A 57,671-nucleotide genomic window follows, 5' to 3' on the forward strand; every position below is an offset into this window, starting at 1 on the left:
GTTTCCGCGACGTGGGCGAAAAGGTTCGCGACCGCGTGCTCGGGCACCTCACTCGGATGGGGGCATCGGACCGAGCGCTTCAGCTTGTGGAAGAAGGCGGTTCTTTCGGAGAGGCCGAACGGGCGGCGGCGTTCGGAGATGCGTTACCATCAGGGCTGCGGCTCATCGGGGCGGGCGAGTGAACCATTCGCTCGTTGATTCCGTTCGGGCGTGAGCCTATGAATTCGCCGTGTCGCGGTACGTCCAACCAACCCGTTGAGGCGGGAGAGCATGTTCCTTTATCTATTCCTATTGTTCACGCTGGTTCCAATTCTGGAACTTGCCCTCCTTATTCAGGTGGGAACATATATCGGTCCGCTTCCTACGGTCTTGATCGTTCTCATCACCGGAATCGCCGGTGCGGCGCTGGCCAAGCGGGAAGGATTGAAGACGTGGGCCCGCTTCCAACAGGAAATGGGATCCGGCAAGCCCCCGGCGGGACCGCTCGCTGACGGGGCGATGATCCTTGTGGCGGCTGCGCTGCTCGTGACGCCGGGCGTCATGACCGATGTCGTCGGGTTTTCATTGCTCATCCCTCCGGTGCGGACGCTCCTGCGGAAGCTCTTTATCCATCGCCTGATGAAGTCGATGCAGGTGCATGTCACGAGCGTCAACAATGGGCAGGTTCACGAATGGTCGAACCGGCAAGCACCGAGAGACCCCGATATCATCGACGCGGAATTCGAGCGAATTCCGGACGAGCGAATTGAACGCTGAGCGCGATAAAAAAGCCCACGGGTTGCAACCCGTGGGCTTCAAAGCGATTCGTGATCGCTTAGCGTCTAATAAGCCCGGAAGACCATCGGGTCGTCGATGACGAACGGGGTCGACCAAGTACGGCCGTCATTGCGGCTCGTAATGTTGAAGAACAGCGTCGACATCGATTCGGCTTCGTAACCGTACGGCGTTGTCGAGGCGATCTTGTCCTGCGGGCGGAGGTTTTCAACACCTTCGCGGGCGTAGTAGTGGACGCGGCCGTCCGGCGACACACTCATTCCGACCGTCCACCAGCCGCTCTTGTGGATCTGCGGTCCGGGGAAGTCGCCGCCATTGTCAGCCCCGCGGATGACGAAGTTGACCTTCGGTTCCGAGTGGCCACGATCGGTTCCAAAGTACTGGATGAACATTCCCGGCCAGTAAGACTCGCGAGTCTTAACGGTCCGCTTGAAGATCCACTTGCCCTTCTTTTCTTCAACCGTCGTGCTCAGTGCGAGACGGATGCCGAAGTGGCTGCTCGTCCGCTTTTCGAACTCTTCGAACGGCGGAATCCAGAGGCGAACAACGACGTTCGGCCCGGCCGAGGCGGGGATCGAGCCGGCCTTATTCGCCACTCGGTAGATCAGGTCGTCCTGCTGAGGTTCGCCGCCGATCCGCTCAGGAATCCCCGAATTGAGCGTGCGAATCATGAGCGCGCCCTTCGAGCCGGCGATGCCGTTCGGCGGGGTCTCGACCCGGGCGACATAATCCGGAGTGCCGCGCTTGCCGCTTTCGGCCCACATGCCGTTTGTCGAGTAGGCGAGCGGGCCGCGCATGCGGTTGTCCTGCTCGTGGCTGCTTTTGGGAAGATTGTATTTGTATTCCCACTCTTCGTCTTCGAAGTCATCAAAGATTCGGTCAAGCCGTCGCCCGGAGCCGGGGACAATTTGAGCATATGCCGGGAGCGTACACCCGACCATGACGGCCGTCATAACGGCGGCCCGAACTAATTGACTGATGGAAGGACGGAACATGTCCTTGTTCCCCGCTGAATCGATCTCGATGGAAGGCGCGACCGGACCGCCGAACGCGCACTGACGTCATCTTCCACATCGTCCGAACGGGAACCGCATCACATGGAAAACCGGTGTTGCCGGTAGAGACGCCGCAACCGGCAATCTTTTGCCATCTATCACATGTCAAACAGTTTGCCCTGTTTGACAACCGTCTCGGGCGGGCGGTGCTGCGGCAACTCGACTCCGGCGATATCGGCGAAACGACGCAACGTCGCGGGGGCATGGCCGGCCAAGTCATTATTGATGAAAACCCAGGCCGTCTCGCTTTGGCCTAACGTGGCGGTCGCGAGTCGAGCATGCCACTGCCGCAACAATGGCGTCGGGTCGAACAGTTCATGATCGTCTGACTGAAAGCGGCCATGCCGACCAAGCAGCCGGGCGTAAACGAAGTCGGCAGTCGGGGTCGCATCTTTCGATTCGGGATGGCGCTCCAGCTCCGCTGCAACACGGGCAACGCGGTGCGAGCTTAGTAGTTGATCGACTTCGCTGCAGAACCATGTTGCGTTTCGGAACTCAATGGCAAATCGAATGTCGGTCGGCAGGGAGCCCAAAAGGACTTCGAGGGCAGCGAACTGATTAATTCCGCAATCCGGAGGCAGTTGGAACAGCACGATTCCCAGCTTGTGCTCAAAGCTTCGCAGCGGCTCAAGAAACAGTTCGGTCGACCGCCGCGCTTCCGAAAGAGGAGCGTCATGCGTGATGCCCCGCCATGCCTTCACACAGAATCGGAAGCTGTCCGGCACCTGCTCCGACCAACGCCGAACACGGACTTCATCAGGCGCACGATGAAATGTGTTGTTCATCTCTATCGTGTCGAACTGCGTCGCGTAGTGCCCGAGCCACTTCGACTTCGGCAGCGCCGGCGGAAAGAACGGCCCCCGCCAACCTTCGTTGTAATAGCCGGTCGTCCCGAGTCGCCAATGCATTCGACGCTGACGCCGATATCGTTGGAGTGAAGATCAAGCTGCGGAAACCTGACTCAAGTCATCGTTTCAACGACAGTCAATTACTCATTGTTGAGAGCTGAGAGCCAATAACGTCATTCCTGCTTCAGGCTTTCGCCGAGCATTTTGACCGATAGTTCCCGTTTCGTATCGCCGGCGAGCATCAACGTTTCTGTCGGGAACGCGAATTCGATTCCCGCTTCTTCAAACCGATCGAGCAGGGCAAGGTTAAACCGATGGCCGTGCTCCAAGTAGGCGACGTAGTCGGGCGGACCATACCAGTAGACGACGAGGATCCCGAGGTTGTCGGCGTTAAACTCGGTGAAGTAGACGATGGGGTCCCGCGTATCGCCGTCGACGGTCGGATGAACGGGCCCTTTCAAATCGTCCGAGTCGAGCAGTTCGCGGATGATCTTCACCCCTTCCTGCAATTTCTCCGTAGGCGTGTCGTACGTCACGCCAATGTTCATCAGCCTCCGAATCGTCGGGCGACGTCCGATATTCTCAACCGACTCGTTGACAATCGCTGAATTCGGAATCGTGACAAGATGGCCGGTCAGCGTCCGCAACTTTGTCGAACGGAACCCGACCTTTTCGATGATGCCGTCATGGCCTTGAAACACGATCCGCTCGCCGATTTGAAACGGATCGTCAAACAGAATCGTCAGCGATCCGAATAGATTTTTCAAAGAGTCTTGCGCCGCGAGCGATACCGCGATGCCCGCGATGCCCAAACCCGCGAGGGCGGCTCCGACATCCGCGCCGAAGACGTTATCAGCGATGGTCAGCACCGCAAGAATGAATATAAACACTCGCAGCGATCGACGGATCAACGGAAGGGCTTGGTCGTCGAGTTTTCCCTCTGTCGATTTCACGCGACGTGTCAGCACGACCTCGAGAACCGCGACCATATTGAGCAGCCCCCAAAACAGGGCCAGCAAAATCGCCAATGCGATGAGAACGCCGGTGACGTATTGCAGCGATTCGCTCAACGGCAATGCGGAGAGGCCGATGGCGGTGCCGATCGAAATTGCGAGCAGGCAGACCGGGCCGGATAGTTTGTCGAAGAACGTTGCGAGAGCTTCCTTGGCTTCCCATTGCCGAAAGCGAGAAGCAATCCCATTGAACAGAATCGAAAGCACCATCCCCGCGGCAATTCCGCCGCCCACGCCCGAAAAAAACGTGATCCAACCCCATGCCGGAGTCTCGAACCAGAGCCGCTCCAATTCGAGATCGGCGACGAAACTGGCGGCGCCACTGATGAGTTCGACCCCGTCGATCGGCTTTTTAACCCCTTCGGCTTCATCGCCGGAGTTCTCTAAATCGCCCGTGGAATCACCTGACGACGCGGGCCCGCTCTCCTCATCAGAAGATTGGCTGCCGGACGAGGGGGTAATCTGAGCCGAAGAAAACGTCGGCGCCGTGGTCAGAAAGGCGAACAGAAATAAGCCAAAGCAGGCATACCGGCCCATGGACTGACATTCCCTCAAATTGCAACGAAAGAATTGGCAAAAGAGTCGGCGCGTGAGACGCTGTAATAGCGGCCTGTTTCGGATTACGCAACGAATCGGGACCTTGTCGCCCAAGGAAATCGCAGACTCCGTTGATCACGCATCGAATATGAGGCAGTCGATTCGCGGCCAGAGTCATTGCGAAGGACGTTTTGACTATCGGATCGCCCCGGCTGTTCGAGCAACCATCTAAAAAGACCACTCACCCGCCATTAACCGCAATGAGACTTCCAACAATCGATTGCATTTATGGCGTCGACTTCAGTGGCGCACGCCTGCCGGGTAAAGCGATTTGGATCGCCGAAGTTATTCCAGAAGAAGACGGATTCCGGTTGGTCTCATTAACGAATGCCGAGCGACGATTCCGAAAGTCGACGAGAGATGAGGTGCATGCGGACTTAGTCTCCGCGATTCAAGTGTCATCGCAAAGTTTGTGGGCCATCGATTTCCCATTCGGCTTGCCGATCGAATTGCATCGGGATGGCAGCGATTGGAAAAGTGTGCTCGACGAGACCCTGCGATTCGATGGCGATGCCCGGGCCTTCGGGCTCGACTGTGTTGCTCGTTCCAGAGCTTATAACGGCTCGCTTCATATCCGTCGCGATACGGATCGCGAAACAGCCACTCCGTTTGACTGCTACCACTACCGAATTATTTATCAGACTTATTTCGGAATTCGCAACGTTCTTCGACCGCTCGCCGGGCTACTTCAGACTGCAATCTTACCCTTCCAATATCATAAGTTGCAAAACGCAGAGCGGGTGGTTGTGGAGGCCTGTCCGTCATCATTTCTTAAACGAAGTGGTTTGCCACACCAGAACTATAAGCAACCGAATCAGAAGCAGCCTGACGAAGCAAGGCGACGAACACGGAGGGTTATCTTGAAATCGCTCAAGCAACGCCTTTCGATCGCGGAGAAGGATCGTCGGCGAATGATGGCTGATCCGGGAGGGGACGCCATTGACGCGGTTCTTGCCGCCGTTGCTGCTGCGGATCGGATGGCGTCGGTTGACCACACAGCAATTAAGAAGCACCCACGATATCGTCACGAAGGCTACGTCTATTCGTGACGCGGCTTTGTGAACGCCAGCGTGCACAGTCCCAGCAATACAACCACGGCTGCGCCGCTTAGCCATATCGACGGAAGATGTCGCTGATTCTCAATCGCGAGGCCCCAACTCGCCACGGTGTCTTCGTGATGAGCAACCGATAACAGTAACCCGTTATTAATCCCGTGCATCGCGATGCCGGGCAGCACGCTGCCGCTCCGCAGTGCGATAAAACTGAGGGCGAGTCCTAATAAGAACGTCGGCGGGAATCGGCCGAGCATCAGGCCATCGGTCACGAAGACATGAAACAGGGCGAAGAGAAACGCGGTCAGTAAGACGGTCCACCATCCACCCACGCGAGGCTTAAAAGCCGAAAAGAGAAAGCCGCGAAAAAACAATTCTTCGCACACGGCCGGCACTACCGCGAGGCAAATCAGTTTGAGCGCGAGGGGAATTGACTTTAGTTCGGCCTTCCAGGGTTCGAAGAACTCCTGCATTTGTTCAATCTGGCTGGAAGAAATCGTGAACAGCCCGACCTCGTAGGCAAATACCCAAAGTGCTGAACCAAGCATGACTGCGGCAATGAAGGCGGTCGGTGATGCCGCCCCCAACTGAAATGCGCTGCGGACTCTGATCCGGCGCCCGACGGCAAACAGGATCGGTGCAATCCCGAAGGCAAGACTCGTGATCGCCGCTCCCACGACCAGTCGCGTGGCGATGCCGAATTCTCCGAGGCGAGACGGCACGGCACTCAAAATTAAGAAGGCGGGAAACAGCCCGACGAGATAAGTAATTGCCTCATTGACCGATGGTACCGCCCGCTCTTCATCCGGCCTCCCAAAAACATCCTGCCAAGTGCCTTCCCCACCGTACAGGATCGCGTCGGTACCGAAGATTCGCGTCGCAGCGGCCAGGGCCGCCACTGTGTAAACAGCCGTCGAGATCAACGCAATCCCTGCACCGAACAGATTAAAGTCGCCTTCCAGAATGTCGCGTGCCAACACAACAATATTCGCAAGCGGCGTGAGCGCGACCAGCAGTGTGAGCTCCAACCCAGGCAACAAGGCCATAATTCCCGGGGTGAGCGAAACGAGCATCAGCGGTATTAGATAGGCTTGCGCCTCTTTGAAACTTCGAGCAAAACTGGTCAGGCAGAGCATCACCGCCGAGAAGAAAGCGGCAAACAAGACGAGCAGCCCTAAGATCTGAATGATCATGATCCCGGATACGCCGCCGGGGCCGAATAGGAATGCGTCCAGACCCGTCGCGTATGCGGTCACGAACATTCCGAGAACGTTGACGATCGCGGTGAGCAGTGCGACGGTCAGGACCGCGATATACTTCGAAGCCAAAATTGAACTGCGAGGCAGCGGCGTGGCAATTAAACCTTCGAGCGTCCCTCGCTCCCGCTCGCCCGCCGTCAAGTCGATGGCGGGGTAGACCGCGCCGGTGATTGTCATCAGGACGAGTACGAGCGGCACGATACCGGCAAGCGAAAAGCTTTCTTCGGGTTTCTTGCCGACTTCTTCAAATGAAATTTCGGCGGGCATCCCATATGGCGTCTCCTTAGCCAAGCCTTTCAGCGCGGTCGTCAGGTAGGAGCGATTGATCGCGCGCAACCGATCTCGGACGAGTCGTCTCGCGTCCTCGCTCGAAACGGAACCGCGGCGAACGATGAATTCAACGTCGAGCGGCCAAGCCACAGGTTGCATGTCGGCTTGGAACAGGCGTCGTTGCTCATTTTTCGTGATTCGAACGCCAAGGTCGGCGCTCCCACGCTCGACAATCTCGCGAATGTCCGTTCCCGTTAATTCTCCGGTCGGTACGACGGGACTGAACTTCACACCACCGTCTGGCCTTTGATTAAGAATGGAGGTCGATGACGGCACAGAGGTACTGCGCGCGGTTTGCGGAGACGGATCAGAAACAGTGTCGTTTCCTTGATCCAGCTTAATTAAACGCTCTCCGTCGGTGAGCAGCTTGCCGAATAAAAAAGCTTCTTCCTCCGTCGAGAGGACAATCGTGTATTCGACGCCCTTGTCGATCTCAGCTTGTGAAAGAACAAAACGCTGCAGTACCACGCCCAAGAGCGGATAAACGATTAAAGGCATCGCCACCAGCGTGATCGTGGTGCGGCGGTCGCGCAGTGTTTCGCGAAGTTCTTTGAGAAGCAGCCGTCCAAACCGCCCGACGGAACCAGACTGGCCAGAGTCGCGTTCGGGACCGTCCATTAGAAGCCTTTAAGAGACATGACAACTTCCGACCGATTTTCGAGAGTCGCTGAAAATCAATTTACAGAGGACGCCTGTACCGGGCGGTGTCCGAGCATTTCATTAAAAATTGCAACCAGCGATGGGCAGCCCGTTTGTCCGAGCAAGTCGTCAAGCCGCCCTTCATGCTTGAGTCGTCCATGATGCAACAGGCCGAACCGGTCGCACAACCGCTCCGATTCATCGAGACGATGTGTGCAGACGACGATCGCCTTGTGACGGTCTTTCAAATGGCGAATGAAATCGAAGACGACTTCGGTGCCGACGATGTCGAGCCCCCGTGTCGGCTCGTCGAACAGCATCAAAGGCGGGTCATGCACGAGTGATCGTGCCAAATTCGCCCGTTGTTTCTGTCCCGTGCTGAGAACGGCACAGCGGCGATCCCAAAATTCTCGCAAATCGAGCAAGTCGGCCAGTTCTTCGGCCCGATTGTGGGAACGCTCCGGCGATAGTCCGTAAGCATCGGCGAAAAAGGCGAGGTGCTCCCGCGTTGTGAGCCACTGATAAAGCCCGGCGCTGGCGGAGACGAACCCGATCCGCCGCTTTACTTCATCAGCCGACTTGATGACCGATACGCCGTCGATCAGCACGTCGCCACTATCCGGCTTCAACAGCCCGAGAATCATCCGCAGCGTCGTCGTTTTCCCCGCACCATTGGGACCGAGCAGGCCGTAAACCTCGCCCCGCTCGACCTCGAATGTCAGGGCATCAACGGCCACAACCTGATCAGCACCTCGGCCGAACCGCTTTGTTAAGTCGCGTACGATCACGGCGTCGTCTCACCTGCCGTCTCGATACCGAACCGGTCTAGGGCCGTGGCGACGAGAGCCTGCCACTTTTGGTAGCCCTTGTCGCTCAGGTGCAATTTGTCTGCGGCGTAGAGTTCCGGATCAGGGCGTCCGTCTTCGCCGAGCATCAGCCCATAGACGTCGATAAACGTGAGCGATTCCTCGTTTTCGCAGGCTTCGCTCAGGAGGCGATTCGTTTCGATCAGTTTCTTGCGCAAATTCCAACGACGCTCGCTGGGCTTCACTCCAATCAGCACGATCGTCGGCTGCCCATCGGATTGCACTTTGCCGACAAACGTCAGAAAGTCATTCCGCACGCGCTCGGGCGATCTGCCCGCCGCGATGTCGTTGTCACCGGAGTACACGACGATCGCGCTTGGCTGAAAGGGCGTGACGATCCGGTCGGCGAATGCGATGAGGTCCGACATCTGCGAGCCACCGAACCCGCGATTGAGAGTGCGAGTGGTCGGAAAAAATTGATCGAGTGGCCATCGCCGAATGCTCGAACTGCCCGTAAAAACGACAGGGCCAGCTGCGGGTGTACTTTCGCGGTCGGCCTTTTCGAATGCAACGATCGCGTTTTCCCAGCGCGACTGTCGCGGTTCGTCGGCGTTGCTTATCGGGATGAGGCAAGTGAAAGAGAAAACGACAGAAAGTAGGCGAAGCATCAGCTAGTCCGGGAACGCGTCGATGAGATGTGTCTCATCACGCTAAACGCCCGGCTTCGCCCGTGCAAATCGCGCGGGAACTTCAAGTGACGTGCTCCACTCCCGCGCTCAACGCTGAGTTGCTCTAATTAACTGACTCGGACCAGCCTTCGAATTGGCTAGCCGGCGTGATTCCGTAGTCGTAATCCGTTTCATAAAAAGCATTGCCTTCTGCCGGAGTGGGCAGTGGAACGTCGGTCGGAGAGACTTCGGGCGGTCGGGGACCACCTTCGAGAAAGAGCGGGCAGCTCGCGTCGATGTATCGCGTGGTGAATTGCATCGGAAGCGGAGGCGGGCAGCACGGCTGCGGCGGACACGGCGGAGGGCAGGGCATCGGACAGGCAATCGGCGGCGGACAATAGGCGACCGGAGGCTGATAGCACGGAACCGGAGGCGGGCAGCACACGACCGGCGGCGGGCAAGGGGCAGGACAGGCGACCGGCGGAGCAGCACATCCGATTTTTGGAGCACAGCACGATTTTATGCAGGGTTTCGCAACGGGAACCGCACACGAGGGCTTGCAGATTCCGCCGCACGGCGTTGCACAGCCGCAGATCGGACGATTGTCACACGAGCGAATGTATGGCTTAAATAGGGGGGAGACCTGCCCGGTACAGCAGTCAATCTTGGCAAGCTTGCAGCAACAACCGGTCGCACCGAGCGAAGCCAGAATCACGGCTAAAGAAAGCAACTGTCGCATCGGATTACCCTCGATCGGAAGTTCCCCGCGCGGAAATGGTCCGCGCGTCACCTATTTGATCGACGGGCAGGTTGGGCAAACTTTGACGATTTTGCCGCTGATGCCGAAAATTCTGCCCTCAGGCTGATCCGAAGCTGATTCAAGACCTTCGGCCCCGGGAGATCGAAGCTGCCACTGCGAAGCAAATGTCGAATTGGGCGGCACGCGATGGGGCATCCCGATAGACTGTCAGCAATCCGGTTCTTCAAACGATCCTCCCTTACATGCCCGAAGACGCCTCGCCGACACCTGTCACCGGGAAGTTGACTCCGGTCCCGAACTACCGGTTGATCTCGACCGCCGCGATGTGGCGGTTCGGAGGGCTCCGCCCTTGGCAGTTGGTTTATCAGGTCGTGGTCGGTTTTCAGCGTCACGCCCTGTTCGACCGCAGTGCACAGTTCGCCTATTACGCCACTTTGAGCCTGGCTCCCATGCTGATCGTCGCTGTGACGCTCGGCGTGCAACTGGGGTCAAATGACATGATCAAGACAATCCTCGCGGCTGCGGAGAACATGCTTCCGCCCGAAGCGTTCACGCTTGTCCGTCAGGAAATTGACCTGTTACGAAGTGCCGAGGGACCGCTTTCTGTTATTTCGATCTTCGGCATCGTCTTCCTGGCGATCAGCGGACGACAGATTTTTCTCGCGGTCGGGCAGGGGCTCGATGACGCTTACGATGCGCCACGCCGCAAGTTTCTGATGCGGAATCTCGTGGCCGTCGGAGTCACCTATTTGTTGCTGTTCGTGGCGATGACGGCTGTCGGTGTGCTGACATTCGGACCGCGGATCGCGGCCCGCTTTTTTCCCGGAGACGAAGGCTCTTTTTTGAACGAAACGGTTCGCTGGCTGGTCTCAGCGCTTTTTCTCGCATTGGGAACGTCATTCGTCTATGCGGCGACGCCGAGTGCGAAATTGCGTTGGATGCCCCTCAGCCCCGGCGCCGTCTTCTTCGCCTTGTCCTGGCTCTCGCTGACGAAAATCTTCCGGGTCTATGTTGCGACCTTCGGTACGTATAGTAAGACGTATGGCGCACTCGCCGGCGTGGTGCTGCTTCTGATCTTCCTCTACATGACCGGGGCATTGCTGCTGGCAGGAGGTCAAATCAATAGTGTGATTCACCGCGCTGCCTGGAAGAATCGCCGACCGGGACGGAATGACGTGGAGCGATTTAAAAAGCTCGTAGCGCGACCTCAAGAGAAGCCGACCGACGAAATCAATTCGGAAGATGTGCCGTCTGAGTCAAATAATTCCGGTGCGGACGCGACCATCGGACAAACGGAACCAAGCCCTAAGCAGTGATTTCGCAACGCCTTGCGTTCGGGTCGTGCGTCCTACGAGGTGCCGACTCGAAATTCTTTTGAATTTATGCTCGAATTCCCCGAACCCGATGGCAGAATCTGCCGTCCTAGCTGTAGAGGAAGTTGCAGCCACAGTTCGGTGATCGTATCTCCGAAGTGTGGCCGCCCATTTGTCCACGTGGCTCGGCAGGAGCCGCTCGAATCAAGTCCTGCCTCTTCACTCCTATGCTGCGGGTGTAGCCGCAGGAGGTCACGACGATGCGTATCCAAAACACCGCCAACATCGCCAATTTCAACACCGCAGCGATTAACTTCGCCACGGTCGCGGGCGCGGATACGGTCCATCGAGTCGATCTCTCGGTACACCGCTATCCGGGGAAACGGCCGCTATGCCGTTCCAAATGTCTCTGTCTGAGTCGACCCGACATGCCGGAATCGATGCCAAGTGACCAACCAAGGTCATGGCAGCGATCCCGCTTATCGGAAGGCTCGGTAGGCAGGGGTATGGAACGGTCGCTTCAGGCCGGGTGGGGACGACTCGCGATATTGGCGAGTCCGTCCATGAACTGACCGCAAGGTTGGTTCCACCACCGCGCATTCCCACCGGTCGACCGCAACGTCGAGCCGTTGTTGGTGCGTTCCCATGCCCTCCGCTGTTCGCAGGCGAAATTCGTCGTCGCTTCAGTTTGCGATTGCACTGCAAGGTGCATTCAGACTGAGCCCGACCGTTGCCGCCCGCTCACGGAAGCGTTCCCACTTACCCGGATATTTCTCCGCCAGTCGTGCATCTATACGTTCGATCGCCTCGCCATAGGCGGATCGAGATGCCGGCGGCGGTTCGAGATGAGGAGGCACAGCAATGGACGAAACTCGGATCATCTTGCTCGTTGAACGGGCCCAGGCGGGCGACCGGAACGCATTCGGTGAGCTGGTCGCTCATTTCGAGCCGACCGTGTTCGCAATCGTGATGCGACGGCTGCGGAACCGGAGTGAAGCGGTCGAGGTCGCTCAGGACGTCTTCATTCAGGCGATGCGGAAGATCGATCAGCTTCGGGAGCCGGTTCGGTTCGCGGGTTGGTTGCGGCAAATCGCCGTCCGGATGTCGATCAATCGGGCGGTCCGGCGGCCGCACGAAGCGGTCTCCGATCCGGAAGTCTTCGGCGGAGTGACCGGTCACGAAGAGGCTCCGCTTGAGCGGGCCATCGAAAGTGAACGGGCCGCAAACCTTCGGGATGGAATCGCCAAGCTGAAAGAACTCGACCGGCAGACCTTGATCGCCTTCTACTTCGAAGGCCAGTCGCTGCAGGAGATGTCGGACGCGTTCGAAAGCCCGGTCGGTACCATTAAGCGGCGGCTCCACACCGCCCGGAACCGGCTTAAGGCCGAGTTGGGAGAACTGCTCCCGGCTTAAGCTGACGGCCGATGGATGAGCCGAAGAACGACGAACCCCCGCCGGGTCGCACGACCCGGCGGGGGATCTTTTTGTCGTTTTATTTCGCCTTTGTTTAGCCGCGCCCGCCAGGAAGCGCGCCGCCTAAAATTGATTCGCATCAAGCGGCGTTTGGCCGAAGAGGCTTCCGCGCGACGTCATTAATTTCAAATAGACCAATGGGTCGATATCTTCGGAGACATTTGAGGCGCGGCCGTCGACGAATGCGACGTTGACCGTCCCACTATGACTGCTGCTGGGCCCGGGCGTGTGAGTCGCGCTACTTGGCCGAATTCCATTCGGACGATAAGGGCCGTCTTTGAATTCATTGACGGCGAGCATACCTCTGTCGAAATCAATCGTAAGGTCCTCTCGCCCAACGACGAATCCGAGATCGAGGGTCTGGTTGGAGAGCCAATCGGACCGGTGGTAATTCTCGACCAACAATAAAGTCTGCGAAATGCCATCGCCAAGTCCGACTGCATCAATGGTGAGCGAATCAATGTGGTCCGAGTGTCGCCAGAATACACCGGTGGCCTGCATGGCCGACCGGTCTTCGTCGGTGACCTCTCCATCGCCGTCCCAGTCGAGATCAAGATCATGAGTTCCGATTTCGATCGTTTTGCCGTCAGTCCGTGACGCTCGAAAATCTCCCCAACCGGCATTGAACCGGTAACTGAATCCGCGGTCTTGGTTGAAATTGAAGTCGTCATGCGGCGAGGCGAAGACTTTGACGAAGACGGCGATATTCTTGTCCTCTTTACTGAGCGCGGCCGAGATCGCTCGATCAAGCCCCGGCTGGTCCAATGTAGTTAAGAGATTTCTCGGAGCACCGTACGTACCGTCGACGAGGGGCGGGAACATCCCGTCCCACACCGACGCATAGTTTGCCGTCGCCAAGCTGATATTTTTAATATTGTTGAGCGAAACCATTCGTGGTCGTCCGCGTCTCCGACCGTCGAGCAATGCGGGACAAAGCACTGCAATCATTACCGCGACCGCAATCAGCGTGATCAGCAGTTCGACCCAGGTAAATCCGCGGCGTCGACTTGGATTAAGACGCGAACGAGCACGCATGCGAATTCCCCGAATTGAGGCCGAAGAGACCCGAAGGTCCACCGGCAGAGAAAACGCACGACAGATCAGCTTTCAACAACTCTTTTTATTGAGTTCCGGGACCGGGACGATCTTCGGTAGCGGTCTCGGCCGATTTCTCACTCGACTCGGCCCACCAACCCATCACGGCAAACAAAATCGCAAACAGCAGATACCCGATCGCGATGTCGAAAGCGCGAAACGCCGTCGCATCGTTGGCGGGGCCCACCCCAGCGAACAGATAATCAACCGTGTTGCCGACGACCTGATACGCGTGCATGAAGCCAAGGCCCGTCAGCACGGCGGCGAGCAGTGACCAAATTGCCGCCGTCATAAATTTGCGTTCGATTAAGAACACGCTGATTGCAGCCAGGATCATGCAGGTAAAGATATAGCCCCGCTCCAGCGCGATCATGCCGTGTAAGAGGAAGCCGTTGACCTGTGCGGTTTGGCCCGACAGGACCGGAGCGTCGCCGAGGAGTCCCTGCAGCGTCGGGGCGGCGCCGTTCGAGCCGAATCCGCAGACGATAAATGCGCCCGAGGTGACCGTGAACCCGAACGCCGCGATCGCGGGGAACAATCCGATTGCGACCGCCGGGGCATGTTCGTCCGGCGTCGACTGATAAGCCTGGGCGGTGATGATTACGCCGATCCACAAGACGATCGCCACCCCTGCTTCAAGCGGAATCAACGCCGCGATCAGGCTGATCGTTCCCGTCAGGCAGATTACCGTGACGACGAGGCCGTTGAGCGTGCTGTAACCGCTGCGTGCCCCGAGACCCTTCCAGCCGGGGTGGCCGATATAGATCGTGGTCGGGAAGCAACTGCCAAAAAGGGCGGCGAGGATCGTTCCGAAACCGTTCACGCCGAGCGAAAGCCCCGTGTTGTAGCGGTCACCCGCCGCCTCCGCACTTTCTACGTTCTGCAGACTGCCCACGACGTTGAACAAGCCCATCGGCACGATCACGGACAGATACTTCACCCATTGCGACGGCTGTGCGAGGAACTCCGCGATCTCCGTCCCGACGAAGGTCGGCAGGTAAAGCCCCGCCAAACTCGCTCCTTTCTCAACCGCTTCGAAACTCATCGCCGGCCCCGAAACGACTTCGGGAATGAGCGGTACGAGAAACCACGCGCAAAGCGTGCCGAGCATGACGGCGAGGAAGCCACCCGGCAGCGACAGCGGGAACTTGACCCCGGCGAAGTAGGTCACGAGGATCACAGCCGTCGGCAGCATGGCAACGAGCGGCCGCTGGAAAATTTGCAGCGCAAAGGTCATTGAAATGAATCCGACGGCGATCCCCGCGAGAGTCGAGAGCAGGGCGGCCCGCGGCGTCAGACTTCGAATCGTTCCCGCGACGAACGAGCCGAAGAATTCGATCAACCCGCTTCCCAGGCAGGCGATGATGCCGAGCATCCAAGACAACTTTACCGCTTCGTCGACCGGCATCTCCGCAGCGATCGCTCCCTGATAGGCCGGACCGATCACAAAGAAGATGTAAACAAGCAGTGACGGCGTGTTGATCCCGTAGGGCAGGGCGGTGACGTCGTCGCGCCCCTCGCGCTGCGACACGCGATGGGCCTGCCACGCGTAGAAGACGTTCCCGATCAATAGACTCACCGCCGCCCCCGGGAACACGTATCGCAGCATCAACGACTGCAACTCCGCATACTCGGGCGACCCCGGAAATATCCCGCAGGCCAACGGCCAGAGATTAATGATCGTCAGGAACTGCACCAAGTTGTCGACGAACAAACCGAAAAAGCCGTCTAGGTCGCCACGGCAGAAGAGAGGGTTGCGTTTCATGGGAGCAGCCGGAAGTCGAAAGTTCGGAGCCAGAAGTCAGAAGCTTGCCGCGGGCGTTGGCGAAAAGATAGAAACTGGACCCCGCGAACGCCACCTCCTCGAACTTTCGGCTCTCGTCGTTACGCTTGCGATAGCAGTCTCTTCCAATTTACTGACTTCTCACTTCTGACTCCTGTCTACTAACTTCTTGATACTTGCTCCTCAAATGAACCCCCTCAACCCGCACGAGTATTGGATGCAGAAGGCGCTCGATCAGGCGGTGCGGGCGTACGACGAAGACGAAGTGCCGGTCGGGGCAATTGTGATCGCGGGAAACCCGGCGGAGGGGGGGCAGGTCGTCGGCGAAGGCTATAACCAGCGCGAGCAACTCAACGACCCCACCGCCCACGCGGAGATGATCGCGATCACGCAAGCCGCGGAGGCCCTCGGCTCGTGGCGGCTCGAAGGTTGCACGCTCTACGTCACGTTGGAACCATGCCCGATGTGTGCCGGGGCGATCGTGCAGGCCCGCGTCCCGACCCTTGTTTACGGGACCACCGACCTCAAAGCCGGGGCGTGCGAGTCGCTTTACACGATCTGCTCTGACGACCGCCTCAATCACCAGACGACAATCCTGAGCGGAGTGCTGGCCGCCGATGCGAAAGCACTCCTGCAGCAATTCTTCGCGGAGAAGCGAGCCTTGGGGAAGAAGTGAGTGTCTTCTAACTCAATTAAAAAGAGACGACGCCCCCATCTCGGAGAGAGCGTCGTCATGCGGCCATATCAAAGCCATTTCAAGTCTTCACTATTCTCTATGTGCTTTGCACATATTCGCGCACGCACGACACTTTTCCGCACAGGCTTGGCAGACGGGGTCATTTGCGTGTTTGGCGCAGGCGGCTGAGCACTCGTTACAAGCTTCGGCGCACGCCGTCGCAATGACAGACTTTAAAGGCCCGTTGCGCGACATCACTTTCGCGCAGACTCCGCAAATATCCGCACAATCCTGACACAAACGGATACATTCTACCCGATCCGTTTTGCCCGACTCTAATTCTTCAAGGCAGGCCGTGACACAGGCGGAGCAAGCGCTCTCGCAGCTCTGACAGGCCGCAACACACGGATCAATTTTTAATTCGCCTGCCTCGGCCAATTGAGATACTCCCGCGAGTGCGGTTGCGGCGGCTAAGCAGTTCAGCAAAAAAATACGTCGAATCATTCTTCAGTTCTCCTTCGGTTTAAATAGTGGTCGAGAAATCAGACTCTTCGGCGACGGTCGGTTTCCTCGAGCAGACAGAGCCCGCGATCCAAGAGCGTCGTCACGCACGGGTCAACAATCCGATAGTGCATCTTGTTGCCGTCACGCCGTGACGCAACGACCCCCTTGTCCTGCAGGCGTTGGAGTTGATTGGAGACTGCCTGCGGCTTCATCTCCAATGCCCCCGCCAAATCGGTAACGCAGACTTCGTCGGTCCGCGCAATTTCATGAAGCAACCGAAGCCGCGTGTCATTCGCCAAAACCGCAAATAGCGATTCCAAGTCACCGGCAACCGCGCAATCCATCAGCGGCCGCTCGGCAAGTTTGACTTTTGGGGGACAAAATTTCATTACGTTTTGGCCAGACGAGAAAACCTTCGGCGACTCCGAGCACTCAATTAATACACGATACAATGTAATGATGGCATTGTCAATCGTTACATTCGGCCGCTTGACGTTGTGGCCTCAACAAGGGCCTCGGAAATCGCAAACGTCGCCGTGACCAGAGTGCCAATTGCGAAATACAGTCGATTTATTCGACTGTGCTGCTGGTGATACTCCGTGCGACGCCAAGATGCCCCTAGAAAAGTTCTTCGCGGAGAAGCGAGCCTTGGGGAAGAAGTGAGTGTCTTCCGATAAGCCGCGCATCAAGTAAAGGGGTGAGAGATTGGACAAGCCGCGCACGAAGTAAGCGGATCGAGCGCGGGTAAGATGTTGACCAATCGATCCGCTCACTTCGTGCGCGGCTTGTATTGGAGAGCAAGTCAGCGATGTTGAGTGGCACGGACAACGTCCGTGTCGCGCAGCGACCAGAGCATTCAGCTTCCGGTCGAATACTCAATTCGGGTTACGAATTTTATACGAAGTCGGGAGCTGATTGCTCTAGCGGCTGCGCCGCCCGGGCGGTGTCCGGGCCACTCAGGAGACTGTTCAATGAGCACTTCGCCGCAGCGGTGGAACCCGGACCGTTACCGCACCAACGCGGGGTTTGTCGCCGATGAACTTGGTTCGCCGGTCTTGGACCTGCTTGACCCGCAACCCGGCGAGCGGATTCTTGACCTCGGTTGCGGAGACGGGGCGTTGGCGGAGCGGATCGTGGCCCGTGGTGCGACGGTCGTCGGTGTCGATTCGAGTGCCGAGCAGATCGCCGCGGCGCGGGCGAAGGGCCTTGATGCGCATGTGAGAAGCGCGACGGAACTCGGCGATGACTCCGAATTTGATGCCGTCTTCACGAATGCGACGCTGCATTGGATCGCGGATCATGATGCGGTGCTGCGGGGCGTAGCGAAGGCGCTGAAGCCGGGCGGTCGATTCGTCGGGGAGTTCGGCGGGGAAGGAAACGTTGTCGGCATTGTCGATGCCCTGTCAGCCGAGTTGCGGTCGCGGGGGATCGATTCGAAGAAGTTGAACCCGTGGCACTTTCCGTCGCCGGATGTGTTCCGAGGTCGCCTTGACTCTCATCGATTCGAGGTCGTCTCGCTCGATCATTTCCCGCGACCGGTGGAGTTGCCGACCGATATCATCGGTTGGCTGGAAACATTCGGCGAAAGTTTCGCGAAGGCCCTTCCGGTAGCGGAACGCGAAGGGTTTCTTCGGGCGGTGGCGGATCGTTCCGAGCCTGAACTGCGGCGGGACGACGGGGTGTGGATCGCCGACTATGTGCGACTGAGATTTGCCGCTCACAAGCCGTGCACGCAGTAGGCGGATAACTCGCCGCGTTCACTCACGGCTGACGCTGGGGATGCCGTGCAAGACATTAGCGAGCGCCCAGATACGGGGGCGACACGCCCCCGGCACCCGTAAGCAGCTCGATTCGGATCGCGCGAATATGCGCTCATTGCGTAAGCGGCTTGTTTCGATAGCGAGCGAAGGCTGCGCAAAAAATACAAAAGCGAATGTCGATTCATACGTGCGTTGCATCCGCTGTGACGCTACGATCCGACGGTCATTTCATTCATTTCGCTGAGGATTAATCGCATGTCGACAAGCCGCTCGCGTCGCAGTTTTCTGCAGTCCGCCGCCGCCTTGACCGCGGGGGCCGCGATCGGCCAACCGTTCTTTGTCCATGCCGGCAATAAGTCGGGGTCGAAGAAACCGGTCATCGGTGAAGGCGAACTGATATTCGAAGCCGACCATCATTGGGGGGCGACTCCCGATTCGCTCGCGTGGGGGGCGACGCACGGCATCTGCTTTGATGCCGAGGGTCTGGTCTATATCACGCACCAATCGAATGCGAAAACGCCCTGCGATGCGATCGCGGTGTTCAAGCCGGACGGCGAGTTCGTGCGGTCATTCGGCAAAGAGTTTCACGGCGGCGGGCACGGCCTCGACATCCGAAGCGAAGGCGGCGAGCAGTTTCTCTACCTTTCAGACATCAAGCACGATCTGATTGTGAAGCTGACTCTTAAAGGGGAAGAAGTCTGGCGGATCGAGATTCCGACCGAGTCGGGTGTTTACGAGGACAATCCCAAATACACGCCGACCAATGTGGCCTTCTTGCCCGATGGCGGTTTTGTCGTGGGGGACGGCTACGGCTCGAGCTATCTGCACATTTATGATGGCGACGCCAACTATGTGAAGACATTCGCCGGCCCGGGTAACGAACTCGGTAAATGCAAGACGCCGCACGGCCTATGGTGGGATGATCGCCCCGGGCGGGAGGCGGCGCTGGCGGTGGCGGATCGCTCCAACGGTCGAATCGAGTACTTCACCGCCGGTGGCGAGGCGATTGATGAAGTGCCCTGCACACCGCGACCCTGCGATTTCGATACGCATGGCGAATATGCCGTCGTTCCTGATATGTGGGCGCGGCTGGTCTTCCTGAACGGGAAGAACGAAACCGTCTGCGCGATCGGCGGCGAACAGAACTGGATCGATCAAGTTCTCGCCGACAAGCTGGCGATGCGACGCAATCCCGATCGCTGGCCCGCTGGGCGATTCATTCATCCGCACGACGCGGCCTTCGACGCGGACGGCAACGTCTACGTTGTGGAATGGGTCGCAACCGGCCGGATCACGAAACTACGACGTGTCTGACGCTAGGGCGAGATGACGCGCAGCGCTCCGGGCAGGACCTCGAAGCGGGCGGGGGCTTCGCCGACCAGTTCTCCGTCTGCAGTGATCGACATCGACGGGTCGGACTCGATTGACAGCGATCGACAGCGGCGAAATTCGATTAGTTCGTGCTCCATAAAGGTTTGCATCAGATATTCGGCGGTCAGTCCCGCGATCTCGCCGGGCATGCCGTCGCGAACGAGAACGACATCGAACAGGCCATCGTCCATTTTTGCGTCCGGCGACACAGTCATTCCGCCGCCGCTGCCCTGACCATTCGCGACAAAAACGTTGAGAAAATCGCCGCTGATCGGTTCGCCCTCGTCCCATTCAATCGTCAATTGAAATGGCTTGAGGTCGCGCAGGAGGTCGACGACGCCTCGCATGTAGCAGAATGGCCCCCAGCGGGCTTTGGTATCGCTATCTAACTCGTCCAGATACATGCCCGTATTGCCGGCCGTTGCCATGTTCGCAAACAAACGTCGTTCTTCGCGCACTTCGATCACGCCGAGATCGATCGGCTTCGGTTGACCCGACTCGACAACGTCGGCCGCTTGATCAGCATCGAGGGGGAGACCAAGATTCCGCGCGAAGTCATTTCCGCTTCCGGTCGGAATGATGCCGAGCGCGGTGTCGGAGCCGGCCAGGCACGATGCGGCGAGTGAGACCGTCCCATCCCCGCCGGCGACGATCAAAGTCTCCAGACCGCCGTCGACTTCCTCACGAATCTTGACGGAAATTTCATCCGGATCTTTCGATTCGACAAATCGGATGTCCTCCCGCTCGGCATATCTATCGCGGAGATGCCGTGCGGCTTCGGCGGTCCCGGACGACCCGTTCCACAGAAGAAGTATGTGTTGAATTCGTGTATGCTAGCAACTCCACGCTGCTTCTTCGCTGCCCAGACAGTGCTCGCCCGCGCAGCTTTCGAAATTAACACACCGTTCCATGAAATCCAGTTCCCAACGCCTGTTGATCGGGCTGTGGTGCGTTCTCGTTCTCTTGCTCGGTAGTAGCGGAGCATTCGGACTATTTGGCATTCCGGGTCCGGCGCAGGTCGCCCTTTCGATCCTGATCATCGCAGCCACACTGTGGATCAGCGAAGCCGTGCCGCTGTTCGTCACGAGCTTTTCGGTCCTCTTCATGTCGCTGGTGTGGCTTGCCCCGGAAATTAATGCAGCTGTCCTCCTTCAGCCGACCTTCGGACTCACCGCGGTCACGAATGCTGATTTTCTGAGCCCTTTCTTTTCGAATATCATTCTGCTGTTTCTCGGCGGATTCGTGATCTCTGCGGCGTTGCATGAATATCGCCTCGACGAGCAACTCGCCGGCCTCATCTTGAAGCAGACCGGCCGTTCCGTTCCGCGGCTGATGATCGGCGTCATGGGCGTGACGGCGTTTCTGTCGATGTGGCTCAGTAACACGGCGACGGCGGCGATGATGCTGGCACTTGTGCTGCCGATCGTCGGCAGCCTTCCGGCGGGAGATGCCTCTCGTAAGGCAATTGTGCTGTCGATCCCTTTCGCGGCAAACATTGGGGGGCTGGGAACACCGATCGGATCGCCCCCCAACGCGATCGGCATGAAATACATGCGCGATGCCGGTGTCGCACCAAGCTTTCTCGAGTGGATGGCGATCGGTGTGCCGGGCGTCATCGTGTTGCTCGGATTCGCGTGGCTACTGCTGCTGATCTTTTATCGCGGCTCGAAGGAACTCGAACCGGCGAGGAACCGCAGCGACGATTATTTTGAAATGACACCTGGTGCCTGGGTGGTGTTGGCCGGGTCGGTCGTCACTGCGCTCGGGTGGATGACTGGAGGACTGACGGGGGTCGCTTCCGGAACCGTCGGACTCGTTCCACTATTGCTGTTCTTCGGGACGAGGACGATTTCGTCCAAGCTGTTTCGAACGCTACCGTGGGACGTTCTCTTCTTAATGGGCGGCGGTCTGTGCCTTGGTGAGTGCGTCGCCGCCAGCGGCCTGGCCGATTGGATCGTGACTCGACTCCCGATCGGCGGCGCAACTCCTTACGTCATTATGGTCGTCTTCGGCACCGTCGCGGTGGTGATGTCTTGCATCATGAGTAATACAGCGACGGCGAACTTGATCATGCCGATCGCGCTGGGGTTGGAGCAGGTCGACGCACTCGATCCGATTCTCGTGGGAATCGCGTTCTCCTGTTCGCTCGCGATGGCGCTGCCGATTTCAACTCCGCCGAACGCGATGGCCTTCAGCTCGGGCGAATTGTCGGTGAAAGACCTGCTCATCCCCGGCACGATCGTCACGTTCGTGGGTATCGCGACGGCTTATACCGCGGGGTATTGGTGGTGGGGCATCATGGGCATCCGCTGACGGAAGCCTCAATTGCATCGAGTTCTTGATGGCGAATTTGATGAACGTCGTGTTAAGCTGATCGGGCGCAATCAATCGTCGCAGATATCGAACCGACGGAGACCACCATGGACGTTCATCGTCAGCAGTGCCAGCAGTGTGGTAGTCGGAGTCTTCAGAATCTGATCGTTCGAGAGCCGACGAAACCACAACGGGTCTTCGTCCGTTGTGCCGACTGCGGTGCGTTCGTCGCCCGCTACACGCTCTCCAACTACTACCACCACGGAAAGGGAATCGAGTCGTATCTGCGATCGCAAAACGTCGCCGAAGACAGCGGTCGTGAATGGCTCGACCGATTTCGGCATACCGAAGAATCGGCCGTCTCCGGTTTTGAGCAGGTCGTGGAAGAGCTCGGCCGGGTCGGAAAAGACAGTTTCGCCAAGCCAGCCGAAGAAACCGATGCGATCGACGTGACGAACGATCCGGAAACGGTGGGATAATGCTTCGGGTCTGAGAGTACGCTGATGGGAAGATCGAGGACGCTTCGCCTCATCTGTTGTCAGCACTGCTGCCGGTCGGACTCTCGATCGGAGTGGCGTCGGTCAAACGGAATTTGTTCGAATTCTCACGGCGAAAGGCTTTGACCGTTCCTAAAATTGGGTAGACTTCGGTTCCCCCCAATGCGGCATCTCAAGCTCTTATTGCGATGGACCCAATCCCGCTCACGCCGATTCTTAACCGTTTCGTCAAAGACATCTCTGCCAAGGCCGAGTTTTCCGGTGCCGACGGAGATGTTGCAGAGAGAGAACGGGCGAATGTCGCGATCATGCAGAAGATGTACCGCGCCATCATTGCGGGTGACCTCGACCGGTTTCAAAAGTTTCTGACCGACGACATCGAGTACGCTTGGTATGGCCCTGCCGAACACCCGTTTACCGGAACGGTCATCGGACGCGAGGCGGTCCTGAAAAAGGTGGTGAGTAATTACTCATGGCTTGACGACCAACGTCCCCAAATCCGGATCGCGATCGTGCAGCCGACATTGGTCAGCCTGCACGCCCATGAAACAGGGAAGATTCGCAAGACGGGTCGGCCTTACGAAGTCGACTTCGTCCAGTTGTTTCGATTTCGCGGTGACCGCATCTGCCAATTCGAGTCATACTGCGAAAGTACCGCGTTGATGACGGCACTACTCGAAGCAGGTGCTGGCAGCGGTATTGCCACGGGTCAAGAAAGATAGCTTCGCGTCAGCAGACTTCGCCGTTCTCATCAACGTAGCAACTGTCGGACTGATGTTTTCGATTCCAGTCCGCCATCAATGCCGCGAGGTGGTCGAGTCGAGATCGAATCTGCTGAGGCGTTGAGAACGTCTCCCCTTCGTCGAGCAGTATCGGCAACCGCTCGATTTCGCGTAGTCCCTCCGGCAGCGTATCGCGCCCTGCGATTCGCACTTCAAACCGCAGGGCCAACTCGCGGAGTTCTTCCTCGATTCGATCAGCTGGATCAGAATTTTTCTCTCGATAGAGCAGAGTCAATTCGAGGCCTCGTCAGTCAGACCAAAATGCGATCGCTTCAAGCTACTGTTGACCTCCCGCTCCGCCGAAGCCGCCGAAGCCGCCACCACCACGGGGCGGCGGGCCGCCGAATGGAGGAGGCCGACGGCCGGGCGGTCCGGGGCCCCGTCCGCCACCCGGTCCGCCACCGGGCGGACCTTTGCGAAAGCTCTGGTCAGCTTCACCACGCCAATAGCGAGGGATAAACGGAAACTCCGTCGTCACGTAATAGTGAAAGATACCGTCGGGGAAGTCCGGGGTTGGACTGAACCGACCGTTGGCCTCGTCGAGGTCGCCGGCCTCCTGATCGTATTCCCAATCTTCAACGAACGTCCCGTCGTAGCGGCCTCTCGGGCCCGAGGGCCTCACTCCCCGCTTGAGAACGTAGCTCGACTTCATTTCGCGAAACCCGCCTTCGAGGTCGTTTGAGTCCTTCAGGCCGAAGTTGTTGTAGATCGGGAAGCCGTCGGCCGCCCAGCCGATCTGCACCATCTTCGCCTTATCAGGAGAGGAATTGATGAGCTTTTCGACGTAGGCTTTCGGCAGGCCGTGATAGTGATAAACCCCACCCGGCTGGACATGCGCATTGCTCTGATCGGTACCGAGATTAATACCGGGGCCCAGCGGTTCGTACGACCAACCCGATCGTCGATCACGACGCCAAAACTCAGCGGCAAACGGATCGAAAGGCACACCATTCAGTGCCACTCCAAACGATGCTCCACGGGAAGAGGTCAAACGCCGAGTATTCCGCGGCTTCAGCGGCACATCGAAGCGATGATTCTGAGCGGAAATACGGTTCGGATTGCCGCGATTGGGAAATTGCCCCGTGGCGTGATCAGGCAGTCCGTTGGAAACGATGACGCGTTTGTTACCCGATTCCTTGATCGATACGTGCGGCTTCGGCAGAGCGGTTTGAGAGCCGAAGCCCCCGCCGAGACCTCCGATGCCCCCGAATCCGCCGAAGCCACCCTGCGGCGGTTGACCGAACGCGGGACACGCCATCGTGCAAGCCAGTGCGAAGGCTGCCACAGAGAACCTTCGGATCGTCGCAATATTCAATCGCATCCGCGCCCCTTTAAAGAGATCAAACTCATGAAGAGCAAACGCGATTCGCTACAAAAGTTCAACATTGAATTTGGTTCCAGCGCACCGATCGCGCTCCGATGCGTTGAAGATTCAGAGCAATAAGGCGATTTATTGTTTTAGATAGCCCGACGCGCCAGCGAGGCCGTCACCGTCAGGGGTCTCAATTTTGTGATGCGGCCATTCAAATTGGTTGTATCCGCTGAACCGCAGGTCGATCAAAGAAACCGCAGGTCGATCAAAGAAGTGGTACAAATCGGGTTCGAGCTATCGCGAACGCGTCGGACCCAAATACTGACACGTTCCTTATCTGGCCGTCCCGAACATCTATCGTTCTGCAGAGGTTTATCATGAGACGCGCCCTCGCGAAGCTCTTCGCCATTCTCTGCAGCCTCGGGTTCGCCGCAGAAGCATTCGCGAGGGCCGGAGGTGGGGGCAGCTTTGGCGGTGGAGGCGGGGGCGGCGGCTTTAGCGGAGGAGGGGGAAGTGGCGGTGGAGGCGGGGGTGGTGAACTGATCGCCGGGCTGATCTGGCTTTGCATTCATTACCCGGTCATCGGGTACCCGCTCGTCCTGATCATTATCGCAATCTTTATCGGAGTGCCCGTCTTTGGTGAGCGGGCGAAGACCCTTCGGCAGTTCCGCTCTGGACGACGTTTACAGGAAAACCGCTTGCGGGAGCGCGCCCTGACCGACATCAAATCTCGCGACCCTGAGTTCGACTGGAACGAACTCGCCGGGCGCCTTGATTCCGCTTTCTGCAAGATTCAGGACGCCTGGTCACGACAGGATCTCGCGCCGGTAAGGGCTTTCATCAGCGATGGAATTGCCGAGCGGTTCCAACTTCAAATCGACATGCAAAAAGCGGACGGCGAGCGGAATGAAATGTCGAACGTGTCAGTGTATTCGACAGAGATCGCAGCCGCCTTTTGCGACGAGCAGTTTGACACGCTGCATGTTCGGATTGAAGCATCGGCCGTGGACCAAACCCTCTCCATTTCTTCGGGCCGCCGAATCCGCGGATCGTCGTCGCCCGAGCGGTTTGTCGAATATTGGTCCTATCATCGTCGCCGCGGCGTGAAGTCGTTGGAACGTCCCGGGGCGATCGAAGGAAACTGTCCAAACTGCGGTAGCGGTTTGACGATCATCGACCGTGGGCGGTGTCCCGCCTGCCGATCGGTTGTGAATTCGGGAGAACATGACTGGGTGCTGGCGGAAATCACGCAGGAAAGTGAGTGGATCGTTCCGCCGCCCACACCGGCTTACGAGGGCCTCGAGGAGATTCACCGTCGCGATCCCGGTTTCTGTTTGCAGCACGTCGAAGATCGCGCCTCAGTCATGTTCTGGCGGCTGCGATCGGCGGAGTACTTCGGAGACTTCGACTACATTCGTCCCGTGGTCGATACGGATTTCGCTGACAAGCTTGAGCGGACCTACCGGGCGCAGCCATCTCGTTGGAGTAATCCGGCTGTCGGAGCCGTTGAAGTAATCGCTGTAACGTCTGGAGAAAATGAGTCGAAAGAACGCGGACGGACCGATCAAATTCGTGTCATGATTCGCTGGTCGGGTCAACGTTTTGCCGTCAAGGACGGGCAGAATGCGGAGTTGCTTCGATCGCAGGTGATTCGAACGGAAGTCTTCGTTCTTGAGCGGTCGGTCGGCGTCGCCTCGTCCGAGTGGCAGGTTTTTTCTTCCGCCGATTGTTCCGATTGCGGCGCTCCGCTGGAACTCGGCCACGCCGCACAATGCGGATTCTGCGGTGCGGTGCTTAACGATGGGCAACACGGCTGGATTTTGGCCGGGATCGAGCCTTACACCGCCACCGATTCTTTTCGACAGGTCAGGCAGCTTCAAAAATCAGCCGACAGTCTGGCACTACCGATCGTCGACCCAGCGGCGATGTTCTCCTTGGCGACGCAAATCGTGATGGCGGACGACGAATTGTCTTCAACCGAACGAAAAGCACTGGTCGCACTGGGGAAAAAGCACGGGCTTTCTCGGGAGAAAATGCAGGCTCTGTCGAATGAGGCCGTCCGAGCAAAGCAAGATGGCGAACAAAGTCATTTCAACCGCCACACCGATCGACAGGAGGGGAGGGCGATCCTCGAAATACTGGTCGATCTCGCCCTGTCTGACGGCATCATCAGCCGAGGCGAATCTCGGCTGCTAGCGCATTTGGCCGAAAGCATGGGATTTTCAGCGGCAGACGCCCGCCTAATTGCCTCGCAACGCAAACAACAGTTGCGTGTCCAACTGCGTAACGAACGTCGCGCGGCCCGGCGATCCAGAAGAAAAGACCGTGGGTCCCGTAATGATACTCCGCATCGTGGGCACGGTCCGGCGGCACCGGACGAAGCCTCTTCGCATTCTGAGGCTGGACGCGAGGCCGACGGAAGTCAAAATGAAAGTGTACTGAGTCGTTAGAACAGAGCCTGATATGTCGACCGCCCGCACGTCTCCCGATCTCGCAGAACCACTTGATGAAGCACCGGGGCTCCGCATTTCGGGCAAGGTCTTCGTGATCGCATTTCTTCCGGCCGTGGTCACGATCGTGATTCTGTTCTCAGCAATCGCATCGATCGGCGTGACGCCCCAGCAGCGGAATTACGCGCAAGCTAATTTAGTAAACGCACTCACGCAGCTTCGAAACGAGAGATATGATCGAGCCATCGAATTGCTCGATCGGGCGCTCGCGGCCAACCCGCGCCTCAACAGTGCCTACGGTTGGCGGGGAGAAGCCTATCTCGCTCTGGGAGAGCCGAAGCGAGCGATTCGCGACTTTTCGACGGCAATTACGCGAGAGTCCGATGTCGCTGTCAATCTTGGCGGACGCGGTGCAGCGGGCGTGGAAGCGAAACTGTATTCGGAGGCCATCACCGACCTCCGGGGAGCTATCGCTCGCTTGGAGAAGCGTGACCCCGAATCACTAATACTTCGTGGGCCGACCGACGCCGGGCCTGATCCTTTGCGCCGCTCGATTCCGCAGTTGGAGGCTCTGCTGGCTGTGGCGATCAACGTTTCGCAGACATCGACTCCTGAAGCGGACCAGTCGCCATGAGCGTGCAATTGAGAGTCCGTCCGGTTCACTATGGTGTCGGTTACGTCGCCGCTTTCGAGGGCGACCCCGGCAGCGAGGTTCATGCCGCCTCGTTCAATGATGCCGTCGGTCAGTTGCTGACCAGAATCCCCGACTTTGCTGATCCCGATGGTGCCCCACCACGATTGAGCGAATTAGACGTGACCGTTGTTGATGATCAATTCGGCCAATTTCTGCTGCAAATCGATCAGACATGATCATCGTTCGGCGGCAGCCGGAGAGCTGCTTTGTTGAGATATCTCCGAACGCTACTAAGTGCTGCGGTTCCCTGTTTGCATAGTCATTTTCACAACGGCCGTTGTCGATTTGACCGCTTTCTGCAAATTCCGGCACATCCTCCGCAGGCGAAGGGATCGCAATTTCCTCCGCGGTAAGACGATTTCAGTCAGTGACTTACGCTGAATCTTCGGGGCGAGAGTCGGGAAACGGCGCGCGGGGTGCTAACTCCTCGGGGACTCTCTTCCCCTTTCCCACCGCTACTCCTTCCGAGGTACTCACGATGTCTCCGCGTACGAAATCTTTCGAACCGTTTCTGCTAGCCGTTGCCGGGATCGTTCTGACCGTGATGTTCTGTCTGGGTAGCACCGCCGACGCTCGGCCCAATTACCTCAAGGCCTTCGCGGAGCAGTACCCGAAAGTCGAGCCGCAACTGAGCACGAAAAAGTGCTTTGTCTGCCACGACTCCAATAAGAAAATTCGCAACCACTACGGCCAGGCGTTCGAAGAAACCCTCGGTGCGGAGCGAGTCAAGAACGAAGAGCAATTGCAGAAAGCCTTCGTTGGTGCGGAGCCCAAAGAAAGTTCGATCGAAGGCAAGACCTTCGGCGATTTGATCGCCGAGGAGAAAGTTCCCGAGTAGCCTGAAGCGGCTCTGAGCAAAGCAAGAAGAGCGAAGCGAATGAACGTTTTCGCTTCGCTCTGGACATCGCTTGTCGGTCATGCGAGCGACGCCGTAATGAGAGGGCGCGGATCCCGTCGGGAACCGTATCACATCGTGTGCGGGAAGGCTTCGTCGGGAAACGATCCGTTCCCCCGGCGGGATCCGCGCCCTCTCACTAGCAAGACCTATAGGTCGTTCGTCCGTTCTTCGCTGGACTAAGTCTCCTCGCGGCGCGCGTGTTCCGAAATGGTTCCTTCAGGAAGTCGCAATATCCTCAATGTGATCGCCGAAACTGACGCCAACAGAGGAAACGTAATCGCGATAGCAGCTCCACCGAAGAAAGTCCGCGTCGCCCATACTCGTTGATGATGTGTTGTGAAAGGCCCCGGGCCTTCATCAATGCAATAGAGTGCCGCTGTGAACATTACGCCGACGCCAACGACGACGGCGAAATAACTAACTGCCGTGAGCAGTCGGGAAAGTAGCTCTATCTTTTCTGGAAAGCTTCTCAATTCTTTGCTCTGCTATTCAACTCGAAAACTCCAAAGAAGTTTGATGGCGACAAGCGGATGAAATAGTCGCTCTATTGGACTTATAACGATCAAGGTTGCAGGCGGCAGCATCTTGAGGTGACCTTCGAGATGGTGCGCACCTCACAGTCAGCTCAGGTCGTCGTTGATTCAATCTGCGTAACAAAGCCTTCCGGCAAATCCCACTCGGCAATCGCCCCTACCTTTTGCTCTTTGCCGTGGCCCTCGACCAATTGTGCGACGAATTTCCCACCCGCGCAGACCGAGCAGTGTTGAAGATTTAGATGGATGCGACGCAACTGCTTTTCATTTTTTGATTTCTGCGGTTGCTGCTCATTAAGAATTTGTGCGACACCCGCGGGGTCGTCAGCACTGATCGCTTCGCCTACCTTCTCGGCCAGCTTCATCCCCTCGGCGAGTGCTGCGGCCTGTTCGGCTTCATAGGCGGCCAGTGCTTCCTTATCACGTTTCTTAATTTTTCGTGGTTCGACTCCGGCCGGCAGAACCGCGTATTGGGATTTGGTCGACATATAACGATTGCACGTTGTGCAGTAAGGGTTGGTCGCGAGAATTCCGGGAACAATCAGGCCGCCCAACGCAAACCCGGCTGCCTCGAGGAAACGCATTCCGTAGCCCCACGCACCGAATGCCTGACCGGGGCCTCCTCCTTCCTGCTGGAAGGCGAACGCACGGGTTACTGAATCAAAGTAGGTGAAGAACGAATGCTCGTGGCGAAATTCTTCGGGAATTTGCTCTAAAACCATCAGGTATTCGATGTACTGCGCTGCGAAGTAAGACAGAATTTGCAGAACCAGCACGGTAATTAACAAAGTCCGACCGATGCGTGCGCCGGTCAGCCAAGACCCGATGCCGTAACCCGAACCGGCACACAAGCCGACGCCGATCGCTCCGATTGGAATCACGAAGTTCCAATAATAGCCGATGACGGTCCAACCTTTGATGTGCTCCAAATAATAGAGCAACGCAAGCGATGCCAGAGCCGTCACGACGCCCGAGGCGATGACGAACAAGCCGGGCTGTTTGCCGGTCGAATGCTGCTCGGCATCAAGGGTCGAATCAAATGATTCCGCGGAAGGTTCGGCTTCGGGCGTGGCTGAAAACGATTCGTCCGGGGAGCGGTCTTCGTCGAACGTTGACATGAGCGAAACTCGCGAGAAAGAAGTGGTCGCCGCGAAGGTTCACGCAATTGCACTGCAATTTCAAGCGAAAGCGTATCTTGGTCCCGGTCGCGTCAGATATAGACCTCGGATCTTTTCGGCAGCCGCCTCATCGATCGCACGGGTGACGTCTTAAGCTGATTTACTTACCGGCTTGCGCGATCGATTGCCCGCTGCCGTTCTGGTCTCGTCTGTTCATGCACAGTACGAAGTAATTCTTCAGATGCGGGAAGCAGTTCGACACCCCTTCGACTCATGGCGATTCTCGCCGTTTCGATGGCAGCATCAAGGTCGAGGCCGTCATCGACCTTGCCGTTCCAAACCCGGCTGAACGACGGGATGTGCTTCGGAAGAAGACCTGCTCCGGGCACCACCAAGCTCATGGCGCCGACAGAGGTTCCCGTATTAAATAGGCTGCAGAGCGCGGTCTTCGAATGATCGGCGATAAATGTCCCGACCTTTTTCTGGCCGGAATCAATTGAGTGTCCTTCAAGCGGAACGCGGACGTTGCCGTAGTCGTTACGGAGGTCGCTGTTCGTTGTCAGCGCTCCGAGATTCACCCACGGACAGACATAGCCGTGACCGAAGAAACCTTCGTGATATTTGTTGGCGTAGCCGTGGAAGACCGCGGCTTCGATTTCACCGCCGACCCGACAGACCGGACCGATGGTCGTACCGCCATGAATTAACGCCCGGTACAGTCTCGCTTCACGACCGATATACGCGGGTCCCTCGATTTTCGTAAATGAATCGATGACCGCACCGTCGGCAACCGTGATTGGGCCATCGGTCGTATCGAACACGACGTACGGATTAATTTGAGCTGTCGCGGCGAGACGTAGCTGATCGAGCGATCCGATGACCTCGAAATTGCGAGTTGAACCAAGCGACATAAGCTTATCCGATTGGCCGACGCCATGCTCAAAATCGAGTTCAATTTGCCGGGCGTTGCGATCGATGATATCCCACGGATACTCAAGAAGTACGCCGCTCGCATCCATTCGCTTGCACTTGCGTGCTAAAGGGATGACGGCGTCGGCGATGTTTTCAAAATCATTGAATATTAATTTCGGCGAATCGATTTTGAAACAGACCGGAATGTCGTCGATATAGAGCGCTGAGTTTTCATCCATCTCAGCGTCAGCGGGAGCATCGGGAATCCAGCGGGCATTAACGTAAGTCGTAGGCCCATTGTCCCAATATTCTTGACCGCCCCAGCTCTGCCCAAGACCCTCGACGAAGAAAGACTCCTGAAGCTCAGGACGAATCTTCGCGCCAAACGGCTTCTGAGGAGTCGTCAATCGGGATCGCAGCGTAGCCGCTCCACACATCAAATCAAAAGCCGGACGCAAAAGTATCAGCGGATGCAGCCCGCGGACGGCGCTATCTTCAAAAAATTGAATCTTCATGACAATTTATTTGCCGGCAAAGAGTCACGGTCATGCAAGTTGTGGCCGAGTGACGTTACTTTCCGCTCCAGAAGTCGCTCCCGCGAGCGTGTAGAGGGCCGAGCGACAGTCGCGGCGACGTTCCAGATCGTCGCAGACACCAAGTGCCGTTTCGGCCGCCCCGAGGTATAGGTACGCATCGGATGACATTTGGCTGCAAATTTGATTCAGTACGCTCCGCTTCGTTTCGCTGTCAAAATAGATCAATACGTTTCGACAGAAAATAATGTCGAATCGCCCCAGGAAATCGAATGGTTTCAAGAGATTGAGCTGCCGCCACGTCACGGCATTGCAAATTGCGGGGATCAACTGCCATCCCGCTTCGGAATGAGTAAAGTACTTATTGCGGAACTCGACTGGAAGTCCCCGTTGGACTTCAAATTGACTGTAGAGGCCTTTTTTTGCTCTGGCGATCGGCTCGGCGGCAATGTCGGTCGCGATGATTTCGATATCCCACGCCCTGAATTCGGGAAAGTATTCGCTCAGCAGCATCGCGATCGAGTAGGGCTCCTGTCCGGTCGCGCCGGCAGCGCACCAGATGCGAAGTTTCCTCGCAGCGCGTCGAGACTCAACCAGTTCCGGCAGGAGTACGCGATGTAATTCCTCAAAGGGGGTCTTGTCTCGAAAGAATAATGTCTCATTCGTCGTCATCGCGTCGATGACGGCGTTGCCAATGGCGTTATCACCTGCCGCGAGTCGCTTCACAATACATCCGACATCGATCAGTTCAAATCGGCGGACGAGCGGGTTCAGCCGAGATGATACGAGGTATTCTCGTCCCTCACCTAGAATCAGGCCCGACGATTGTCTTAAGAAATCGGCAAGCAGTCGATAGTCGTCTGGATTCATCGCAGCACGGCCTTGGGTTCGACAATTTCCGAAATGGCGGCGGGAATTTCTGCGAGCGGCAAAACGGAATTGGCGAGCCCGGCTTTCGCGACAGCCCCGGGCATTCCCCACACGGTGCTGGTGGCTTCGTCCTGTGCGATCATTTTGCCGCCGATCTTGCGAATTGCGGCGGCCCCTTCGATGCCGTCTTGACCCATGCCGGTCAGCATGATGCCGAGTATTGCATCTTTATAGACCTGTGCCGCTGATCGGAACAACGGGTTGACCGAGGGTCGGCAGTAGTGCTCTTGCGGGTCTTCAGTTAAGCAGCATTGAACGGAATTTTCCGAAGAGCGAACTAATTTAAGATGGAAACCACCCGGTGCGACATAGATTGTACCGGATTGGACAACCATTCCATCGGTCGCTTCAAAAGAAGGCCGATCAGCATCACGACCGAGGTGTTCAGCAAGCATCGGTGTAAACATCGCCGGCATATGCTGGACGATAAAGATAGGCTGGGTAATGTCCCGCGACATCGACTGCAGGAGATGAGCCAGAGCGCGAGGTCCTCCGGTGCTGGCACCGATCACGATGGCCTGCGGCGTCACGTCGCGCGAAGACTCGGCAACGACTGGCCGTAATTTCGCCGGACTAAGAAAAGAATTTGCTCTCTTCGAAAGATCGGCTTTACGTTGGGATGGCTGACCGAGAGCAATGACGAGCTCCGTCAATTCGGCCGCGAGACGGTTAATGCCATCCGAAGTGCGTCCCGCAACGGGTTTCGCGACGCACCCGGCCGCGCCCATTCGAAGGGCCCGGACCGTCGTCTCGGCGCCGCGCTGCGTCAGGCTGCTGGCCATGATGACGGTGAGCTTAGGATAACGAGCCTGGATATGCTGAAGGGCCGTCAAGCCATCCATGACGGGCATTTCGACGTCAAGGACAACCACATCCGCCTTGTGACGACCCAACCAGGCAAGGGCGTCAGCGCCATTCATGACGGCTCCGACGACGTCGATCTCTTGCTCCGCCGATAGAACTCGGGAGATTAATCCGCGAACAACGGCGGAATCGTCGACTAATAATACGCGTACGGGAGGATGCTTCATGATGTCAGAGCGGTGGAGGGCTGAACCGCACATTGATTCGGGGGCTGTTGTCTCGATCGAAATTCAAAGTTTCGCCGAGCTTTCGTCGCGATATCTGAGTTATTCCATGTCGGCATCAGCAAAGGTGAGAGACTCGCGTTCGGAAAACTATGTCACTGAGGCAAGAGCCGTGGCAAAACAGTAACGCCGCGGACACCGTTTCCGTCGCGTTGTGACAACACGACGTCAAAGGTGTCCGCGGCGTTAAGGGTGCGCGAACTGTCTTGACCGTTATAACCGGTTCAAGCCGACCGTAGCTTGTCAAGGAAATCCTGGGCAATCTGTTCGAGTCGAGCCGACTCCGTCGACAGATTCTCCGAGGCGGCCTGAATATCGGCCGCACCGCGACCGCTGTCATCTGCGGCGTTCGCGACTTCGCAAATGCTTTTCGTCACTTCTGCGGTTCCGCCCGCCGCTTCGGCCACGTTACGGGAGATTTCCTGAGTCGCGGCCGACTGTTCTTGGACGGCCGAGGCAATCGTCGTCGAAATCTCATTAATTTTTCCGATTCGTGAACCGATCGACTCGATCGCAGTGACGGCGATGTCTGTCGACGACTGAATGGCCCCGATCTTGTCGCTGATTTCCTCGGTCGCTTTCGCAGTCTGCCGAGCCAGCTCTTTCACTTCATTGGCAACGACCGCAAATCCTTTGCCGGCTTCCCCAGCGCGAGCGGCTTCAATCGTGGCGTTTAATGCCAAGAGGTTCGTCTGTTGCGCAATCGAGGTGATCACGCGAATGACCTGTCCGATTTCGCTACTCGCTTTTCCGAGCTGTCGGATCGTCGAATTCGTTTGTTCCGCCTCCTCAACCGCAGTGGTCGTCATGTGAGCGGCATCTTCGACGTGTCGGGCGATTTCGTGTATCGACGCATTTAGCTCTTCAGCCGCGGAAGCGACGGTCTCAACGTTCTTCGTCGCCTGCTCACTGGCAGTTGCGACGACGTGCGACTGGCGGTTCGTCAATTCGGCAGAAGCGGCGAGCGATTGGCTACTGGCTTGGAGCTCCGTCGACGCTGAGCTGACGATTTGGATTACGCTCTTAACGTCCCGTTCGAAACAGTCGGCGTTCTCTGCCTGTTCACTGACGGCGCGGAGTGATTGAATGCGATCGCACTGCGATCGAATAAGCTGTGCGGCGATTGCCAAGGTCTGTTTTCGGCTGTCGCCCAAGGCCGTCGAATGATCGAGCAGAAATTCGAGCACGCCGTCGCAATCGTCGCCCCGCATTAATGGGACGGCGACGCCGGTTACGATACCGGCACGAACGGCGACAGCCGCGCGATTTGATGTTTCGACTTGACTAAATTCCGGCGCGAGCACCATCTCGCGTTGCTGAGCGGCCCGGCCGACCAACCCGATGCCGCTCGCGTAAACGGCGGATTGATTTACCTCTGACAGGTCGATCGGAACGTCACCTGCTTCGACTACGAGAGTCAATTGCTCTGAACTCACATCAGCTTTCCAAAATCCGCCGCAGCGAAATCCAAGGGAGCCGCAAATCTCTCGCAGTCCAACCTCATAGATGGTCCGCTCGTCGGTCGCTGTGCTGAGGGCATCTAAAATAGAAGTGATTAAGCCGAGGTGTTGATGGTGTTCTCGAAGCTGCGCTTCGAAAGCCGACATGTCGAGGCTCGCCTGATTCGACGGAGCCGGGGAATTGACACGTTCGATCTCCGCGAGGATGTGTTCGGTTGACATTTCGCTCATATCCTTATCGTCGAGGGAATTTATTTCGTCCGGGATGGCAACGCGTGATTCGGCATCCAAAACCGCGCCGTCTGAGTGCTCTTCGATATCAAATGCCGTCGGCTTGGCTTGCTCTGGTTTGTTGCTTGAGATTTCAACACCGGACGTTTGAGAATTGGCGTCGTCGACTAAAATGCGTTCAGCGGAAGTTTCGATATTTGCAGCTTCATCGGATGTGGCTGAAGCTACCAAGATCGTGCCGAGAAGGATGTCTTCCGCGGAGTCGAGCGCTTCTGCCCAATCACGTGCGGTCCTCTCATCCCATGAGTTGGTTTGAATGGCCGTGACCGCGTCGGTCAAAGCAGCCTTCAGAGCATTAACTTGTCCGCGGTCAAGCATCACGCCATTAACCCGGCTGCAAAGGCTTTCTAAAAAGCGTTCAACCGAAGTTGCATTATCTTCTTGACGACCAAGAACTGTGAGAAACTGAGACAAACCGTCGCTTAATGCGGCGTCGCTGATTGCGTCGAGCACAGGCGTTAACTCGGGCACTTCATCCACGACGCGTGCCCGAAAATGACGTGCGACCTCGCCGACCTGGGCGACGAGTTCATCAAGTGATTTTCTCAAGACGGTAAAGGTGGCAGGCACAGGATTATCTCGGCGAATGATGTGGAACGGATGTCACTGGAAGTGTAATGCGAGGGCGAACGCCCTCAGGCAGACTTCCGATATTCGTTTTCGAAGCTCATTACGGCGTCCAGATCGAGGACCAAGAAGAGTTCATGATCGAGTTGGTAGATTCCGCGCGAGAGCGATTTCCAAAGTGTGTCGACCGTGCCCGGAACGGGCTCAAGAGAACTTGCGGGCAGATCGATGACGTCTCCGACCTCGTCGACCAAGAAACTGAAAGATTCTTCATCGAACCGACAAACGACGTTCATCGGGCTGACGGCAGGATCAGCGGCCAGTCCGAGTCGCCGACGCAGGTCGACCGCCGTTACGATCTGACCACGCAAATTTAACAGGCCGGAAATCTCGGATCGAGATTTTGGCGTTCGCGAAATCTGCTGCGGGTTGAGCACTTCCTGAACGGACTCGACCGGAATCCCGAAGAGTTGGCCGGCCACGCGGAATGAAACGTATTGGCGGACCGGCAGTGGATCGCCGGTCGCGTTTTTGTTTTGATGCGTGCTCTGAGGATCGTCCATGATCAATGTGCTTCCGCCTTAGCGAGAATCGGAGCGGTATAGAGCTCTCGAATCGCCGCGGCGACTTCCCGCGAGTCGAACTTCTTTAAGAACCTGTCATAGCCAGCGTCGAGTGCAGCTCGTTTTACCTTTTCGGTTTCGTGCCCGCTTAAAGCGATCATCGGCACGGAGTCGTTCGGCTTGTATTCGCGAACCTGTCGAGCAAATTCGAGCCCGTCGGTCTGCGGCATATCAATATCGGCAATGACCAGATCGACTCGCGGGTTCCGCTCAAGGTGAGTAAGAGCTTCAGCCGCTCCGCCGAAGGCCGCGACGTCGAATCCGGCCGACTCCAGCGAGGTCTTCACGAGTTGCCTGAAGAATAGAGAGTCGTCGACGACCACAATGCTGGCGACATCGGTCGAGCTGCTACGATTGAACCATTCCGGTGTCGCGCTGGTGACGTAGTGCTGCGCGTCGATGATCTCGGTCGCTTTGCCGTCAACGATTGATGTTCCGAGAATGCCGGGGATGCGGGACGGTCTTTCAATCGAGAACATCACTTCGCGGATGTCCAAGATTTCTCGGACCATCAGGCCCATCGAGCAGTCGCCTTCTGTAAAAACAATGACTGGTTGCGTCGCACTGTCGACAACGGGGTGGGAACCGTTATCCATCGGCAACAGCGGGAGCAACGTGCCCCGATATTGAATGACCGGCCCCTCACCCGTTTGTTCAACGCGATCGACGGGAAACTCTTCGATGCGCGCGACCAGTCCCAAAGGCACTGCCATCGTCCGTCCATGCCCCGGATCGAATAGCAGCAGCGTTGTTATGACGCCGGCTGTATCGGGATTTTCATCGGGCGTCGGTAACGGCTTTCCAACGGTACCGTCGAACGCACCGCTACTGGTCGCGATGCCGGCGACGTCGAGAATCATGATGACTCGACCGTCGCCGAGAATCGTCGTGCCCTGATAAAACGGAAGCTCACGCAACAACCGCCCTAACGGTTTGACCACAATCTCTTCGGTGTCGAAGACTTCGTCGACGGTCAGCCCGAACCTCATGTCATCAATTTGCGCGACGACAATATTGAGACACGTTTGGTCGTCGCTCGTTTCACGACTTTCAAGATCGAGCACCTCGCCGAGATGAACCAGCGGGAGCAAATGCTCCCGGAGCCTCAACACTTTTTTGCCGTTGATTTGCTCAATGCGACTGCTGTCTTCAGCGGAAACGCGAACGAGTTCGACGATTCCCAACTGCGGGATGGCGAAGCATTCGCCACCGCTCTCGACAATTAATGCGGAAATAATCGCTAACGTCAGCGGGATTTTGACGCGAATCGTCGTACCGACGCCGACGATCGAGTTGAGGTCGATTGTTCCGCCGATTTCTTCGATCGCAGTCCGCACGACGTCCATGCCGACACCACGGCCCGACACCGAGCTAATTTTCTCGGCGGTCGAAAACCCGGCGTGGAAGATAAATTGCAGAGCGTCCTGCTCACTCAGGCGTTCTGCATCGGGGAACGTGATCAAGCCGCGATCGACGGCCTTGCGTTTAATCTTTTCCGGATCGATGCCGCCACCGTCGTCGGCGATACTGATGATGACGTGCCCGCCCTCGTGATGAGCTTCGAGCCGAATCGTTCCGCATTCCTGTTTGCCGACGGCGCGGCGGGCCTCCCGCGTTTCGATGCCATGATCCGCCGAGTTGCGGATCATGTGCGTCAGCGGGTCTTTAATCGCATCAAGCACCGTTCGATCGAGTTCCGTCTCCGACCCGCTCATTTGAAGTCGAAGCGACTTCCCGGTGGTTTGCTCCAGATCGCGAATAAGTCGCGGCAGTCGGCTCCAAGCGTTCCCGATCGGCTGCATCCGGGTTTTCATCACCCCTTCCTGCAGGTCGGACGTGACGCGATTCAGATGTGTGATCGGCTTGCCAAACTGTGACTCTTCGTCGGCTCGAGCCAGTTGCAACAATTGATTGCGCGTGAGAACCAATTCACCGACGAGATCCATCAGACCATCGAGGACGTCGACATTCACCCGAATCGACAGATCGGCCGCAGTTCGCCGCCCAGTCTCGGTTGACGACGGATCGGCAGCCGCAGATTGGCTGTCCCACACCGAATCTGAAATCCTTTGGTCGGACGACAGAGAGCCATCGGCCTCGGAGGATTCCTCCAGATCGGCTTGCGAGGCCGCGCAGACGGAGTCGATCGGCGATTCGACGGTGACTTCATCGCCATCGGACTCTGATTCGAGATCGGTTCCCGTGGCCATTGCGTCAAGTTGGGCGAGTAGCCGAGTGTGATCGGTCTGCGGCTCGGAATTGGTCGCTTCGATGCCTTCAAGCAAAGCTTTGATGGCATCAACGGCTTTGAGCACGAGCGAGATCGTCTCACGCGTCACGGGTAATTCCCGCTCCCGCATTTTGCCGAGTACGTTCTCGGTCGAATGCGTGACGGTGCCGAGATTCACCAGCCCGATGAATCCGCAGGTGCCTTTGATCGTGTGAATTGTCCGGAAAATGCTGTCGAGAAGCTCAGCGTTGCCGGTCTCGTGTTCGAGTCGGACGATTTCCTGGTCGAGTCGGGCCAGATTTTCCCAACTTTCTGCCAGGAATTCCTGCAGCAATTCCTCGTCCATGATGCGACGACCTGATCCTGCCGGCTCTTGCCCGTGATCCGAGCAGTCCACCGAGCGTAAATTTGCCGAAATACTCGCGCAATGGATGCCGATGCCACCGGCGAGGAGATGACTCTGACGGTTACATCGACTTTGCGGGTGGCGCAACTTAAGCGTCAGTGACCGGTTTCTGATGTCATACTCAATGCTGTCAGAGGACGTCGGCCCGAAAAGCATCAGTAAATTCGGATTTGTGGATACGTGGTGACCTCACCCCCCGATTCTTGTTCCGCTCTCCGAACGCCATTAGACTCGCACTTGCCCCGGCGATTCTTCCGGGGCCTTGCGGTGCGGGGTTTGTTTCCCGTTACCGGTTTAGTCAGGTCAACGGGGACGGGAGATTCCAGTGGCGGTAAAAGTCGGCATCAACGGATTCGGGCGAATCGGTCGTATCACCTTTCGGGCCATGGCACTGCGTCCGGACGAATTTGAGATCGTTGGTATCAATGATTTGGGCGATCCGAAGTTATTGGGCATGTTGCTGAAGTACGACAGCGTGCAGGGACGATTCCCCGGCACCGTGTCGGTCGAAGGCGACACGCTGATCGTCAATGACGAGCCGATCAAAATTTATTCAGAGCGTAACCCCGCCGAACTCCCTTGGGGTGAGCTCGGATGCGACGTTGCTTTGGAATCAACCGGTATTTTCACGTCGCGGGCGACCGACGCCAAACCGGGCTACGATAGCCACCTCAAAGCGGGCGCCCGCAAGGTTGTGCTTTCCGCCCCGGCGAAAGATGAAGTCGATCTGACCGTCGTGGCTGGCGTGAATGACTCGGAGCTGACCGCAGATCACAAGTGCATCTCGAACGCGAGTTGCACAACCAACTGTCTGGCTCCGATGGTGAAGGTGCTCAACGAAAACTTCGGTTTGGAAGAAGGTCTGATGACCACCATCCACGCTTACACCAACGACCAGCAGGTGCTCGACCTGTTGCACAGCGACCCGCACCGGGCCCGGGCCGCGGCACTGAACATCATCCCGACGACAACCGGGGCGGCCAAAGCGGTCGGTAAGGTTTACCCGGCGGTGAAAGGCAAGCTGACCGGCCTGGCCCTTCGCGTGCCGGTACCGGCGGGAAGCATCACGGACCTTACCGCGACTTTGGGGAAAGACGTCTCTGTCGATGAGATTAACGCCGCCATGAAGTCGGCCGCTGAAGGGCCGCTCAAAGGCATCATGGAGTACACCGAGGACCCGATCGTCTCGAGCGACATCGTGGGCAATCCGCACAGCGTCATCTTCGACGGCGAATGGACGACCCGCATCGGATCGCGGATGGTCAAGGTCATGGGCTGGTACGACAACGAATTCGGCTACTCGAACCGAACCGCCGACCTGATCGCTAAACTCGCCTCGCTGTAGCGATTCGTGACGAACATGAACTGTGCCCCGCTTCGTCGCGATCAGCGATCGAGGCGGGGAAGTTCATTTTCGGCGAAGGCTGAGACGTTGGCTTGCGGTAATAATTGCGTGACGGGTCGTCGCGTTTGACGTCGGCTATTCGACATCGGCTAGACGAATGACGATCGATCGGTGACAATTGACCGATGGATCAGAATCGTATCGGTCCTGCAATACCTCTGTCGCACTTTGAAGGTCAAGCCGGGGATTCCCGAATCGATCCGAGCTGTATGGAACGCAACGAGACAATTCGCCGCTTGAAGCCCGGTCGCCCTGTCATGGGGCCGTCGATGCTGAAATGTGATTTCGGCAATCTTGCCGAAGAGATCAGTCGACTCGAAGATGCCGGCGCGGAGGTGCTGCATCTCGACGTGATGGACGGACATTTCGTCCCGAATCTGTCCTACGGCCCAATGGTGATCGAGCGGATTCGTGAGCGGACCGACCTGCCACTCGATGCCCACCTGATGATTTCCGAGCCGAGTCGCTGGTGGAAGGAATATGCGGATGCGGGTTGCGATGCGATCACTTTTCACATCGAAGCCGAACCCGATCCAACGGCCAACTTGGCCGCGATTCGCGATGCAGGACTTACGGCTGGCCTGGCAATCAATCCGCCCACTTCATTTGATCGAATAGAGCCGTTTGTCGACGCGGCGGATCTCGTTCTGGTAATGAGTGTGAATCCGGGATTCGGAGGCCAGAAATTCATGCCGCAGGTGCTGCCCAAAGTCAGCCGACTTCGTCAGATGGCTGGCGACCGCCTGATTATCTCGATCGACGGCGGAATCGGGACCGAGACAATCAGCAGCGCCGCTTCGGCGGGAGCAGAGCTTTTTGTGGCAGGCAGTTCGATCTTCGATGCAGATGATTACGGTGCGGCGATCAAGGCGTTGACGCATCAAGCCGACATCGCCGAAACAAGTGCAGCCGACGGTCAATGAGACCGATCTGCCGAGCATGAGACGGACCCCATGTGCCAACACTTAGTTTTAATTCGCCCTCCCGCGACTGACTTTGATGATCAGAATCGGATTCAGGGTCGTCTCGATCTTCCGCTGAGCGATCACGGATCAGCGTCTGTGATGGACTGCGTCGAAGCGCTGCGAGATGCGAACCTGAACATGATTCTGTGCGACCCCGGGGAACCCGCCTTCAGCACGGCCCAAGAGATTGGTGACGAACTTGACGTGCCGGTCAAGGCGAAGGAGGAGCTGCGTAATCTCGATCAGGGCTTATGGCAGGGATTGAAGCTCGAAGAGATTCGAAAGAAATACCCGAAGCTGATCCGCCAATGGCAGGAGTCTCCCGAAGCCGTCTGCCCGCCTCAGGGTGAACCCGTCGGAGACGCACTGGAGCGTGTGCGCAAGGTCCTCAAGCGGCCGCTGAAAAAGAGTGGTCGGATCGGCATCGTCGCCGCCGAGCCGCTCGCCTCGTTGATTGCCAGTGTGGCCTGCGGCACAGAGATCGAATTTCGCGGTCCTGTTTGCAGCAGTACCGGCTCGCCGGTTGAACCACTATTTTTGAATGGCCATTCGACGAAACGGCCTGCCGAGCCGGCGGTCGCTGTGGCGAGCCAAGCCGTCCTGACGTCGAACGGTGAACCGCACTCAGATGGCGGCGGCGGTCACGAAGAATCCCGATTCGACGGATCGACTGAGGGGCATCGATTAGCGGAAATGATGCCGGCGGAGGATGATGCGAAATGAGTAACGACGCAGCAGTTCCCAATGGTGCGAGTTCGGCGGCAACAGCGAGTGCGCCGAATCGTCAGAGCGACCGTCCGAAAAAACGCGGCGTCCCCGAAGGCCTGTGGGTCAAGTGTCCGGCCTGCGGGGCCACTGTTTTCCGCAAGCTGATTGACCGACAGTCGGGTCTGTGCCCTGAATGCGGACATCATTTTTACGTTTCCGCTGCCGAACGAATCCGTCAACTATTCGACGAAGACAGCTTCGAGGAATGGTTTACGGAATTGCGGCCACTCGATCCTCTCGAGTTCTCTGACAAGCGGCCTTATGCGGACCGGCTGGTCGAAGAGCAGGCGAAGACTGGTTTATCCGAGGCATGTGTCGCCGGGAAAGGTTATATGCGCGGCCGACCGGTTATCTTTGCCATGACCGACTCTGCTTTCATCATGGGGAGCATGGGTTCGGTCGTGGGCGAAAAGCTGACCCGTTCGATCGAGAAGGCGACGGAGTTGAGGCTGCCACTGGTCATCTTGAGCGGCTCCGGCGGTGGCGCAAGAATGCATGAGGGCATTCTGTCGCTAATGCAAATGGGCAAGGTGTCTGCGGCATTGGCGCGATTTCATGCGGCAGGTGGGTTATTCATTTCGATTTTGACTAACCCGACTATGGGCGGCGTTGCGGCGAGCTTTGCGTCGCTCGGAGACATTATTATCGCTGAGCCCAAAGCGCTCGTCGGTTTCGCGGGGCCTCGCGTGGTCCAGGCAACCGTGAAGGTTCAATTGCCACCCGGGTTTCAGACCAGCGAGTTTCTGCTCGAGCACGGATTTATCGATCGAATTGTCCCCCGGCCGGAACTTCGGACCGAGGTAGCGCGGCTGGTCGACTATTGCGGCTGACCGAAATCTCACTTCGACCTCCTTCCCATGTCTTTTCTAAAACGCCTGTTCGGAAAGAGACCAAAGCGGGTCAATATTAAGCGCCGATTCGATCTCATCGGGCCGATCGGGCAGGGGAGCATGTCGAAAGTCTGGAAAGCTTTCGACAACGAAGTTGGCCGACAGGCTGCCCTCAAAATCCTCGATCGCGAAAAGACGGATCGCTTCGAAGCTCGGTTTGAGCGGCGAGAAAAACCGAGCGAAGGCGAAATTGCGGTATCTCTGTCGCACCCTTTCGTCGTTCGCACTTACGAGCACGGGCTCACCAAGGATGGGGAGGCATTTCTCGCTATGGAATATCTCGAAGGAACGACGTTAGCCGCGCGGGTCGGTGCGGAATCTGAGCCCGATCCGGGCGAGCGCTGCCGATGGTTCATCGAACTCGGACGTGCAATCGAATATCTTCATTCCTGCCGGTACCTGCATCGCGATATCAGCCCTCGAAACTCTTTCATCACTGTCAACGGGCGCATCAAATTACTTGATTTCGGACTGACGATCCCTCTGCAGAAAGAGTTCTGTCGACCGGGTAATCGGACCGGAACTGCCAACTACATGGCTCCTGAACTGATTCGACGTCAACAAACCGACGAACGCGTCGATGTGTTTGCCTACTCGGTGACCTGTTTCGAATTGGCGACGGGGCAGCGTCCCTGGCAACCGGCGAAATCGCTTGATGCCATGATGCATCACATGAATACTCCGCCGAAGTCGATGGTCGAACTGGCGCCAAAGTTTGGAACTGAAGTCGCGGATGTGATCATGCAGGGCATGGCCACCGACCGCGATCGGCGATGGCCATCAATGACTCGCATGTTGACCGCGTTGGATCAGGCGCGTCCGAAAGAAAGTTCTCCGCCGACCGCGTGCGCCGGGTCGAAATGATGTCACGCGTCGATGTGATTTTATCCGGACTGAACGCAGCTCAGGCCGATGCGGTTCAGTATCTTGACGGACCGTTGCTGGTCTTGGCGGGGGCGGGAACCGGTAAGACCCGTGTGATCACGAGCCGAATGGCTGAAATGGTGCGGCGGGGCACATCCCCGGAACGCATTCTTTCGGTCACCTTCACGAACAAGGCGGCCAAGGAGATGCGGGAGCGAGCCGTCGCTTTGATGGGACGGTCGAAGTCGAAGCCGCTCGTCTCAACGTTTCACGCTTATTGCGTTCGTGTTCTCCGCGAGGAAATCGAACGGCTCGGCTATCCCAAGACCTTCGCAATCTATGATCGTGGCGATCAGGAAACGGCTGCGCGGGCGGCGCTGCGCGAGGTCCGACTGACCGACAAAGCCATGAAGCCGGCCGATTTGCTCAGCCGAATCAGCCGCTGGAAGATGAACGGTGTCTCTCCCGACGAAGCGACGGAGAACACCGAAGATGATCTCGATCTGCTCTCGGCGATCGCGTACCGACGTTATCAGGGCATTCTCAAGACATCGGGCGGCGTCGACTTCGATGACCTGCTATTGCTGACTGTGCGATTAATGGAAACCGATCCTGAAGTCCGTGCCCGGCAGCAGACGCGATTCGATTTCGTGCAAATTGACGAATACCAGGACACCAACGGGGTGCAGTTTCGTTTAGTCCAGTCCCTCGTCGAGCATCACCAACAGCTTTGTGTCGTCGGTGATGACGACCAATCGATTTACGGCTGGCGGGGCGCCGAGGTCACGCACATTCTGAATTTCGGCCGGCACTTTCCGAGTGCGAAGGTCATCCGGCTCGAAGACAACTATCGATGCAAAATCGATATTCTCGACCTCGCAAACGAACTTGTTCGGCACAATCGCGACCGGCACCCGAAGAAACTCAGAGCGGGCCGAAGCGGCTCTGCCGACGTCAAATTCCTGGAATTCGACGACGAGACCGAAGAAGCTCGGCAGTTGGCGTTCGAACTTGATTATCTCATCAATCAGACCGGAGTTCCGCCGTCCGACATTGCGGTACTGTTTCGCACCAACGAACAACCACGCGTGATCGAATCGGAATTTCGCCGTAAGCGGCTGCCGTATTTATTGCTCGGCGGGCAATCATTTTTTGATCGCAAAGAAATTCGCGACCTGCTCGGGTATTTGCGCGTTGTGATCAACCCGCAAGACCGGCAGGCGCTGGCGCGGATCATCAACACCCCCGCCCGTGGGATCGGTCGGACGACGGTGGAGAAGGTTGTCGACGCGGCGGTGAAAACGAAAGTCGACTTCTGGTCAGCGGCTGAACAACTCGCAGTGCAGGGCGTTCTGGGTCCCAAGCCGATCAATGCCATTCGCGGATTGCGATCGCTCGTCAAGAAGTATCGCGACCGTTTTCAAGCTCAACCCGCTCGCTTGCACGACGCGATGTCGGAATTGATCGACGAAATCGAATATCGGGCGGAGATCGAACGCCTCTACAGCGAACCGACGCAACAGCTCGGCCGCGCCGCGGCCCTCGATCAACTACTCGAAACAATGCGCGAATACGCGGCCGCGGCGAAACGGCCCTCGCTCGGCGGATTTCTCGAAGAGACGTCACTCGACGGACGGGACTTCGCGACCGAGGAAAAATCGGGGCGTGACGCGAACTCCATCCGATTGATGACGCTGCACAGCGCGAAGGGATTGGAATTTCCGCGGGTGTATCTTGTCGGAATGGAGGAAGGTCTGCTGCCGCATCGCCGCAGTCTCGACATCGGTGGCGCCGCGATTGAAGAGGAGCGGCGGCTCGCCTACGTCGGCATCACTCGCGCGATGAACTCCCTGACGCTCAGCCGTGCCCTTGCGCGTCGGAAATGGGGCAAATTACGCCCGACGATTCCGTCACGTTTTCTTGCCGAGATGCGGTCCGAATTGGCGATCGAAGGGAATCCCGATGCCGGTGCAAAGGAGCTCGCCTCGTGATCGTCCTGGGCATTGAAACTTCGGTCCGTCCCGGGTCACTCGCCTTGATGAGCGACGGGCAACTACTTGAAGAGCGGTTGATCGAACGCGAAGGTCGGCGTCAGGCCCAAGCCATTGTGAGCGAGGCCAAGGCTTTGACTCTGGCGCACGGGTATTCGCTCAACGAGGTCGGGTTGATCGGCGTCAGCCACGGTCCCGGGAGTTTTACCGGTCTGCGCGTCGGAATCACATTTGCGAAAACACTCGCCTATGCGATCGGTTGCCGCCTCGTCGCCGTCGCAACGCCGGAGGTCATCGCCCATCAGTCGAGATGCGACGAGACTCAGTGTGTGGTCATGATTGATGCCCAACGGGGCGACGTGTTTGCTCAACGCTTCGAAAAAATCGATTCGATGTGGAGAGCGACATCGCCAATGCGGGTTTTATCTGCGAATCAAGTGCTGTCGGATGTCGCTGAAGACGGCGGTTCAATCCTGCTGACTGGACCGGGTCGTCCTCGAGGTGACGCCACGAAACCGGACACAGGGTTCCAAGTTGCGGACGACGTACAGGCGGTTCCGATGGCCGCGACCGTCGCTCGACTATCGATCGACACGCAGAGAAATTGCGACGCCTGTGACCCGTTCGAACTCGAACCGCTGTATGTGCGTGTCAGTGCGGCCGAGGAAAAAAATCCTGCTTGAAGTCTTCGACCGGATTCATTTGTGTGCCGCCGATGGCATCGAGCAATGCGTCAAATTATACTGCCCCGTCAGCCGCCGCCCGATCCGCGGCGAAACTCGGACCGTCGGATGTCCGAGTGCCTGATCCGCACCGGTCTTGTTGGAAGGACTAAACCATGGCGCTGTATGAGATCGAAACCAACCAGCACATTATGATTAGCTGGGCGGAGAACCAAGACGATGCGGTCCAGATCGCAGAAAAACACTACCCTGAAGAAGAGGTCGTCCGCGTTACGCGAAGGCCCCGCGACATTTGGGTGATCTCCAAAGGTATGCTCGGGATTCGCGATTCCGTCGAACCATGTGACACGGCCCGCGACTGCCTTTCGCGGGCTCGCGGCGACAAAGTTCACGCCATCCGCCTCTACATGCTTGATACCGGCAGCGATCTGCATGAAGCCCAGCGGGCGATCGAAACGAACATGTCGCTCGGCTGGTAGCCGTCGAAGAATAGTTCTGCCCCAACAAGAAAGCCCACGAGTCTGACTCGTGGGCTTTTCGCATATCAATCGCAGGCCAGCGCTCTAAGTCGTCTGAGCGACCGGCTTGGCAGCGGGAGCGCTGCTGTTCTTCTTCGCGGTCCGGTTCATCAGCCAAAGCAGAGCGGGTGACGCGACGTAAATCGAACTGTAAGTACCGATCAGTACGCCGCCGACCAGGCAAAACGCGAATCCGTGTATGCCTTCACCACCGAAGGCATACAGTATAGATACCACGATGAACGTTGTGACCGATGTCAGCAACGTACGGGCCAGCGTTTGATTCAGGCTCGTATTGATCATCGCTGCGGTCAGGTCCGGACTCCTGCCCCGCACTTCGCGAATTCGGTCGAACACAACGATCGTGTCGTTCAATGAGTACCCGATGATCGTCAGGAAGGCCGCGATCATCGGCAGATTGAGTTTGAACTCTTCAAGGCCCAACACGGTGGTGCCGGTCGAACCCGCAATGGCTGCCGCGATTGCCACGCAGCCGAGGACCGCGAGCACGTCGTGGACAAGGGCCACGACCGCGGCGAGGCCAAAGGTGACCCGTTGGAAACGGAACCAAAGGTAAGCGACGATCGCCACAAGGCTGGTCAGAATAGCCAGAATCGCCGTCTCGCGCATTTCGCCCGCGACGGCGGAATCGAAACTGTTTCGTTCATCGAATACCGGATGCGTCGCCATCGCTTCCTTCGTGTTTTCCAACGCCGTTGCGAGATCGCCATCGTCGACAATCGAGGCGGACGCGACTCGCATCGTCGAGAACAACTTCGGTTGTCCCGGCGGCGCATTCGTACCGCTGCCTTCGATCCCGATAACTTCGACTAGCGAGTCGAGCTCGTCATATTTTCGGCCGTTCTCTTCCGCCACCGCTTCCAATTCGGTCGTGACGTAGCGCTTAATCGTCGAGGTGCCGAGTTCTTCGTCGTTCTCAATTGTCACGGTCGCCAGTGAACCGCCCGCGAAGAGCGGATCAAATGACGCCGCAGCCTCTTCAGTAAGCGGATCGACCTCGCCGTGGGTCATCGTGATTCGACGAATGTCGAGATCGGCATCCTCAAACGCACTGACGATCAACTCGTCAATTTTTGGGGTATCACTTTCTGCCGTTGTCTCCGCCGCATTCGATGACTCCGACTTACCTTCACTAGTTCCCGCCTGCTTCTCGCCGGCGGAGGAATCGTCCTTGAGCGTGGTTCTCATCCGGAACCGTCGTCCCATCTCCCCAACGTCGTCCGCCAAAGTCAATCGCTCGACGGACACATCCGATGAAAACTCGGGAACGGCTTCGAGGATCTTGCGCACCGTCGCCGTGTCGGACTCGGAGGTTAATTCGAAAGTGACCATCGTTCCACCTCGGAAATCGATGTCGAGCATCTTCGCCCCCCGGCTGAACAGAACGCCCAGTCCGGTCCCGATGAACAAGATCGATACGACGACCGCGATTTTCGTCCCCGACAGAAAGTCGAAATGGGTTGAGCCGACGCCGGGGATTTTGTTCATCTTCAGGCTCTTGATCCATCGCTTCCGCTCGAGGATGTCGAACATCAAGCGACCGAAGTAGAGGGCCGTGAACATACTCGTCACGATGCCGATAAAGAGCGTGACGGCGAAGCCCTTCACCTGATCGGTTCCGATGACGAACAGAATCACCGCCGTGATCAACGTGGTGACGTTGGCATCGACGATCGTGCTGAGGGCACGGTCGAAGCCGTTGGAGATCGACATCCGCAAGCTCGAGCCGCGGGTCAACTCCTCGCGAATTCGCTCGAAGATCAGCACGTTCGCGTCGACCGCCATCCCGATCGTCAGCACGATGCCCGCGAGTCCCGGCAGCGTGAAGGTCGCTTCGATGAACGCCATCGCGCCCATCACGAGGATGATGTTGAGCACGAGGCAGAGGTCGGCGATTAAACCGGCGACGAGATAGTACGAAGCCACAAAGATGAGCGTGATAATGCCGCCCCACAAAATCGCCGACAGCGCCTTGTTGACGGTGTCTTCACCCAATAAAGGACTGATCGTGAACTCACTGACCGGCGACTTGTCGATATCGAGCTGCAGGGCACCGGCATTGAGGACGTCGATCAATGCTTTGATCTCGGCCTGCGAGAAGTCGCCCGAAATCGTACCACTGCCCGAGATGACGCTTTCGATACTCGGGGCGCTGTGAATCTTGCCGTTCAGAATGACCGACAAACGGTGGCGAAAACTGTCGCCCGGCGGGCGGTAATTCGACGTGAGCGTGCCGAATCGGCTCGCTCCCTTGGCGTTGAAACTGAAGCCGACGACGCGTCGTCCGCTCTGATCCGTTGTCGGATAGGCGCTGCGAAGGTAATCGCCGGTGACACGCCGGTCAGGGTCGTCATAAACAACAAGGAATTGACGCTTACCTTGCTCTGGCGAATCGACCAATTCGACTACTTTGTTTTCATTGTTGACCGCCCGAGGAGCAACGCCGAATCGGTCGTCGACGTCTTTGAACTTGCCGTCGGCTCCGATCGCGACATCAATCCACTCGGCTCGCAGTTCACCGTTGCGATAAAGCAGCCGCTCGCTTCCGGACATCTGCCGCGCTTCGGCGATCAAGTCGCGGTGCCGATTGTTGTTGGCCAGAATGCCGAACTCGAGCTTACCGCTGTTGATGATCCGGTCTTTGGTTTGCTCAACCTTTTCTTGGTCAGCCCCCGGGACGATGACCTCCAGCCGATCGCGGCCGACCCGTCGGACCGTGACCTCTTCGGTGCCTGACGGATTGATCCGCTTGGCAACGGCCCCGACCATCTGATCCATGACCTGGTCGGTAATCGGTTTGTCTTCGGTCTCAACGACGCGATAGACTAGGTTGGTTCCGCCGGCCAGATCGATGCCGAGGTTGATGGTGTCTTTGAGGTTTTCCCCATTGGTGGCTGCCCAGATAAACGGGGCAGAGCCCATCGCGGCGGCGAACAGCACGACGCCCATCTTGAAAGCGAGATCGGGCAACTTCAGCAGTTTCCCGAGCGCCGCTCCGATCAGGAACGGCAGGACAAAGACCGCCAGAACCACCAGCAAGATGATCCAGCCGGATACGCCGTCCGCGGTCGTAGGATCACCAATGACGGCCGCCGAGCCCGCCTCGGACGAAACGGTCTCGGTAGCCTGTGCGAAAAGTAATGACAACATCGACAATTCCATTTTCTACTGTGCGATACCGAAACGGGCAGATTGAGCCCGGACCACGGCGAGGGCTTCCGAGACGTCACTTCTCGGAAGCGGCTTTCGCCCCGGTTTTTTCTTCCAAATCGTCTCTCAACACTGTCTGAATGCTCGACCGAACGAACGGGATACGAGTCGAATCGCCGAACTTCAGCGTGACCTCTTTGCCGTCCGACGAAATATTTGCGACCGATCCGATCATGCCCGCGGTCGTGATGACGCGATCGTTCTTCTTCAGCGAGTTGAGCAATTCCTCTCGCTTCTTTTTCTCCCGATTGCCCGGCAATACGACGATCACGACGTACAACACGATCAGCGGCAGCATGATCGGCAGCATACCCATCAGCGTTTCGGCAAAGCCCGGTGCCTTCTCGCCTGCGGCAGGGGCTTGGGCAAGCAGACCGCTGCCGGCCTGTAAAATTACAGCAGAAACGCACTCAAACATAGCCACGCGAACACTACGACCAGACCGGCACCGCTCTCGCGGTTTGTAAGGAACACGCCATCTTCGTTGAAGGCCGCCAAATTTTCAAAGCAGGTGATTTATTCGCTTTCCCACGCGGCAAGACACTCGGAGCGAAATGAATCGGCCCGACCTTCCAGAATCGCGACCCGCAGGTCACTCATCGTCCGGTGGTAGAATGCGATATTGTGCAGAGAAAGCAGAATCGGCCCGAGCATTTCACCGGCGATGAACATGTGACGCAAATAGCCGCGGCAGTATCGCGTGCACGCCGGACATTCGCACGCGGGGTCGAGCGGGGCGTCATCCCGCATGTGCTTTCGATTCCGCATCTTGACCCGGCCCGTCGATGTGAACGCCGTCGCGTTACGGCCGTTGCGCGTCGGCATCACGCAGTCGAACAGGTCAATGCCGCGAAGGACCGACTCGACCAGATCTTCGGGGCGGCCAACGCCCATCAGATACCGAGGCTTTTCGGACGGAAGGTGCGGCGTTGTGTGATCGAGCGTGCGATACATTTCGGTCGGCGACTCACCCACGCTCAGACCGCCGATCGCGTAGCCGGGAAAGTCGAGCGGTACCAGTTTGTCGGCCGACTTCTCCCGCTGCGACTGATCGATTCCGCCCTGCACGATGCCGAACAGAGCCTGATCATCCCGCGCCTGCGTGTCTCGACAGAGCTGTGCCCACAGCGTCGTGCGGCGGACTGCTTCGGCGATCTGCTCAATCGGTGCATCGGCCGGAGGGCACTCGTCCAGACACATGATGCAGTCCGCCCCGAGCTGCTGCTGAATTTCGATCGCTCGCGCCGGGGTCAGTTCGAGAATGCTGCCGTCGATGTGTGATTTGAAGACGACTCGCTCGTCATCGATGTCTCTCAATCCCGCAAGACTGAAGACCTGAAAGCCACCGCTATCGGTGAGAATCGGACCGTCCCAGTCCATGAACCGGTGCAAACCGCCCAACTCTTCGACGACCTCGGCTCCGGGACGAAGTGCGAGATGATAGGTGTTGGCGAGCAGCTTTTGCGTGCCGACGGCTCTGAGTTGGTCAGGAAAAAGCCCTTTGACCGTTCCCAAGGTGCCCACCGGCATGAACGCCGGGGTCAGCACCGTTCCATGCGGCGTGTGCCATCGGCCCGCGCGTGCGCCAGTTGCCGGATCGACGGCTTCAAGTTCAAAACGGAATGCAGACACAGAATTCTTTTGTCGCGGACTGCCAGGCGTCGGGCCAACAATTGTTCGGAAGCAATCTCAATCATCGAGCAATCGCCGCGTGATTCACCGGCGATCGAAGCAAAACAGCAGGATGCCTAAGAGTTGCATCGGCGACTTCCGGTGACTCCTGCCGCAACCGAATTGGATCAGGGCATGACGTGCGAAAAGCTTTTCGAGTCTCCAGCTTCACGGCCTTGCTGGCGCTTCGGGCTATCGGAACTTGCTTTCGATGTTAAAAACCGGCCGCCGCTTCTTGAAGTTTGCTCAGGTAGAAACTGAAGATACTGAAAATCACGAAGATGATGAAGCCGGCGACCAGTGCCCAGATGACCCAGGCGAGGGCTGCGACGAGCGCACTCATGCTCCGCCGGGCTTCAGCTTCGAGTTCCGGGCTGAGCCGCTCGAGTGTCTCAGGAACCGTTCCTGAATGGTCTCCGACTTCCACCAAATGCAGGTAGTCTGCCGGGAACAACCTGGTTGCCTCCAAGGCGGGGGCGAGGTCGACACCACTTTCAACGGCGGTGTAGACGTAATTCCCGCGACCGATATAGGCACCATTCGAAGTCGCCCGGAATGCCGCCTCCAGCGAATGATCGATGCGCATACCCGCCTGTTGCGTCAAAGCGAATGCCCAGGAAAACCGCGCGATCGCGAACGATCGCAGGCATTTCCCTAGCACCGGCACCCTCAGCAATGCCACATCGATCATTTGCATGCCCGAGAACGTGGCACGCACGACTTTAAAGAGTACGAATAATCCCAGCGCGAGGCCGAAGGTCGAGCCGTACCAAATCAGGGCACCTCGCGTGCCCACCAGCCCCCAACCCAGCACATCGGCGGTTTCGTTTCCCGTCACGCTGCCGATGATTCCGAGCACGAAAATCAGCAGGCCGATGATGCCGATCGCCGCAACCAACTGAAACACCGGGAACGCAATCGCCCCGATAAATGACTTTCGCAGGCGGACGTTGTTGTCAAAGTGTTCGGACAGGCTGTGCAGAACTTCCGGCAGTGTCCCGGTCTTTTCGGCCACGTTCACCATGTCGATCATCAGTGGCGGAAAAGCCGGATCACAGTGCCCCATTGCCTCGGTGACATCTTCGCCGCGGCGTAGAAGAACGGCGATCTCGGCTGACCGTCGCCGGACGCGGGGATCCTTTGCCTTATCCCCCGCGATCACGAACGCTTTTCGGATGTCGACCCCGCTGTGCAGCAGGGTGCCCAAGCTGCGGCAGTATTGAGAGAGCGCTTTTTGCGGTATTCGACCGCCGTCGCCGAGCACGAATCGGCCTCCTGGGTTGGTCAGTATCAAATAGGAATTTTGGGCACCGTCGCCTGCCACAAGTATAGCCGGAGGAATCGCAGAAATATCTGCCGACCGTATCCTTTTACCTCGCGCTCAATCCACGGCACTGTCATCCCGGTCGTTGTGAGACCCGGAACTTTGTGCGAAAGTCCCACCCGCATCGAAGGGCCTCCTTCGCGACAGGACCTCAGACGACCGTACCGGCTCAAAGACTCATGGATTTTCTCAGACTCAACGACAAGTCGGTGCTGGTCATCGGGGTCGCGAATCGAAAGAGCGTTGCGTGGCAAACTGCGCAAGTGCTGTCGGAATCCGGCGCAAACGTGTTGTACTCGGTTCGCAGCGAAGAACGCGCGGCGACCGTTCGCAAACTGGCGGGCGACGTCCCGGTTTTCGTCTGCGACTTCGAAGACCCGGAGTCGATCGCCAAGTTGGGAAAAGAAGTCGCGGCAGAGACCGACCAACTGCACGGAATCGTGCATTCGATCGCGTTCGCCGACTATTCCGCAGGCTGGCTCCCCTTTCATCAGACACCCCGACCGGCATTTCTGCAGGCGGTCGATATCTCCTGCTATTCCCTCATTGCGACGGCGGAAACATTTCGCGAGTTGCTCGAACCGGAGCAGGGCAGCGTCGTCACCATCTCGATCTCCACAACGCGAATGGCGGCCGAGAATTACGGATATATGGCACCCGTCAAAGCGGCACTGGACTCGACCGTCTGTTTTCTGGCGAAATCGTTCAGCGACTTTTCAAATGTCCGCTTCAACGCCGTTTGTCCCGGTTTGCTCAAGACCTCGGCATCGGCAGGTATCCCCGGATACGTCGACAGCTACCTGTTCGCCGAGCAAGCGACACTTCGCAAACGGGCGGTGCAAACCGATGAAGTCGCGAACACGGCAGCTTTTTTACTAAGCCCGCGTTCTTCAGGCATCAATGCGCAAGGGCTCGTCATCGACGCCGGAATGAGCATCAACTACTTCGACCGTCAGATCGTCAGCCCGGACTCGTGAACGGCAACGCTCACAGGCAGTTCCAAATTCGGGTTCTCGCCCATAAATCGTAATCAATTGATTGGAAGTGGGGCGTTCGTAGCGCGCGAAGCGTGGATACGTCTGGCGAGAGTCGACTCTTGCTTCTGCCGACCGGGAACGCTCTTGCCCAAAATTTCCTGCGTGTCATACAACACGACTGACTTCTCGCAGGCTCAACCCCTTTCTTTGCCCATGCCCCGCTGCCTTGCCGACGTCGATCCCGAGCGGATCGCGATCATCAAGCCGAGTGCGTTGGGCGATGTCGTGCAATCGCTGCCTCTATTGCCGATTCTGAAAGAACGTTACCCGCACGCCTCGATCACATGGGTGATCCGCGACTCTCTGGCCGGATTACTGGAGCGGCATCCGCTGATCGACCGCCTCATCCTGTACCGCAGAAAAGGTGGGCCGAGCGATTGGGTTCGCATGGCGAAGGAACTCAGAGCGGCCAAGTTCGACCTCGTTCTCGATCTGCAGGGTTTGCTTCGGACAGGTCTGATGACGCTGGCGACAGGCTCTCCGGTCCGGGTCGGATTGGAAACGGCTCGCGAGGGTTCGCATCTGACCTGCACCGAGATCATTCCGAACACCAGTCGATTTGTCCCGGCCCATCAGCGTTACTGGCGGATCGCCGAAGCCATCGGCTGCGGGGAATTGCGATCCACAGCCACGATTCGCGTCGCCAAGACCGAACTCGACGCCGCGCGGGAACTCTTGTCCGGTCTTCGCGGGGCAGTGTTGGCAGTCGCACCGGGAACCGTTTGGGAAACGAAACGCTGGCCGGTCGATCGGTTCGCCGCCGTGTGCGCGAAGGCTTATCGACAATACGGATGCTCGACGGTCATCCTCGGTGCCCCGAATGAGGCATCGCTGGGGGCCGAATTGGAGCGAACGCTCTCCCGGTTCGTGCCGAGAGCAACCGTGTTGAACCTCGCGGGCCAGACATCATTGCAAGGCCTCGCCGCTCTATTGGCGACGGCGGATATCGCACTGACGAACGACTCGGGGCCGATGCACATCGCCGCCGCAGTCGGCACCCCGGTCTGTGCCGTTTTCACCTGCACCGACCCACAGCGATCCGGCCCCCGCGATGAGCACTTTGAATTCGTGCAAACCGGTCTGTCATGCGGGGGCAGCTATCATCGGACCTGTCCGCATCGGGGGACGGGGCACCTCGCCTGTCACTCCGAATTGGAAGTAGGGCGTGTCTTCGCAGCGCTGCACGGCATGGTTCAGAAGCATCTCACCGGCAACGACCCGCTCAGGCAAGTTGCAGCGTAGCCGGGTCCGTTCACCCCTTTTGCCGATAGCGACGGCTCGCTTCTTCGAGCAATTTGCGCTCTGACTTCGTCAGGCTCGCTTCGCCCTGCTCGCTGATCTTGGCGAGCGCGGCATCGACCTTTGATTCCAAGTCGTCTTCGGCTTCGCGCTCAGCGGCGTGTTCCGGGTCATGGACACGCAACTTGGGCTGCCGCTTGAACCTTGGGATCGGAATCCCTCGGGGTAGGCCGTCCGAAATCCGCCAACCGCTGCGCTGGTAAAGGAAGGCGAAGCCGACGCTCGCCAGCGATGCGATCGGGACGACGTTCGCGATTCCATCCGGACTGGACAACTCGAACAATGCGGCCAACACGTTGCCCGCGACAAACAACCCGACCAGCCAGCGGATTTCGATCGGAATAATGAAGAACAGCAGAATTTTCTGACGTGGAAAATGCAGCGCGTAGAGCGTGACGACGGCCATCACCGCACCGGTCGCCCCGTACATTGGCCGTCCGGCGTCGTAAGCAAGGCCGAATAAGAAACCGGTGATGCCCGTGATCAGGACAGTCGCGAAGAAGAAGGTCGCGTATTCCCGAGAGCCATACATGCCCTCAAGAGTGCGACCGAACCACCACAAAAACAGAAGATTGAAAATAATCTGGAGCGGAGCGCTGATTTCGTGACAGAACGCATAGGTGACCAAACGCCAAATTTGGCCGCCCAGGATGTCCGTGGGGGTCAGGTCCAACCATTGTTGGGCCAGAGGCGCGATCCCCTCCTGGATATTCTGTGACGTGAGAATTTGCAGGACAAACACGCCGGCAATGAGCGCGATCAACCACTTCGTCGCCGGATCGGTCGCGAAGAAATTTGCACCGCCCTGCGTGTCATCGCGGAGATATTCGCGGTCTTCGATTCCCATACCGCGCCATGCGCCTCCGTGGTCAAGCGAGCGGGTACACCAGCGTGCCCGCGGCCGAAATTATGAACCCAATTGAATAGCCATCAAGCAAACGTTTTTCGTGATTTCGGTTGAGAAAACGCTTTGGCAACCCCGAATTGCGATCTTCAAACGAGGTACAGACCTCGAATGTCGAACCAGATGAGCTCAGGCTAGTTGATTCGCTCCGCAATTCGAGACGCCTCAACCGGCTGCGGGAGTTGGGTCGTCAGGTCACGATTCTCTTCGATGATGGCAAGCAATTGATTGTAGGCGTTGTGCACACTGAGTCGCAGGCCGGCGAGCTGTTCGGCTGCGGAGTCACGAGCCTCTTCCTCTGCAAAGATTGTCGCGATGAGCCCGTCAGCGAACTCCGGCGTTCTCTCGATCCGCTGCGCGCCGGGATTTCCGGTCAGGCGTTTTTCGAGATAGTCGAGGTGATCGTTGGCCTGAGCGACTTCAACTTCAGCTTGGGCAACCTGTTCCTGCAAGGCCCTGTTGTCATCGGCCCGTTCCGCGATCCGGTCGCGCAGTTTATCGACGCGAGCCGGCGGCGCGTAAGGCGTGGTCTGCCAAAATCGCCATTCGCCCTGCGGCCAAGACTGAATTTCTTCGGGAAGCGCGGTGAATGTTGGCCGGAAGCGAGAAACGCTCGCGTTCGCGACGACAAGCTCAAATTTGCCGATGTATTCACTTGAGCCGTCCGCACCAACCGCGAATGCCTCGTACGTTGGGTTCGGTCCTCCC

General features: G+C 57.7%; 52 protein-coding genes (2 of these 52 cut by a window edge). 25 read left to right on the forward strand and 27 right to left on the reverse strand.

Annotated features, from left to right (window positions below):
* Nucleotides 1-182 carry the 3' portion of a hsp70 family protein gene (locus Pan189_RS10520; protein ID WP_145363876.1) on the forward strand. Its footprint begins 2,629 nt before the window's first position, so only the last 182 of its 2,811 coding nucleotides appear in the window; its start codon lies off the left edge, out of view; it ends in the stop codon at nt 180-182.
* Between the two features lie 88 nt (nt 183-270).
* Entirely contained in the window at nt 271-756 is a 486-nt protein-coding gene (locus Pan189_RS10525; protein ID WP_145363877.1) for an FxsA family protein, read from the forward strand.
* Between the two features lie 65 nt (nt 757-821).
* Here the strand turns inward: Pan189_RS10525 and Pan189_RS10530 are convergent, their stop codons facing one another.
* From Pan189_RS10530 to Pan189_RS10540, 3 genes are all read right to left on the reverse strand, one after another.
* A complete protein-coding gene (locus Pan189_RS10530; RefSeq protein WP_145363878.1) occupies nt 822-1,769 on the reverse strand; it encodes a hypothetical protein in 948 nt (315 codons plus the stop codon).
* A 158-nt stretch (nt 1,770-1,927) separates the two neighbouring features.
* Nucleotides 1,928-2,737: a DUF72 domain-containing protein gene (locus Pan189_RS10535; protein WP_145363879.1), complete on the reverse strand. Its 810-nt coding sequence runs from the start codon at nt 2,735-2,737 to the stop codon at nt 1,928-1,930.
* A 113-nt stretch (nt 2,738-2,850) separates the two neighbouring features.
* A complete protein-coding gene (locus Pan189_RS10540; RefSeq protein ID WP_145363880.1) occupies nt 2,851-4,227 on the reverse strand; it encodes a mechanosensitive ion channel family protein in 1,377 nt (458 codons plus the stop codon).
* Between the two features lie 260 nt (nt 4,228-4,487).
* On the opposite strand from Pan189_RS10540, the gene Pan189_RS10545 reads away from it, so the two are divergent.
* Nucleotides 4,488-5,336, forward strand: coding sequence for a DUF429 domain-containing protein (locus Pan189_RS10545; protein ID WP_145363881.1), 849 nt, complete (start codon nt 4,488-4,490; stop codon nt 5,334-5,336).
* On the opposite strand, the gene Pan189_RS10550 is transcribed toward Pan189_RS10545, so the two are convergent.
* From Pan189_RS10550 to Pan189_RS10560, 3 genes are read right to left on the reverse strand one after another with little or no spacing between them, the layout of a single operon-like run.
* The gene (locus Pan189_RS10550) at nt 5,327-7,546 is read right to left on the reverse strand and encodes an ABC transporter permease subunit/CPBP intramembrane protease (RefSeq protein ID WP_145363882.1); all 2,220 of its coding nucleotides are present in this window, start codon (nt 7,544-7,546) and stop codon (nt 5,327-5,329) included. The genes Pan189_RS10545 and Pan189_RS10550 overlap by 10 nt on opposite strands.
* A gap of 56 nt (nt 7,547-7,602) precedes the next feature.
* Nucleotides 7,603-8,355, reverse strand: coding sequence for an ABC transporter ATP-binding protein (locus Pan189_RS10555; protein WP_145363883.1), 753 nt, complete (start codon nt 8,353-8,355; stop codon nt 7,603-7,605).
* Nucleotides 8,352-9,041 (reverse strand): GDSL-type esterase/lipase family protein, encoded by a 690-nt coding sequence (locus tag Pan189_RS10560; protein ID WP_145363884.1) that lies wholly within the window; start codon nt 9,039-9,041, stop codon nt 8,352-8,354. The genes Pan189_RS10555 and Pan189_RS10560 overlap by 4 nt, the downstream gene beginning before the upstream one ends.
* Nucleotides 9,042-10,043: 1,002 nt before the next feature.
* Here Pan189_RS10560 and Pan189_RS10570 point away from each other — a divergent pair.
* Complete coding sequence (locus tag Pan189_RS10570; protein ID WP_145363886.1) at nt 10,044-11,117, forward strand: YihY/virulence factor BrkB family protein; 1,074 nt, start codon at nt 10,044-10,046, stop codon at nt 11,115-11,117.
* Between the two features lie 517 nt (nt 11,118-11,634).
* On the opposite strand, the gene Pan189_RS10575 is transcribed toward Pan189_RS10570, so the two are convergent.
* A complete protein-coding gene (locus Pan189_RS10575) occupies nt 11,635-11,826 on the reverse strand; it encodes a hypothetical protein (protein ID WP_145363887.1) in 192 nt (63 codons plus the stop codon).
* A 149-nt stretch (nt 11,827-11,975) separates the two neighbouring features.
* Between Pan189_RS10575 and Pan189_RS10580 the strand changes: the two genes are divergently transcribed.
* On the forward strand, nt 11,976-12,527 hold the full coding sequence (locus Pan189_RS10580; protein ID WP_145363888.1) for an RNA polymerase sigma factor: 552 nt from the start codon (nt 11,976-11,978) through the stop codon (nt 12,525-12,527).
* 123 nt (nt 12,528-12,650) lie between these two features.
* Here the strand turns inward: Pan189_RS10580 and Pan189_RS10585 are convergent, their stop codons facing one another.
* Complete coding sequence (locus Pan189_RS10585) at nt 12,651-13,622, reverse strand: DUF1559 family PulG-like putative transporter (protein ID WP_145363889.1); 972 nt, start codon at nt 13,620-13,622, stop codon at nt 12,651-12,653.
* An 85-nt stretch (nt 13,623-13,707) separates the two neighbouring features.
* Nucleotides 13,708-15,447: an NCS2 family permease gene (locus Pan189_RS10590; protein ID WP_145363890.1), complete on the reverse strand. Its 1,740-nt coding sequence runs from the start codon at nt 15,445-15,447 to the stop codon at nt 13,708-13,710.
* Nucleotides 15,448-15,652: 205 nt separating this feature from the next.
* Between Pan189_RS10590 and tadA the strand changes: the two genes are divergently transcribed.
* On the forward strand, nt 15,653-16,141 hold the full coding sequence (gene tadA / locus Pan189_RS10595) for a tRNA adenosine(34) deaminase TadA (protein ID WP_145363891.1): 489 nt from the start codon (nt 15,653-15,655) through the stop codon (nt 16,139-16,141).
* A 90-nt stretch (nt 16,142-16,231) separates the two neighbouring features.
* On the opposite strand, the gene Pan189_RS21820 is transcribed toward tadA, so the two are convergent.
* Together Pan189_RS21820 and Pan189_RS10605 are read right to left on the reverse strand one after the other, a co-directional pair.
* A complete protein-coding gene (locus tag Pan189_RS21820; protein WP_510773572.1) occupies nt 16,232-16,645 on the reverse strand; it encodes a four-helix bundle copper-binding protein in 414 nt (137 codons plus the stop codon).
* A 38-nt stretch (nt 16,646-16,683) separates the two neighbouring features.
* Nucleotides 16,684-17,034 carry an ArsR/SmtB family transcription factor gene (locus Pan189_RS10605; protein ID WP_145363892.1) on the reverse strand — a complete coding sequence of 117 codons (351 nt, stop codon included), beginning with the start codon at nt 17,032-17,034 and terminating at the stop codon, nt 16,684-16,686.
* A 582-nt stretch (nt 17,035-17,616) separates the two neighbouring features.
* Here Pan189_RS10605 and Pan189_RS10610 point away from each other — a divergent pair.
* A complete protein-coding gene (locus tag Pan189_RS10610) occupies nt 17,617-18,384 on the forward strand; it encodes a class I SAM-dependent methyltransferase (RefSeq protein ID WP_145363893.1) in 768 nt (255 codons plus the stop codon).
* A 276-nt stretch (nt 18,385-18,660) separates the two neighbouring features.
* A complete protein-coding gene (locus Pan189_RS10615) occupies nt 18,661-19,719 on the forward strand; it encodes a twin-arginine translocation signal domain-containing protein (RefSeq protein ID WP_145363894.1) in 1,059 nt (352 codons plus the stop codon).
* A 2-nt stretch (nt 19,720-19,721) separates the two neighbouring features.
* On the opposite strand, the gene Pan189_RS10620 is transcribed toward Pan189_RS10615, so the two are convergent.
* On the reverse strand, nt 19,722-20,600 hold the full coding sequence (locus Pan189_RS10620; RefSeq protein WP_145363895.1) for a diacylglycerol/lipid kinase family protein: 879 nt from the start codon (nt 20,598-20,600) through the stop codon (nt 19,722-19,724).
* 85 nt (nt 20,601-20,685) lie between these two features.
* On the opposite strand from Pan189_RS10620, the gene Pan189_RS10625 reads away from it, so the two are divergent.
* From Pan189_RS10625 to Pan189_RS10635, 3 genes are all read left to right on the forward strand, one after another.
* Nucleotides 20,686-22,089, forward strand: coding sequence for an SLC13 family permease (locus tag Pan189_RS10625; RefSeq protein ID WP_145363896.1), 1,404 nt, complete (start codon nt 20,686-20,688; stop codon nt 22,087-22,089).
* A gap of 107 nt (nt 22,090-22,196) precedes the next feature.
* Nucleotides 22,197-22,568 (forward strand): hypothetical protein, encoded by a 372-nt coding sequence (locus tag Pan189_RS10630; RefSeq protein ID WP_145363897.1) that lies wholly within the window; start codon nt 22,197-22,199, stop codon nt 22,566-22,568.
* Nucleotides 22,569-22,774: 206 nt separating this feature from the next.
* On the forward strand, nt 22,775-23,308 hold the full coding sequence (locus Pan189_RS10635) for a nuclear transport factor 2 family protein (RefSeq protein ID WP_145363898.1): 534 nt from the start codon (nt 22,775-22,777) through the stop codon (nt 23,306-23,308).
* A 7-nt stretch (nt 23,309-23,315) separates the two neighbouring features.
* Here the strand turns inward: Pan189_RS10635 and Pan189_RS10640 are convergent, their stop codons facing one another.
* Together Pan189_RS10640 and Pan189_RS10645 are read right to left on the reverse strand one after the other, a co-directional pair.
* Nucleotides 23,316-23,603, reverse strand: a complete 288-nt coding sequence (locus tag Pan189_RS10640; RefSeq protein WP_145363899.1) for a YbjN domain-containing protein — start codon at nt 23,601-23,603, stop codon at nt 23,316-23,318.
* Between the two features lie 42 nt (nt 23,604-23,645).
* A complete protein-coding gene (locus Pan189_RS10645) occupies nt 23,646-24,689 on the reverse strand; it encodes a YHYH protein (RefSeq protein WP_145363900.1) in 1,044 nt (347 codons plus the stop codon).
* A 368-nt stretch (nt 24,690-25,057) separates the two neighbouring features.
* Here Pan189_RS10645 and Pan189_RS10650 point away from each other — a divergent pair, with 368 nt between their 5' ends.
* From Pan189_RS10650 to Pan189_RS10665, 4 genes are all read left to right on the forward strand, one after another.
* Nucleotides 25,058-27,130 (forward strand): TIM44-like domain-containing protein, encoded by a 2,073-nt coding sequence (locus Pan189_RS10650; protein ID WP_145363901.1) that lies wholly within the window; start codon nt 25,058-25,060, stop codon nt 27,128-27,130.
* 13 nt (nt 27,131-27,143) lie between these two features.
* On the forward strand, nt 27,144-27,764 hold the full coding sequence (locus Pan189_RS10655; RefSeq protein ID WP_145363902.1) for a tetratricopeptide repeat protein: 621 nt from the start codon (nt 27,144-27,146) through the stop codon (nt 27,762-27,764).
* Complete coding sequence (locus Pan189_RS10660) at nt 27,761-28,000, forward strand: hypothetical protein (RefSeq protein WP_145363903.1); 240 nt, start codon at nt 27,761-27,763, stop codon at nt 27,998-28,000. The genes Pan189_RS10655 and Pan189_RS10660 overlap by 4 nt, the downstream gene beginning before the upstream one ends.
* Nucleotides 28,001-28,302: 302 nt before the next feature.
* Entirely contained in the window at nt 28,303-28,662 is a 360-nt protein-coding gene (locus Pan189_RS10665; RefSeq protein WP_145363904.1) for a hypothetical protein, read from the forward strand.
* A gap of 685 nt (nt 28,663-29,347) precedes the next feature.
* On the opposite strand, the gene Pan189_RS10670 is transcribed toward Pan189_RS10665, so the two are convergent.
* The 7 genes from Pan189_RS10670 to Pan189_RS10700 form a co-directional block, all read right to left on the reverse strand.
* Entirely contained in the window at nt 29,348-30,373 is a 1,026-nt protein-coding gene (locus tag Pan189_RS10670) for a hypothetical protein (protein WP_145363905.1), read from the reverse strand.
* A 164-nt stretch (nt 30,374-30,537) separates the two neighbouring features.
* Nucleotides 30,538-31,800, reverse strand: coding sequence for a putative sugar nucleotidyl transferase (locus Pan189_RS10675; RefSeq protein ID WP_145363906.1), 1,263 nt, complete (start codon nt 31,798-31,800; stop codon nt 30,538-30,540).
* Between the two features lie 30 nt (nt 31,801-31,830).
* On the reverse strand, nt 31,831-32,688 hold the full coding sequence (locus Pan189_RS10680; protein WP_145363907.1) for a CheR family methyltransferase: 858 nt from the start codon (nt 32,686-32,688) through the stop codon (nt 31,831-31,833).
* Nucleotides 32,685-33,779 carry a protein-glutamate methylesterase/protein-glutamine glutaminase gene (locus tag Pan189_RS10685; protein WP_145363908.1) on the reverse strand — a complete coding sequence of 365 codons (1,095 nt, stop codon included), beginning with the start codon at nt 33,777-33,779 and terminating at the stop codon, nt 32,685-32,687. Before Pan189_RS10685 ends, Pan189_RS10680 begins: the two co-directional genes overlap by 4 nt.
* A 281-nt stretch (nt 33,780-34,060) precedes the next feature.
* Nucleotides 34,061-36,157 carry a methyl-accepting chemotaxis protein gene (locus Pan189_RS10690; RefSeq protein ID WP_145363909.1) on the reverse strand — a complete coding sequence of 699 codons (2,097 nt, stop codon included), beginning with the start codon at nt 36,155-36,157 and terminating at the stop codon, nt 34,061-34,063.
* Nucleotides 36,158-36,222: 65 nt separating this feature from the next.
* Entirely contained in the window at nt 36,223-36,717 is a 495-nt protein-coding gene (locus tag Pan189_RS10695) for a chemotaxis protein CheW (protein WP_145363910.1), read from the reverse strand.
* A gap of 2 nt (nt 36,718-36,719) precedes the next feature.
* Nucleotides 36,720-39,353, reverse strand: coding sequence for a hybrid sensor histidine kinase/response regulator (locus tag Pan189_RS10700; protein ID WP_145363911.1), 2,634 nt, complete (start codon nt 39,351-39,353; stop codon nt 36,720-36,722).
* 385 nt (nt 39,354-39,738) lie between these two features.
* Between Pan189_RS10700 and gap the strand changes: the two genes are divergently transcribed.
* From gap to Pan189_RS10740, 8 genes are all read left to right on the forward strand, one after another.
* Nucleotides 39,739-40,758, forward strand: a complete 1,020-nt coding sequence (gene gap / locus Pan189_RS10705; RefSeq protein ID WP_145363912.1) for a type I glyceraldehyde-3-phosphate dehydrogenase — start codon at nt 39,739-39,741, stop codon at nt 40,756-40,758.
* Nucleotides 40,759-41,027: 269 nt separating this feature from the next.
* Nucleotides 41,028-41,741: a ribulose-phosphate 3-epimerase gene (rpe, locus tag Pan189_RS10710; protein WP_145363913.1), complete on the forward strand. Its 714-nt coding sequence runs from the start codon at nt 41,028-41,030 to the stop codon at nt 41,739-41,741.
* Between the two features lie 30 nt (nt 41,742-41,771).
* Complete coding sequence (locus tag Pan189_RS10715) at nt 41,772-42,506, forward strand: histidine phosphatase family protein (RefSeq protein WP_145363914.1); 735 nt, start codon at nt 41,772-41,774, stop codon at nt 42,504-42,506.
* The gene (gene accD, locus Pan189_RS10720; RefSeq protein WP_145363915.1) at nt 42,503-43,381 is read left to right on the forward strand and encodes an acetyl-CoA carboxylase, carboxyltransferase subunit beta; all 879 of its coding nucleotides are present in this window, start codon (nt 42,503-42,505) and stop codon (nt 43,379-43,381) included. The genes Pan189_RS10715 and accD overlap by 4 nt, the downstream gene beginning before the upstream one ends.
* A 27-nt stretch (nt 43,382-43,408) precedes the next feature.
* Nucleotides 43,409-44,305, forward strand: coding sequence for a serine/threonine protein kinase (locus Pan189_RS10725; protein WP_145363916.1), 897 nt, complete (start codon nt 43,409-43,411; stop codon nt 44,303-44,305).
* A complete protein-coding gene (locus Pan189_RS10730; protein ID WP_310820319.1) occupies nt 44,305-46,296 on the forward strand; it encodes an ATP-dependent helicase in 1,992 nt (663 codons plus the stop codon). Before Pan189_RS10725 ends, Pan189_RS10730 begins: the two co-directional genes overlap by 1 nt.
* On the forward strand, nt 46,293-46,979 hold the full coding sequence (gene tsaB / locus Pan189_RS10735; protein WP_310820320.1) for a tRNA (adenosine(37)-N6)-threonylcarbamoyltransferase complex dimerization subunit type 1 TsaB: 687 nt from the start codon (nt 46,293-46,295) through the stop codon (nt 46,977-46,979). Before Pan189_RS10730 ends, tsaB begins: the two co-directional genes overlap by 4 nt.
* 155 nt (nt 46,980-47,134) lie before the next feature.
* The gene (locus tag Pan189_RS10740; protein WP_145363919.1) at nt 47,135-47,458 is read left to right on the forward strand and encodes a DUF6793 family protein; all 324 of its coding nucleotides are present in this window, start codon (nt 47,135-47,137) and stop codon (nt 47,456-47,458) included.
* 84 nt (nt 47,459-47,542) lie between these two features.
* On the opposite strand, the gene secD is transcribed toward Pan189_RS10740, so the two are convergent.
* The 4 genes from secD to Pan189_RS10760 form a co-directional block, all read right to left on the reverse strand.
* A complete protein-coding gene (gene secD / locus Pan189_RS10745) occupies nt 47,543-50,668 on the reverse strand; it encodes a protein translocase subunit SecD (protein ID WP_145363920.1) in 3,126 nt (1,041 codons plus the stop codon).
* Between the two features lie 76 nt (nt 50,669-50,744).
* Entirely contained in the window at nt 50,745-51,146 is a 402-nt protein-coding gene (gene yajC, locus Pan189_RS10750; protein WP_310821340.1) for a preprotein translocase subunit YajC, read from the reverse strand.
* A 98-nt stretch (nt 51,147-51,244) separates the two neighbouring features.
* Complete coding sequence (tgt, locus tag Pan189_RS10755) at nt 51,245-52,360, reverse strand: tRNA guanosine(34) transglycosylase Tgt (protein ID WP_145363922.1); 1,116 nt, start codon at nt 52,358-52,360, stop codon at nt 51,245-51,247.
* 253 nt (nt 52,361-52,613) lie between these two features.
* A complete protein-coding gene (locus Pan189_RS10760; protein ID WP_310820321.1) occupies nt 52,614-53,663 on the reverse strand; it encodes a type II secretion system F family protein in 1,050 nt (349 codons plus the stop codon).
* Nucleotides 53,664-53,902: 239 nt separating this feature from the next.
* On the opposite strand from Pan189_RS10760, the gene Pan189_RS10765 reads away from it, so the two are divergent.
* Both Pan189_RS10765 and waaF read left to right on the forward strand, forming a co-directional pair.
* On the forward strand, nt 53,903-54,700 hold the full coding sequence (locus Pan189_RS10765) for an enoyl-ACP reductase FabI (RefSeq protein ID WP_145363923.1): 798 nt from the start codon (nt 53,903-53,905) through the stop codon (nt 54,698-54,700).
* Nucleotides 54,701-54,862: 162 nt separating this feature from the next.
* Nucleotides 54,863-56,002 carry a lipopolysaccharide heptosyltransferase II gene (gene waaF / locus Pan189_RS10770; RefSeq protein WP_310820322.1) on the forward strand — a complete coding sequence of 380 codons (1,140 nt, stop codon included), beginning with the start codon at nt 54,863-54,865 and terminating at the stop codon, nt 56,000-56,002.
* Between the two features lie 10 nt (nt 56,003-56,012).
* Here waaF and Pan189_RS10775 read toward each other — a convergent pair whose 3' ends face one another.
* Together Pan189_RS10775 and Pan189_RS10780 are read right to left on the reverse strand one after the other, a co-directional pair.
* Nucleotides 56,013-56,906, reverse strand: coding sequence for a rhomboid family protein (locus Pan189_RS10775; RefSeq protein WP_145363925.1), 894 nt, complete (start codon nt 56,904-56,906; stop codon nt 56,013-56,015).
* 191 nt (nt 56,907-57,097) lie between these two features.
* Nucleotides 57,098-57,671 carry the 3' portion of a hypothetical protein gene (locus tag Pan189_RS10780; RefSeq protein ID WP_145363926.1) on the reverse strand. It continues 317 nt past the right edge of the window, so only the last 574 of its 891 coding nucleotides appear in the window; the start codon falls outside the window, past its right edge; it ends in the stop codon at nt 57,098-57,100.

The organism is Stratiformator vulcanicus, from assembly GCF_007744515.1.
In the GTDB taxonomy this organism is placed as follows: Bacteria; Planctomycetota; Planctomycetia; order Planctomycetales; family Planctomycetaceae; genus Stratiformator; species Stratiformator vulcanicus.

Coding starts and splice junctions, on each gene's coding strand:
- Pan189_RS10670 (WP_145363905.1), bottom strand. CDS start 30,373: ATGTCAACGTTCGACGAAGACCGCTCCCCGGACGAATCGTTTTCAGCC.
- Pan189_RS10605 (WP_145363892.1), bottom strand. CDS start 17,034: ATGAAATTTTGTCCCCCAAAAGTCAAACTTGCCGAGCGGCCGCTGATG.
- Pan189_RS10575 (WP_145363887.1), bottom strand. CDS start 11,826: ATGCACCTTGCAGTGCAATCGCAAACTGAAGCGACGACGAATTTCGCC.
- accD (WP_145363915.1), top strand. CDS start 42,503: ATGAGTAACGACGCAGCAGTTCCCAATGGTGCGAGTTCGGCGGCAACA.
- Pan189_RS10665 (WP_145363904.1), top strand. CDS start 28,303: ATGTCTCCGCGTACGAAATCTTTCGAACCGTTTCTGCTAGCCGTTGCC.
- rpe (WP_145363913.1), top strand. CDS start 41,028: ATGGAACGCAACGAGACAATTCGCCGCTTGAAGCCCGGTCGCCCTGTC.
- secD (WP_145363920.1), bottom strand. CDS start 50,668: ATGTTGTCATTACTTTTCGCACAGGCTACCGAGACCGTTTCGTCCGAG.
- Pan189_RS10650 (WP_145363901.1), top strand. CDS start 25,058: ATGAGACGCGCCCTCGCGAAGCTCTTCGCCATTCTCTGCAGCCTCGGG.
- Pan189_RS10725 (WP_145363916.1), top strand. CDS start 43,409: ATGTCTTTTCTAAAACGCCTGTTCGGAAAGAGACCAAAGCGGGTCAAT.
- tadA (WP_145363891.1), top strand. CDS start 15,653: ATGAACCCCCTCAACCCGCACGAGTATTGGATGCAGAAGGCGCTCGAT.
- Pan189_RS10630 (WP_145363897.1), top strand. CDS start 22,197: ATGGACGTTCATCGTCAGCAGTGCCAGCAGTGTGGTAGTCGGAGTCTT.
- Pan189_RS10545 (WP_145363881.1), top strand. CDS start 4,488: ATGAGACTTCCAACAATCGATTGCATTTATGGCGTCGACTTCAGTGGC.
- Pan189_RS21820 (WP_510773572.1), bottom strand. CDS start 16,645: ATGATTCGACGTATTTTTTTGCTGAACTGCTTAGCCGCCGCAACCGCA.
- Pan189_RS10590 (WP_145363890.1), bottom strand. CDS start 15,447: ATGAAACGCAACCCTCTCTTCTGCCGTGGCGACCTAGACGGCTTTTTC.
- Pan189_RS10740 (WP_145363919.1), top strand. CDS start 47,135: ATGGCGCTGTATGAGATCGAAACCAACCAGCACATTATGATTAGCTGG.
- Pan189_RS10700 (WP_145363911.1), bottom strand. CDS start 39,353: ATGGACGAGGAATTGCTGCAGGAATTCCTGGCAGAAAGTTGGGAAAAT.
- Pan189_RS10730 (WP_310820319.1), top strand. CDS start 44,305: ATGTCACGCGTCGATGTGATTTTATCCGGACTGAACGCAGCTCAGGCC.
- Pan189_RS10540 (WP_145363880.1), bottom strand. CDS start 4,227: ATGGGCCGGTATGCCTGCTTTGGCTTATTTCTGTTCGCCTTTCTGACC.
- Pan189_RS10775 (WP_145363925.1), bottom strand. CDS start 56,906: ATGGGAATCGAAGACCGCGAATATCTCCGCGATGACACGCAGGGCGGT.
- Pan189_RS10680 (WP_145363907.1), bottom strand. CDS start 32,688: ATGAATCCAGACGACTATCGACTGCTTGCCGATTTCTTAAGACAATCG.
- Pan189_RS10560 (WP_145363884.1), bottom strand. CDS start 9,041: ATGCTTCGCCTACTTTCTGTCGTTTTCTCTTTCACTTGCCTCATCCCG.
- Pan189_RS10625 (WP_145363896.1), top strand. CDS start 20,686: ATGAAATCCAGTTCCCAACGCCTGTTGATCGGGCTGTGGTGCGTTCTC.
- Pan189_RS10635 (WP_145363898.1), top strand. CDS start 22,775: ATGGACCCAATCCCGCTCACGCCGATTCTTAACCGTTTCGTCAAAGAC.
- Pan189_RS10715 (WP_145363914.1), top strand. CDS start 41,772: ATGTGCCAACACTTAGTTTTAATTCGCCCTCCCGCGACTGACTTTGAT.
- Pan189_RS10525 (WP_145363877.1), top strand. CDS start 271: ATGTTCCTTTATCTATTCCTATTGTTCACGCTGGTTCCAATTCTGGAA.
- Pan189_RS10610 (WP_145363893.1), top strand. CDS start 17,617: ATGAGCACTTCGCCGCAGCGGTGGAACCCGGACCGTTACCGCACCAAC.
- Pan189_RS10645 (WP_145363900.1), bottom strand. CDS start 24,689: ATGCGATTGAATATTGCGACGATCCGAAGGTTCTCTGTGGCAGCCTTC.
- Pan189_RS10550 (WP_145363882.1), bottom strand. CDS start 7,546: ATGGACGGTCCCGAACGCGACTCTGGCCAGTCTGGTTCCGTCGGGCGG.
- Pan189_RS10655 (WP_145363902.1), top strand. CDS start 27,144: ATGTCGACCGCCCGCACGTCTCCCGATCTCGCAGAACCACTTGATGAA.
- Pan189_RS10765 (WP_145363923.1), top strand. CDS start 53,903: ATGGATTTTCTCAGACTCAACGACAAGTCGGTGCTGGTCATCGGGGTC.
- Pan189_RS10535 (WP_145363879.1), bottom strand. CDS start 2,737: ATGCATTGGCGACTCGGGACGACCGGCTATTACAACGAAGGTTGGCGG.
- Pan189_RS10585 (WP_145363889.1), bottom strand. CDS start 13,622: ATGCGTGCTCGTTCGCGTCTTAATCCAAGTCGACGCCGCGGATTTACC.
- Pan189_RS10685 (WP_145363908.1), bottom strand. CDS start 33,779: ATGAAGCATCCTCCCGTACGCGTATTATTAGTCGACGATTCCGCCGTT.
- Pan189_RS10695 (WP_145363910.1), bottom strand. CDS start 36,717: ATGGACGATCCTCAGAGCACGCATCAAAACAAAAACGCGACCGGCGAT.
- Pan189_RS10660 (WP_145363903.1), top strand. CDS start 27,761: ATGAGCGTGCAATTGAGAGTCCGTCCGGTTCACTATGGTGTCGGTTAC.
- yajC (WP_310821340.1), bottom strand. CDS start 51,146: ATGTTTGAGTGCGTTTCTGCTGTAATTTTACAGGCCGGCAGCGGTCTG.
- Pan189_RS10570 (WP_145363886.1), top strand. CDS start 10,044: ATGCCCGAAGACGCCTCGCCGACACCTGTCACCGGGAAGTTGACTCCG.
- Pan189_RS10615 (WP_145363894.1), top strand. CDS start 18,661: ATGTCGACAAGCCGCTCGCGTCGCAGTTTTCTGCAGTCCGCCGCCGCC.
- Pan189_RS10580 (WP_145363888.1), top strand. CDS start 11,976: ATGGACGAAACTCGGATCATCTTGCTCGTTGAACGGGCCCAGGCGGGC.
- Pan189_RS10675 (WP_145363906.1), bottom strand. CDS start 31,800: ATGAAGATTCAATTTTTTGAAGATAGCGCCGTCCGCGGGCTGCATCCG.
- Pan189_RS10530 (WP_145363878.1), bottom strand. CDS start 1,769: ATGTTCCGTCCTTCCATCAGTCAATTAGTTCGGGCCGCCGTTATGACG.